The 56,673-nt window shown below is 61.9% G+C and carries 55 protein-coding genes and 1 pseudogene (2 of these 56 running past the window's edge); 25 read left to right on the forward strand and 31 right to left on the reverse strand.

Features of this window, described 5'->3' with window-relative positions:
* Positions 1 to 564: the 3' portion of an EamA family transporter gene (locus tag AOG28_RS08950; RefSeq protein WP_054556179.1), read on the forward strand. 336 nt of this gene lie to the left of the window's left edge; 564 of the gene's 900 nt are visible here — the last part of the coding sequence; its start codon lies beyond the left edge, outside the window; it ends in the stop codon at positions 562 to 564.
* Between the two features lie 178 nt (positions 565 to 742).
* Here AOG28_RS08950 and zigA read toward each other — a convergent pair.
* From zigA to urtA, 14 genes and pseudogenes are all read right to left on the reverse strand, one after another.
* Positions 743 to 1,965: pseudogene (zigA, locus tag AOG28_RS08955) on the reverse strand (zinc metallochaperone GTPase ZigA).
* Between the two features lie 332 nt (positions 1,966 to 2,297).
* Positions 2,298 to 2,882, reverse strand: a complete 585-nt coding sequence (locus tag AOG28_RS08960; RefSeq protein WP_054556180.1) for a HupE/UreJ family protein — start codon at positions 2,880 to 2,882, stop codon at positions 2,298 to 2,300.
* Positions 2,883 to 2,986: 104 nt separating this feature from the next.
* Entirely contained in the window at positions 2,987 to 3,625 is a 639-nt protein-coding gene (ureG, locus tag AOG28_RS08965; protein ID WP_054556181.1) for an urease accessory protein UreG, read from the reverse strand.
* Between the two features lie 81 nt (positions 3,626 to 3,706).
* Positions 3,707 to 4,408, reverse strand: a complete 702-nt coding sequence (locus tag AOG28_RS08970; RefSeq protein ID WP_054556182.1) for an urease accessory protein UreF — start codon at positions 4,406 to 4,408, stop codon at positions 3,707 to 3,709.
* Positions 4,398 to 5,027, reverse strand: coding sequence for an urease accessory protein UreE (gene ureE, locus AOG28_RS08975; RefSeq protein ID WP_054556183.1), 630 nt, complete (start codon positions 5,025 to 5,027; stop codon positions 4,398 to 4,400). Before ureE ends, AOG28_RS08970 begins: the two co-directional genes overlap by 11 nt.
* 61 nt (positions 5,028 to 5,088) lie before the next feature.
* On the reverse strand, positions 5,089 to 6,792 hold the full coding sequence (gene ureC / locus AOG28_RS08980) for an urease subunit alpha (RefSeq protein WP_024952522.1): 1,704 nt from the start codon (positions 6,790 to 6,792) through the stop codon (positions 5,089 to 5,091).
* Positions 6,793 to 6,908: 116 nt separating this feature from the next.
* On the reverse strand, positions 6,909 to 7,238 hold the full coding sequence (locus AOG28_RS08985) for an urease subunit beta (RefSeq protein WP_054556303.1): 330 nt from the start codon (positions 7,236 to 7,238) through the stop codon (positions 6,909 to 6,911).
* 11 nt (positions 7,239 to 7,249) lie between these two features.
* Positions 7,250 to 7,552 (reverse strand): urease subunit gamma, encoded by a 303-nt coding sequence (gene ureA / locus AOG28_RS08990; protein ID WP_024952521.1) that lies wholly within the window; start codon positions 7,550 to 7,552, stop codon positions 7,250 to 7,252.
* Positions 7,553 to 7,594: 42 nt separating this feature from the next.
* Positions 7,595 to 8,518, reverse strand: a complete 924-nt coding sequence (locus AOG28_RS08995) for an urease accessory protein UreD (RefSeq protein WP_235507005.1) — start codon at positions 8,516 to 8,518, stop codon at positions 7,595 to 7,597.
* Between the two features lie 11 nt (positions 8,519 to 8,529).
* Positions 8,530 to 9,273: an urea ABC transporter ATP-binding subunit UrtE gene (urtE, locus tag AOG28_RS09000; RefSeq protein WP_054556304.1), complete on the reverse strand. Its 744-nt coding sequence runs from the start codon at positions 9,271 to 9,273 to the stop codon at positions 8,530 to 8,532.
* Positions 9,274 to 9,320: 47 nt separating this feature from the next.
* Entirely contained in the window at positions 9,321 to 10,148 is an 828-nt protein-coding gene (urtD, locus tag AOG28_RS09005; RefSeq protein WP_054556185.1) for an urea ABC transporter ATP-binding protein UrtD, read from the reverse strand.
* Positions 10,145 to 11,314: an urea ABC transporter permease subunit UrtC gene (gene urtC / locus AOG28_RS09010; RefSeq protein ID WP_054556186.1), complete on the reverse strand. Its 1,170-nt coding sequence runs from the start codon at positions 11,312 to 11,314 to the stop codon at positions 10,145 to 10,147. Before urtC ends, urtD begins: the two co-directional genes overlap by 4 nt.
* A gap of 3 nt (positions 11,315 to 11,317) precedes the next feature.
* Complete coding sequence (gene urtB / locus AOG28_RS09015; protein ID WP_082388655.1) at positions 11,318 to 12,970, reverse strand: urea ABC transporter permease subunit UrtB; 1,653 nt, start codon at positions 12,968 to 12,970, stop codon at positions 11,318 to 11,320.
* Positions 12,971 to 13,104: 134 nt separating this feature from the next.
* On the reverse strand, positions 13,105 to 14,379 hold the full coding sequence (urtA, locus tag AOG28_RS09020; protein ID WP_035160076.1) for an urea ABC transporter substrate-binding protein: 1,275 nt from the start codon (positions 14,377 to 14,379) through the stop codon (positions 13,105 to 13,107).
* 556 nt (positions 14,380 to 14,935) lie between these two features.
* Between urtA and AOG28_RS09025 the strand changes: the two genes are divergently transcribed.
* From AOG28_RS09025 to AOG28_RS09040, 4 genes are all read left to right on the forward strand, one after another.
* On the forward strand, positions 14,936 to 16,357 hold the full coding sequence (locus tag AOG28_RS09025) for an aminotransferase-like domain-containing protein (RefSeq protein ID WP_054556188.1): 1,422 nt from the start codon (positions 14,936 to 14,938) through the stop codon (positions 16,355 to 16,357).
* Between the two features lie 585 nt (positions 16,358 to 16,942).
* Complete coding sequence (locus AOG28_RS09030) at positions 16,943 to 18,358, forward strand: cytochrome ubiquinol oxidase subunit I (RefSeq protein WP_054556189.1); 1,416 nt, start codon at positions 16,943 to 16,945, stop codon at positions 18,356 to 18,358.
* 17 nt (positions 18,359 to 18,375) lie between these two features.
* On the forward strand, positions 18,376 to 19,383 hold the full coding sequence (gene cydB / locus AOG28_RS09035; protein ID WP_054556190.1) for a cytochrome d ubiquinol oxidase subunit II: 1,008 nt from the start codon (positions 18,376 to 18,378) through the stop codon (positions 19,381 to 19,383).
* An 11-nt stretch (positions 19,384 to 19,394) separates the two neighbouring features.
* Positions 19,395 to 19,607, forward strand: a complete 213-nt coding sequence (locus tag AOG28_RS09040) for a DUF2474 domain-containing protein (RefSeq protein WP_054556191.1) — start codon at positions 19,395 to 19,397, stop codon at positions 19,605 to 19,607.
* 167 nt (positions 19,608 to 19,774) lie between these two features.
* Here AOG28_RS09040 and AOG28_RS09045 read toward each other — a convergent pair whose 3' ends face one another.
* The 6 genes from AOG28_RS09045 to AOG28_RS09070 form a co-directional block, all read right to left on the reverse strand.
* Entirely contained in the window at positions 19,775 to 20,158 is a 384-nt protein-coding gene (locus AOG28_RS09045; protein ID WP_054556192.1) for a RidA family protein, read from the reverse strand.
* Positions 20,159 to 20,255: 97 nt separating this feature from the next.
* The gene (locus AOG28_RS09050; protein WP_054556193.1) at positions 20,256 to 21,044 is read right to left on the reverse strand and encodes a DUF3726 domain-containing protein; all 789 of its coding nucleotides are present in this window, start codon (positions 21,042 to 21,044) and stop codon (positions 20,256 to 20,258) included.
* The gene (locus AOG28_RS09055; RefSeq protein ID WP_200906766.1) at positions 21,041 to 22,840 is read right to left on the reverse strand and encodes a hypothetical protein; all 1,800 of its coding nucleotides are present in this window, start codon (positions 22,838 to 22,840) and stop codon (positions 21,041 to 21,043) included. Before AOG28_RS09055 ends, AOG28_RS09050 begins: the two co-directional genes overlap by 4 nt.
* A gap of 1 nt (position 22,841) precedes the next feature.
* Positions 22,842 to 24,458, reverse strand: a complete 1,617-nt coding sequence (locus AOG28_RS09060; RefSeq protein ID WP_054556194.1) for a BCCT family transporter — start codon at positions 24,456 to 24,458, stop codon at positions 22,842 to 22,844.
* A 119-nt stretch (positions 24,459 to 24,577) separates the two neighbouring features.
* On the reverse strand, positions 24,578 to 25,579 hold the full coding sequence (locus tag AOG28_RS09065) for a membrane dipeptidase (protein ID WP_200906767.1): 1,002 nt from the start codon (positions 25,577 to 25,579) through the stop codon (positions 24,578 to 24,580).
* Positions 25,580 to 25,588: 9 nt separating this feature from the next.
* Positions 25,589 to 27,055: an aldehyde dehydrogenase family protein gene (locus AOG28_RS09070; protein WP_054556196.1), complete on the reverse strand. Its 1,467-nt coding sequence runs from the start codon at positions 27,053 to 27,055 to the stop codon at positions 25,589 to 25,591.
* Between the two features lie 114 nt (positions 27,056 to 27,169).
* Between AOG28_RS09070 and AOG28_RS09075 the strand changes: the two genes are divergently transcribed.
* The 6 genes from AOG28_RS09075 to AOG28_RS09100 all read left to right on the forward strand — a co-directional run bounded on the left by AOG28_RS09075 (position 27,170) and on the right by AOG28_RS09100 (position 30,851).
* Entirely contained in the window at positions 27,170 to 28,051 is an 882-nt protein-coding gene (locus AOG28_RS09075) for a LysR family transcriptional regulator (RefSeq protein ID WP_054556197.1), read from the forward strand.
* Between the two features lie 152 nt (positions 28,052 to 28,203).
* On the forward strand, positions 28,204 to 28,668 hold the full coding sequence (locus AOG28_RS09080; protein ID WP_054556198.1) for a methylenetetrahydrofolate reductase C-terminal domain-containing protein: 465 nt from the start codon (positions 28,204 to 28,206) through the stop codon (positions 28,666 to 28,668).
* Positions 28,665 to 29,669 carry a methylenetetrahydrofolate reductase gene (locus tag AOG28_RS09085; protein WP_054556199.1) on the forward strand — a complete coding sequence of 335 codons (1,005 nt, stop codon included), beginning with the start codon at positions 28,665 to 28,667 and terminating at the stop codon, positions 29,667 to 29,669. Before AOG28_RS09080 ends, AOG28_RS09085 begins: the two co-directional genes overlap by 4 nt.
* A gap of 53 nt (positions 29,670 to 29,722) precedes the next feature.
* A complete protein-coding gene (locus AOG28_RS09090; RefSeq protein WP_054556200.1) occupies positions 29,723 to 29,905 on the forward strand; it encodes a hypothetical protein in 183 nt (60 codons plus the stop codon).
* A 32-nt stretch (positions 29,906 to 29,937) separates the two neighbouring features.
* Positions 29,938 to 30,390, forward strand: a complete 453-nt coding sequence (gene parS, locus AOG28_RS09095) for a type II RES/Xre toxin-antitoxin system antitoxin (protein ID WP_054556201.1) — start codon at positions 29,938 to 29,940, stop codon at positions 30,388 to 30,390.
* On the forward strand, positions 30,387 to 30,851 hold the full coding sequence (locus AOG28_RS09100; protein WP_082388599.1) for an RES family NAD+ phosphorylase: 465 nt from the start codon (positions 30,387 to 30,389) through the stop codon (positions 30,849 to 30,851). The genes parS and AOG28_RS09100 overlap by 4 nt, the downstream gene beginning before the upstream one ends.
* A 694-nt stretch (positions 30,852 to 31,545) precedes the next feature.
* Here the strand turns inward: AOG28_RS09100 and AOG28_RS09110 are convergent.
* On the reverse strand, positions 31,546 to 32,460 hold the full coding sequence (locus tag AOG28_RS09110) for a LysR substrate-binding domain-containing protein (RefSeq protein ID WP_054556203.1): 915 nt from the start codon (positions 32,458 to 32,460) through the stop codon (positions 31,546 to 31,548).
* A gap of 131 nt (positions 32,461 to 32,591) precedes the next feature.
* On the opposite strand from AOG28_RS09110, the gene betC reads away from it, so the two are divergent.
* Together betC and betT are read left to right on the forward strand one after the other, a co-directional pair.
* A complete protein-coding gene (gene betC / locus AOG28_RS09115; RefSeq protein WP_054556204.1) occupies positions 32,592 to 34,115 on the forward strand; it encodes a choline-sulfatase in 1,524 nt (507 codons plus the stop codon).
* A gap of 60 nt (positions 34,116 to 34,175) precedes the next feature.
* Positions 34,176 to 36,302, forward strand: a complete 2,127-nt coding sequence (betT, locus tag AOG28_RS09120) for a choline BCCT transporter BetT (protein ID WP_082388601.1) — start codon at positions 34,176 to 34,178, stop codon at positions 36,300 to 36,302.
* A 233-nt stretch (positions 36,303 to 36,535) separates the two neighbouring features.
* On the opposite strand, the gene AOG28_RS09125 is transcribed toward betT, so the two are convergent.
* On the reverse strand, positions 36,536 to 37,498 hold the full coding sequence (locus AOG28_RS09125) for a LysR family transcriptional regulator (RefSeq protein WP_054556205.1): 963 nt from the start codon (positions 37,496 to 37,498) through the stop codon (positions 36,536 to 36,538).
* A gap of 112 nt (positions 37,499 to 37,610) precedes the next feature.
* Between AOG28_RS09125 and AOG28_RS09130 the strand changes: the two genes are divergently transcribed.
* The 3 genes from AOG28_RS09130 to AOG28_RS09140 all read left to right on the forward strand — a co-directional run bounded on the left by AOG28_RS09130 (position 37,611) and on the right by AOG28_RS09140 (position 41,485).
* Entirely contained in the window at positions 37,611 to 38,492 is an 882-nt protein-coding gene (locus AOG28_RS09130) for a HalD/BesD family halogenase (protein ID WP_054556206.1), read from the forward strand.
* Between the two features lie 115 nt (positions 38,493 to 38,607).
* Entirely contained in the window at positions 38,608 to 39,891 is a 1,284-nt protein-coding gene (locus AOG28_RS09135) for a M24 family metallopeptidase (RefSeq protein ID WP_054556207.1), read from the forward strand.
* A 106-nt stretch (positions 39,892 to 39,997) separates the two neighbouring features.
* On the forward strand, positions 39,998 to 41,485 hold the full coding sequence (locus AOG28_RS09140; protein WP_054556208.1) for a CoA-acylating methylmalonate-semialdehyde dehydrogenase: 1,488 nt from the start codon (positions 39,998 to 40,000) through the stop codon (positions 41,483 to 41,485).
* A 152-nt stretch (positions 41,486 to 41,637) separates the two neighbouring features.
* On the opposite strand, the gene AOG28_RS09145 is transcribed toward AOG28_RS09140, so the two are convergent.
* The 6 genes from AOG28_RS09145 to AOG28_RS09170 form a co-directional block, all read right to left on the reverse strand.
* Entirely contained in the window at positions 41,638 to 42,480 is an 843-nt protein-coding gene (locus tag AOG28_RS09145; protein WP_054556209.1) for a nitrilase-related carbon-nitrogen hydrolase, read from the reverse strand.
* Positions 42,481 to 42,639: 159 nt separating this feature from the next.
* Entirely contained in the window at positions 42,640 to 44,025 is a 1,386-nt protein-coding gene (locus AOG28_RS09150) for an MmgE/PrpD family protein (RefSeq protein WP_082388602.1), read from the reverse strand.
* 164 nt (positions 44,026 to 44,189) lie between these two features.
* Positions 44,190 to 45,071: a glycine betaine ABC transporter substrate-binding protein gene (locus AOG28_RS09155; protein ID WP_054556210.1), complete on the reverse strand. Its 882-nt coding sequence runs from the start codon at positions 45,069 to 45,071 to the stop codon at positions 44,190 to 44,192.
* 102 nt (positions 45,072 to 45,173) lie between these two features.
* The gene (locus AOG28_RS09160) at positions 45,174 to 45,905 is read right to left on the reverse strand and encodes an ABC transporter permease (protein ID WP_054556211.1); all 732 of its coding nucleotides are present in this window, start codon (positions 45,903 to 45,905) and stop codon (positions 45,174 to 45,176) included.
* 4 nt (positions 45,906 to 45,909) lie between these two features.
* Positions 45,910 to 47,100, reverse strand: a complete 1,191-nt coding sequence (locus tag AOG28_RS09165) for an ABC transporter ATP-binding protein (protein WP_054556212.1) — start codon at positions 47,098 to 47,100, stop codon at positions 45,910 to 45,912.
* Positions 47,101 to 47,145: 45 nt separating this feature from the next.
* Positions 47,146 to 47,814 carry an ABC transporter permease gene (locus tag AOG28_RS09170; protein ID WP_054556213.1) on the reverse strand — a complete coding sequence of 223 codons (669 nt, stop codon included), beginning with the start codon at positions 47,812 to 47,814 and terminating at the stop codon, positions 47,146 to 47,148.
* A gap of 540 nt (positions 47,815 to 48,354) precedes the next feature.
* Between AOG28_RS09170 and AOG28_RS09175 the strand changes: the two genes are divergently transcribed.
* The 7 genes from AOG28_RS09175 (at position 48,355) to AOG28_RS09200 (ending at position 53,079) form a co-directional block, all read left to right on the forward strand.
* A complete protein-coding gene (locus AOG28_RS09175) occupies positions 48,355 to 49,524 on the forward strand; it encodes a TauD/TfdA family dioxygenase (RefSeq protein WP_054556214.1) in 1,170 nt (389 codons plus the stop codon).
* Positions 49,524 to 50,123, forward strand: a complete 600-nt coding sequence (locus AOG28_RS09180; protein ID WP_054556215.1) for an HD domain-containing protein — start codon at positions 49,524 to 49,526, stop codon at positions 50,121 to 50,123. Before AOG28_RS09175 ends, AOG28_RS09180 begins: the two co-directional genes overlap by 1 nt.
* Positions 50,124 to 50,378: 255 nt before the next feature.
* The gene (locus AOG28_RS09185; RefSeq protein WP_054556216.1) at positions 50,379 to 50,705 is read left to right on the forward strand and encodes a gamma-glutamylcyclotransferase family protein; all 327 of its coding nucleotides are present in this window, start codon (positions 50,379 to 50,381) and stop codon (positions 50,703 to 50,705) included.
* A 198-nt stretch (positions 50,706 to 50,903) separates the two neighbouring features.
* Entirely contained in the window at positions 50,904 to 51,380 is a 477-nt protein-coding gene (locus AOG28_RS09190) for a GFA family protein (protein WP_054556217.1), read from the forward strand.
* A 310-nt stretch (positions 51,381 to 51,690) separates the two neighbouring features.
* Positions 51,691 to 52,674, forward strand: a complete 984-nt coding sequence (locus AOG28_RS09195; RefSeq protein WP_054556218.1) for a LysR substrate-binding domain-containing protein — start codon at positions 51,691 to 51,693, stop codon at positions 52,672 to 52,674.
* Between the two features lie 76 nt (positions 52,675 to 52,750).
* Entirely contained in the window at positions 52,751 to 52,900 is a 150-nt protein-coding gene (locus AOG28_RS18525) for a hypothetical protein (protein ID WP_200906768.1), read from the forward strand.
* Positions 52,882 to 53,079 carry a gamma-glutamylcyclotransferase family protein gene (locus AOG28_RS09200; protein ID WP_200906769.1) on the forward strand — a complete coding sequence of 66 codons (198 nt, stop codon included), beginning with the start codon at positions 52,882 to 52,884 and terminating at the stop codon, positions 53,077 to 53,079. Before AOG28_RS18525 ends, AOG28_RS09200 begins: the two co-directional genes overlap by 19 nt.
* Before the next feature lie 120 nt (positions 53,080 to 53,199).
* Here AOG28_RS09200 and AOG28_RS09205 read toward each other — a convergent pair whose 3' ends face one another.
* Positions 53,200 to 54,075 (reverse strand): LysR family transcriptional regulator, encoded by an 876-nt coding sequence (locus AOG28_RS09205; protein ID WP_054556219.1) that lies wholly within the window; start codon positions 54,073 to 54,075, stop codon positions 53,200 to 53,202.
* Positions 54,076 to 54,318: 243 nt separating this feature from the next.
* Between AOG28_RS09205 and AOG28_RS09210 the strand changes: the two genes are divergently transcribed.
* Positions 54,319 to 54,834: a lactoylglutathione lyase family protein gene (locus AOG28_RS09210; protein ID WP_054556220.1), complete on the forward strand. Its 516-nt coding sequence runs from the start codon at positions 54,319 to 54,321 to the stop codon at positions 54,832 to 54,834.
* A gap of 154 nt (positions 54,835 to 54,988) precedes the next feature.
* On the opposite strand, the gene AOG28_RS09215 is transcribed toward AOG28_RS09210, so the two are convergent.
* Both AOG28_RS09215 and AOG28_RS18830 read right to left on the reverse strand, forming a co-directional pair.
* Entirely contained in the window at positions 54,989 to 55,234 is a 246-nt protein-coding gene (locus AOG28_RS09215; protein WP_054556221.1) for a hypothetical protein, read from the reverse strand.
* Between the two features lie 448 nt (positions 55,235 to 55,682).
* On the reverse strand, positions 55,683 to 55,808 hold the full coding sequence (locus AOG28_RS18830) for a hypothetical protein (RefSeq protein ID WP_263643033.1): 126 nt from the start codon (positions 55,806 to 55,808) through the stop codon (positions 55,683 to 55,685).
* A 350-nt stretch (positions 55,809 to 56,158) separates the two neighbouring features.
* On the opposite strand from AOG28_RS18830, the gene AOG28_RS09220 reads away from it, so the two are divergent.
* On the forward strand, positions 56,159 to 56,673 hold the 5' portion of the coding sequence (locus AOG28_RS09220; RefSeq protein ID WP_054556222.1) for a haloacid dehalogenase type II. The gene runs 181 nt beyond the window's last position; the window shows 515 of its 696 coding nt (coding positions 1-515); its start codon is at positions 56,159 to 56,161; the stop codon falls past the right edge of the window.

A 56,673-nucleotide genomic window follows, 5' to 3' on the forward strand; every position in this document is an offset into this window, starting at 1 on the left:
GAGACAGACTTCAACATGACAGCCGCAATGCAGTGTGGACTGGGCATGGTCGGAGTGGTGATGCTGCTCAATCCCGGCCAAGGTGGACTGGACATGACAGGGGTCGGGGTCGCACTGCTCGGTGCTGTCTCGATGGCCGCCGGCATCGTACTCAGCAAGCGCTGGCAACGTCCGCCCGACGTCAGTCAATTGAGCCTGACGGGCTGGCAATTGATCTTCGGTGGACTGTTGTTGCTGTCTTTGGCCGCCTGGTCGGAAGGTATTCCGACCACCCTCGAGCCGCAACATCTGCTGGGCTATGGCTACCTGATCCTGCCGGGTGGCGTGCTCGGCTATAGCCTCTGGTTTGCCGGCGTCCAGCGACTGCCCGCCTTTTCCGCATCACTGCTGGGAATGCTCAGCCCGCTGACGGCAACTGTGTTGGGTTTTCTATGGATGGGCGAGTCATTCGGCTCCCTTCAATGGCTTGGCACTCTCTGCATCGCTTCTGCCCTGACATTCCCCCTCTGGGTATCGCTCAAGCGACGTAGCACTCAGCCAAGCCGTCATGAATTGACTCGATGACACAACAGGGAAAATCCCACGTGCATAGGCAGTCTGCCTTGAACGGGAAAGTCATCTCTTCAAGGAACGAAGAGCAGGTGCATCAAGCAATGAACGTAGAAACAGAACACCCCACTGATCGCGGATCAGTGGGGTGGTTTGGTGAGTGCCAGTAGATCAAGGACTCAGGTGCTATCGCTCATTCCCAGGCGGGAAACGGGTCCGGCAGAATACGCCAGGCTTCCTTGCCTGCCAGCAGCGTGGCGTCATCGAGCAGACACTCATCCAGCGCCTGGCGGATACGGTCTTCCTCCAGGTTCTGACCGATGAACACCAGCTCCTGGCGCATGTCGCCGAAGGGCTCTTGCCATTTCTCCTGGATCGACCCAGGTACTCGGGGTCTTCGGGCCATTCGACCTTCGGTACCGCCTTCCAGAACATGCCGCCGAACCCATAGTGGGCGATGCCACCGGCTTGGTTCCACTGCCCCGCGAACTGTGGGCGCGTGGCCAGCCAGAAGAAGCCCTTGGAGCGCAGCAGCTTGCCACCGAACCAATCCCCGTGGAGCAGCTGGTGGAATTTCTCAGGATGAAACGGTACACGCGCATGGTAGGAGAAGCTCGAAATGCCGTACTCCTCGGTCTCCGGTACGTGCTCGCCGTGCATCTCCTTCAACCAGCCCGGTGCCTGCTGTGCACGATCGAAACTGAAGCGACCGGTATCCAGCACCTTGGAAAGCGGCACGGCGCCCTGCGCCATGGGCAGAATCTCGGCCTCCGGGTTGAGCGAGCGCAGCACGGCCGTCAGCTCATCCAGCTGGGTTGCCTCGATCATGTCCGTCTTGCTGATCAACAGCACATCGCAGAACTCGATCTGGTCAACCAGCAGGTCGGCGACATTGCGCTCATCGTCCTCGCCGAGGCTTTCCCCGGCTTCGGCCAGTGACTGCGCCTCGCGATACTGGGCAAGGAAGTTGGCACCATCCACGACGGTGACCATGGTGTCGAGGCGCGCGACATCGGAGAGGCACTGGCCATCCTCATCCTCGAAGGTGAAGGTTTCCGCCACCGGCAGTGGCTCGGAAATGCCGGTGGACTCGATCACCAGGCAGTCGAAGCGCCCCTCCTCGGCCAGCCGGCGGACCTCGATGAGCAGGTCCTCGCGCAGCGTGCAGCAGATGCAGCCATTGCTCATCTCCACCAGCTGCTCCTCGGCGCGATTGAGCGCCACCTCGCTGCCTGTGCCGGGTGCGCCACGCACCATGGCGGCATCGATATTGACCTCGCTCATGTCATTGACGATCACCGCCACCCGACGCCCTTCGCGGTTGGCCAGGATGTGATTGAGCAACGTCGTCTTGCCGACGCCCAGAAAACCGGACAGCACAGTGACTGGCAGGGATTGTGGCAGGGGCCGCGACAGGGCTTGAGACGGGGATTGCGTTGGAGACACTCGGGGGGAAGTCATCAGGCGGTACCTCGATAGGATAGGGTCTTGGCCACGTCGCTTTCGCCTGGAGGCATTCTTGCCGGCGCAGGGTCAGGGCGAGGGTCAGGTGAGTGCTTGGACGTGGGGGACCGCTGGTTTCTCGATCATCAGATGCGGCAACTGATACGTTATAACATAATCTTCCGTCAGCCATTTTCTGATGAACCGCCCCACCTCCTTGTCTCATCAGCATCAGAAAGAAAGAAAACGCCCCGCTGGCAAGCCAGCGGGGCGTTTCTCGTCGTGAGCAGAATGTCAGGTGACGATCAGACCGCCATCATCACGGCAGAGGCCATCACTGCCCCACCCACCAGACGAGACGCGATGGTTGGCACGCCCATCAGGCGCTGACCCACTGCACGGCCCAGCAACGCCAGAGCCAGTGTCGCGACCACGAAGCCCGCCATGTAACCCATGGCATTGCCAGCCGCCGGCATTTCCAGCGCATGGGCGAAGCCGTGGAAGGCCATGAAGCCGGCCACCATGACGGCGCCAGCCAGAGTCGGCAGACGCAGCAGCAATGCCACCAAAGCACCGGACACCAGCACCGAGAGCAGGATGCCCTGCTCTGCCATTACGCCGTGGACCGCCTGGGTACCGCTGATCATTGCGATACCGGCACCTGCCAGCATGCCGATGACCATCAGCAGCGGCGTGCCAAACCTCAAGACCTGTGACTGGCGCGCGCTCCAGATCCCGATGGCCAGCATGGCCAGCAGGTGATCCAGCCCGGTGAAGGGATGCGTCAGGCCGGCCATCAGTCCGTGGGCATCATGGCCGGGGTGTGCGGAGGCCGAGGTCGCCACCAGCAGCAGCGAGGTGGCCAGCAGTGCGGAGTGAGAACGCTTCATGTGTCATTCCTGAACAAGATGATGATGAATTCACCCGATATCCGTCATGTGTCGACTACCGGGAGACAATGGATTCCTGGCAAGCGGCAGAAAACGCTGCGCCGTCAGGCCTGTGCCGCCAGCTTTTCCGGGCGGCGCTCCGGCAGCATGCCGCGATCCAGAATGAAGGCGATGATCTCTTCCAGGCCGACGCCGTCATACAGGTTGGCGAACACGAAGGGCCGCTCGCCACGCATCTTGCGCGAGTCGCGGTCCATCACCTCAAGCGAGGCATGCACCTGCTCGGCGATGTCGATCTTGTTGATGATCAGAAGGTCGGACTTGGTGATGCCCGGCCCGCCCTTGCGCGGAATCTTGTCGCCTGCCGAGACGTCGATCACATAGAGCGTGAGATCGGAAAGTTCGGGGCTGAAGGTCGCGGACAGGTTGTCACCGCCGGATTCCACCAGCACCAGCTCCATGTTCGGATGGCGGGCCTGGAGATCATCGATGGCCGCCAGATTCATCGAGGCGTCTTCGCGGATCGCGGTATGCGGACAGCCGCCGGTCTCGACGCCGAGAATGCGGTCCGCCTCCAGTGCTTCATGGCGCAGCAGGAAATCGGCATCTTCGCGGGTGTAGATGTCATTGGTGACCACCCCGATGTCGTAGTGATCGCGCAGGGCCAGACACAGCTGACGCAACAGCGCCGTCTTGCCGGAGCCTACCGGCCCACCCACTCCTACGCGTAGACAATGCTTCATGACAGCTTCCTTTCTCGTGAGATATCAGGCGTTCGTGTCGGTCGGTTCAGGCGCCGCCGCCTCAGGACAGGCGGCGTTCGCTCAACTCCTGAACAGACGGGAATATTGGGTTTCGTGCTGGGCGGAGGCGAGTGCCAGCCCCGGCAGTATCGGGCCAAGCGCTGCATCCGGGCGCTCAAGCGCCTGTGCGACGACCTCCACCACGCGGGGGCGCAGCTGCTCGGTCAGGCGCTGCGCGGCGGTATGCCCCAGCGGCATGGCCTTGCAGGCCACCGCCAGCTGGTTTTCCAGCCAGGCCCAGGCAAAGCCGATCAAGGTCTGGCGCAGTGGCACCCCACGCTGGTGCGCCACCCAGGCGAACACCGTGACGTAGCCCGGTGTCTCGGGCATCAGCGCCGCTAGCGGTTCAAGCGCGAGGCTTCTGAGCAGGCGCAGCAGCGCCGCCCCGAGACGCGCGTCCTCATCGCTGAGTTCGGCGGTTTCGCGCGTCGCCTTGAGCCAGCCATCCCACTCGTCGAGCGCCGCTGCATCCCCCTCGGCCCACGCCTGCTGCAGACGCACCAACAGTGGCAGCTCGCAACGGCCAAGCCCGTCTTCCAGCACGCCGTCGATCCACTCGCCAAGCTCCTGCTCCTGAGTGACCCATCCAAGCTCGAAGGCACTCTCCAGCCCCTGGGACCAGGCAAAGGCGCCGATGGGCAAGGCCGGACTCACCAGCTGCAACAGCCCCAGCAGCGCCAGATCCTCCTGCGCCGGCAGGCCCGCCATGGCATCAGTGCTCATGCGTGTGCTCATGAGCGTAGTTGTGAGAATGGCCGTGGCTGTGCTCATGGTCGTGAGCATGTGTATGGCCGTGAGAATGAGCATGCCCCTGTCCCGCCTGGGCATAGGCGCCCGGCTCAGGATCAAAGGGCGCCTCGTGATGGGTGAGGGTTGCACCCAGGCGCTCGGCCAGCTCTTCCAGCACGTGATCCGGCGGGAAGCGCACCCAGCCGGTTGCGCTCTGTGTTTCGCCCTTTCCTTCGTCCTTTCTTTCACTAGCGCCAGCGTCAGGCGTCTGCATGCCGATGGCGAGCTGCACATGGCGATTGCCCAGGTGATAACAGAGCGCGGCCATCGGTCGCCCGGCGGCGATGTGGGCAGTCACTACCGGCTCATCCGCGGCGCGGATGCGGATCACCTCACCCTCGCGCGAGGCCAGCCGATCGCCGTCACGCAGTACCGGTCCGCGATCCAGAAACAGGCCGACCTCGCGCCCACCGTCCGTGGTGGCTCGCAGACGACCGCGGATGCGCAGCTCCAGCGGCAGGGTCAGGGTGTCGAGGGGCTCGGCATCGGTGTGAGCGCTCGCTGGGTCGCCTGATCCACTGGCGTCTGGCAGGCGATGTATCAATTCCATCATGGCGTCAATCTCGAATAGGGAGTCAGAACAGGCTCTTGAAACAGGCCCTCAGAACAGGCCTTCAGAACAGGTGATAGCGCTGGGCCAGCGGCAGCTCGCTGGCGGGCTCACAGGTCAGCAGCTCACCATCGGCGAAGACTTCGTAGGTCTCGGGGTCAACCTTGAGCTCCGGACAGGCGTCATTGAGTTTCATGTCGCACTTGCGCACCTGACGTACGTCGCGGCAGGCGGACAGCGGGCTGTCGAGCCCGAGCGCCTCCCCGACACCGGCCTTGAGCGCCGCCTGGGAGACGAAGGTCAGGCGTGTGGCGCTGGCCGCCTTGCCGAAGGCACCGAACATCGGCCGGTAATGCACCGGCTGCGGCGTGGGAATCGAGGCATTCGGGTCGCCCATGGGTGCGGCAGCAATCATGCCGCCCTTGAGGATGCAGGCCGGTTTGACGCCGAAGAATGCCGGCGACCACAGCACCAGGTCCGCCAGCTTGCCAACCTCGATGGAGCCGACCTCGTGGGCGATGCCGTGGGTGATGGCCGAGTTGATGGTGTACTTGGCGATATAGCGACGCGCACGGAAGTTGTCGGTGCCGCGCTCGCTGTCCTCTGCCAGCAGGCCGCGCTGTTCGCGCATCTTGTGCGCCGTCTGCCAGGTACGACAGATCACCTCGCCCACGCGGCCCATCGCCTGGGAATCCGAGGACATCATCGAGATGACACCCAGGTCATGCAGGATGTCCTCGGCGGCGATGGTCTCGCGACGAATACGCGAATCGGCGAAGGCGACATCCTCGGGAATGCTCGGGTCCAGGTGGTGGCAGACCATCAGCATGTCGAGGTGCTCATCCACCGTATTGACGGTGTAGGGTCGCGTCGGATTGGTGGAGGACGGCAGCACGTTGGGTCGCGAGCAGGCGGTGATGATGTCCGGAGCATGGCCGCCACCGGCGCCTTCGGTGTGGAAGGTGTGGATGCAGCGGTCCTTGAAGGCCGCCAGGGTGTCCTCGACGAAGCCCGACTCGTTCAGGGTGTCGGTATGGATCGCCACCTGCACGTCATAGGCATCGGCGACGGTCAGACAGTTGTCGATGGAGGCCGGCGACGTGCCCCAGTCCTCATGCAGCTTGAGGCCGATCACGCCGGCCTCGATCTGCTGCTCAAGGCCCTGTGGCAGCGAGGCATTGCCCTTGCCGAGAAAGCCGATGTTCATCGGCAGGCTATCCACCGCCTGGAGCATCTTGCCGATATGCCACGGCCCCGGCGTACAGGTGGTGGCATTGGTGCCGGTGGCTGGCCCGGTGCCGCCGCCGAGCATGGTGGTGATGCCGCTCATCAGCGCCTCCTCCACCTGCTGGGGGCAGATGAAGTGGATGTGCGGGTCGACACCACCGGCGGTGAGAATCTTGCCCTCACCGGCGATGATCTCGGTGCCCGGGCCGATCACGATATCCACATCGGGCTGGGTGTCGGGGTTGCCCGCCTTGCCGATGGCCGCGATGCGTCCGGCCTTGAGACCGACATCCGCCTTGACGATGCCCCACCAGTCCAGAATCAGCGCATTGGTGATCACGGTATCCATCACGCTGTCGTCGGCGCGCTGGCTCTGGCCCATGCCGTCGCGGATCACCTTGCCACCGCCGAACTTCACTTCTTCCCCGTAATGGGTGAAATCCTTCTCCACCTCGATCCACAGTGCCGTGTCGCCCAGACGCACGCGGTCACCGGTGGTCGGGCCGTACATGTCGGCATAGGCCTGTCGCGTTATCTTCATGGGTTGCCTCTTGATCCCGGAGTCTCTATCTCTGAGCTGCAGTTGCTGAGCGAGCTCCGAGCTGAATGCCTGTCAGTGCCATTGCCTGACACATTGAGCTAAAGGGCGTCGCTCGCTCAGCGCTCGACACTGCCGTCATCCTTGAGCTGTCCCATCACCTCGCCACGGAAGCCATAGATATGGCGACTGCCGGCGAAGGGAATCAGCGTGACGTCACGCGTCTGCCCGGGCTCGAAGCGAATCGCCGTTCCGGCGGCGATGTCCAGGCGCTGTCCGAGGGCGGCCTCGCGATCGAACACCAACGCCGGATTGGCCTCGGCAAAGTGATAGTGCGAGCCGATCTGGATCGGTCGGTCACCGCGATTGCCGACCGAGAGCGTGGTGCGCAGGCGGTCCTCGCAGAGAGAGATCTCGCCATCCGCCACCTGATATTCACCGGGAATCATCATTGCTCACCTCACACGATGGGGTTGTGAACGGTCACCAGCTTGGTGCCATCCGGGAAGGTCGCCTCGACCTGCACCTCGGGAATCATCTCGGCGATGCCTTCCATCACGTCATCACGGGTCAGCACCTCCGCGCCGCGCCCCATCAGCTCGGCCACGCTCAAGCCTTCGCGTGCGCCTTCCAGAATCTCGGCGCTGATCAAGGCGATGGATTCCGGATAGTTGAGCTTGAGGCCCTTGGCCTTGCGGCGTTCCGCCAGCAGCGCTGCGGTGAACAGCAACAGCTTGTCCTTGTCTCTTGGCGTCAGTTCCATGTCGTGGCTCTTGTGGTTGTCATTCAGTGGGGTCTCTCGAGATCAGGTCAGCCAGATACGTGGCACTTGTGCCTCAAGCCCCGTCATCAGAGGGCGCAGGAGCTGCCACGCCTGCTGGCACAGCCCCCAGGCCTCGTTGCGTTCATGGCCCAGATAGCGCAGCAGCAATACGCCTTCGCGACGTGTCACCGCCCAGCGCGGGGAAGCCGGCAACGCCTCACGCAGCGCCTCGATGGCCGCCGCTTCATCCTCGAGCCCGACCGCCCACAGCGTGGCCTGCACACTGCAACCGCCCTGCCCCCAGCGCCCAGTGAAGCGCGGATGCAACGGGTCCAGCGACTGGCGCTCGATCCACACTGGCTTGCCGTCACGGGTCAGGCGAAAGCGTTGTTCCAGATGCCCGCTGACGAAGGGCAGCTCGCCGACCGGGCGCCCCAGTGCCATTACTTCCCAGCCCAGACAGCGCGCAGAGCCGGCAAGCTCGAGGGTGGTGGTCTGCTCACCGCGCGAGCCATTGAAGGCCAGCGTTTCCTGAGGCAGCCATTCCAGGGTGGCCCCATCGGCGACCTTGAGATGCGTATGCTGGCCCCAGGCCACGCCGTTGCGGTCCGCCTTGTAGAGCTTGGCCGCCGCCGGTGTGGTCAACAGCACATGCGCGCCCTCCTCCACCTCGGCCTCGATCTGCAGCGCATCGCCGCTGACCAGCCCCCCCGGAGGGTGCAGCAGATAGACGTGGCAGCAGCCGTGGCGGCCCTCAGGGTAGAAGGGGCGCTGCACGCGCAGCGGGCCATGATGACGTCTACGCGTCAGGCGGGTGATGGCGCGCCCGCTATCACTGGTGTCGCGCGCATCCGCCTCGAAACGCAGCGCCAGCGCGGCCTGCCACTGGCGCTGGTCATCGAAGCGATGGCCGGAGGCATTGGCCTCAATGCGCGCGGCATCCGTCGCACCATCAACGGGAATCACGCATCGGATCGTCATACGGTCAGGTGCTGCTTGATCAATCCATCGGACAGCGCCGCGATCTCGCCTTCGGCCACCCGCCGGCCGCGATCCATGATCACGAAGCGATCGGCGTACTTGCGCGCGAAGGGCAGCTTCTGCTCGACCAGCAGCACCGTCAGGCCGTCTTCCTTGATCAGGCGGCGGATGACCTCACCGATCTGGGCGACGATATTGGGCTGGATGCCCTCACCGGGCTCATCGAGAATCAGCAGGCGCGGTTCGATCACCAGCGCGCGGCCGATGGCGAGCTGTTGCTGCTGGCCGCCTGAGAGGTCGCCCCCGCGCCGGTGACGCATCTCCTTGAGCACGGGGAACAGCTCATAGATGCGCTCGGGAATCTGGCGCAGGCCATCGCGACGCACGGCAAGCCCGGTGCGCAGATTCTCTTCCACCGTCATCATCGGGAAGATCTGCCGCCCCTGGGGAACGTAGCCGACACCCAGGCGGGCGCGCTCCTCGAGCTTGCGCCGCGTCAGATCAAGCGGCTCATTGCTACTGGAATCGCGACCGGAATCGCTGCCACTGGCATCGGCGCGGTACAGAAGCTTGCCGTCACGGACGCTCTCCTCACCCATGATGCATTTCATCAGCGTGGTCTTGCCGACGCCGTTGCGGCCCATCACGCAGGTACATTGCCCAACGGGAATCTCCAGCGTCAGGTCCCACAGCGTGTGGCTTTCCCCATAGAACTGGTTGAGCGTGTCGATGGTCAGCAGCGGCGACTCGCCGCTCGGCATCGGTGCCTTGGTGTTCAGCGCTTGCGTCATCCGTCACTCTCTCCCAGGTAGACCTCGACGACTTTCGGGTCGCTCGATACCGCATCCATGCTGCCTTCCGCCAATACCGCGCCCTGATGCAACACCGTGACCTTGCGCGCGATGGAGCGCACGAAGCCCATGTCATGCTCGACCACCACCACCGACTGGCGCCCCGCCAGACTGGTCAGCAGCTCCGCGGTGCGCTCCATCTCCTGCTCGGTCATGCCGGCCACCGGCTCATCGACCAGCAGCAGACGCGGCTTCTGCATCAACAGCATGCCAACCTCCAGCCACTGCTTCTGGCCGTGGGACAGGATGCCCGCCTCGCGTGCATGCCACTCCTTGAGGTGAATCGTCTCGAGCACCTCCTCGATCCTGGCGTGGGTCTCGCCGCTCATGCGCGCGGCCAGCGTCGGGAATATGCGCTTGTCGGTGGCCATGGCCAGTTCAAGATTCTCGAACACGCTGAGCGCCTCGAAGACGGTGGGCTTCTGGAACTTGCGCCCGATGCCCAGGGTGGCGATCTCGGGCTCACTCATGCGCAGCAGATCGTGACGGCTGCCGAACCACACCGAGCCACTGTCGGGGCGCGTCTTGCCGGTGATGATGTCCATCATCGTGGTCTTGCCCGCGCCGTTGGGGCCGATGATGCAGCGCAGCTCGCCATCGTCGATGGTCAGGTTGAGGTCATTGATCGCCTTGAAGCCATCGAAGCTGACACTGACATCCTCCAGATAGAGGATCGGCCCGTGGGTCACGTCCACCGGCGAGATGCGCGGGGTCAGGAAGTCGAACACGCGGTCACGCGTGGCCATCTCTTTCAACAGGCTCATGCGGTGGCCTCCTCGATGGGACGGGAACCGGATGCCGATTCGGTCTTGGCCGCCGACGACTGCGAGCGTCTGCCCCAGCCACGCTGGGCGAACAGGCCGGCGATGCCCTTGGGCAACAGCACGGTGACCAGCACGAACAGGCCGCCGAGGGCGAACAGCCAGGCGTCCGGCATGATGCCGGTGAACACCGTCTTGGCGTAGTTGACGATCAGCGCGCCCAGCACGGCGCCGTAGAGCGTCGCGCGGCCACCGAGCGCCACCCACACCACCACCTCGATGGAGAACAGCGGCGAGAACTCGCCGGGATTGATGATGCCGACCTGCGGCACGTACAGCGCCCCCGCTACCCCGGCCAGCATCGCCGAGACCACGAAGATGAACAGCTGCACACGTTCGACGCGGTAACCCAGAAAGCGCGTGCGCGCCTCGGCGTCGCGACAGGCGATGCTCAGCCGCCCGAGCTTGGAGCCGACGATGCCACGACACAGCAGATAGCCGAGCCCCAGCGCCACGCCACTGGCGATGAACAGTGCGATGCGCACCGCATCCGTGCGCAGGTCGAAGCCGAGAATGTCCTTGAAGTCGGTCAGGCCGTTGTTGCCACCGAAGCCCATCTCGTTGCGGAAGAACGCCAGCATCAAGGCGAAGGTCAGCGCCTGGGTGATGATCGAGAGATAGACACCGGTGACGCGGGAGCGGAAGGCCAGGAAGCCGAACACCAGCGCCAGCAGCCCCGGCGCCAACAACACCATCAGGAAGGCGAAGGCCGGCATGTCGAAGCCCTGCCAGAACCACGGCAGCTCCTGCCAGTTGAGGAAGACCATGAAGTCCGGAAGCTCCGGATTGCCATAGACGCCGCGGTCACCGATCTCGCGCATCAGGTACATGCCCATGGCGTAACCGCCCAGCGCGAAGAAGGCACCGTGGCCCAGGCTGAGAATGCCCAGGTAGCCCCAGACGAGATCCACCGCGACCGCCAGCAGCGCATAGCACAGGTACTTGCCCAGCAGGGTGACGGTGAAGGTGCTGACATGCAGCGGATGCCCCTCGGGCAGCAGCACATGCAGCAGCGTGATGGCGAGCACCGACAGCGTCAGCACCGCGAGGAAGATCTGGGTGGAGCGCTCCGTGAAGGGGCGCGCCAGCCAAAAACGTGAATCAGGCATGGATCAACCCTCCGCGGCGCGGCCCTTCTGCGGGAAGAGTCCCCGCGGGCGCTTTTGAATGAACAGGATGATGAAGACCAGCACCACGATCTTGGCGAGAACCGCGCCCGCCCATGGCTCGAGGAACTGATTGAGCAGCCCCAGCGACATGCCGGCTACCAGCGTGCCCCACAGATTGCCGACCCCGCCGAACACCACGACCATGAAGGAATCGATGATGTAGTTCTGGCCCAGGTTCGGCCCGACGTTGGTGATCTGGGAGAGCGCGACCCCGGCCAGGCCGGCCACACCGGAGCCCAGCGCGAAGGTCATGATGTCTACACGGGTCGCCTTGATGCCCATCGAACGCGCCATGGCCCGGTTCTGGGTCACCGCGCGTACTTCGAGGCCGAGACGGGTGCGGCGCATGATCAGCATCAGGCCGGCGAACACGAACAGCGCGAAGCCGATGATGTAGAGACGATTGAGCGTCAATGACAGCGCCTCGTTGATCATCAGCGAGCCACTCATCCACTCCGGCGTGACTACGATGCGATTCAAGGGCGAGATGGTGGTACGCACCAGCTGCTGCAGGATCAGGCTGATGCCGAAGGTGGCCAGCAAGGTCTCCAGCGGACGCCCCTTGAGGTGCTGGATGACGCTGCGCTCGATGATGACGCCCACCGCCGCCGCGACCAGAAAGCCCGCCGGAATCGACAGCAGCAGCGCCAGTCCCGGCTGCCCCGGCAACAGCTGCTGCATGCCCCAGGTGGTGTAGGCGCCCAGCATGATCAGTTCGCCATGCGCCATGTTGATCACGCCCATGACACCGAAGGTGATGGCAAGCCCGATGGCGGCCAGCACCAGTACCGAGCCCAGCGAGAGGCCGAAGTAGAGCGTCTCGAGCCCGCTGTTGAGTTGAAGCTTCTGCTCGATACCGGCCAGCGCCCCCTTGGCGGCCTGAGCAAGCTGCGGATCATCACTCGCCGCGGCGCCATTGATGGCGGCGATCGCGGCGGCGTTCAGGCTGCCGGAGAGCGTCTCCAGCGCCGCGGGGTCGCCAGTGGCTTCCAGCTGCTGGATGGCGAGCGCTTCCTTGAGCGTGGCGCGAATAGCGTCATCGCCTTCCTGCTCGATCAGGCTCGGCAGCCGCTCGGCCATGGCCTCGTCGACATTGCCACGCAGACCGCGCGCCGCCGCGTGTCTGATCTCGGCATCCGGAGAAGACAGGTCGATCATCGACAGCACGCCATCGATATGCCCGCGCAGCGAGTTGTTGCTGCGCAGCGTCTTCAATTCGCGGCGCGAGACCTTGCCCGCCGATTCTCCCGACAGGGCGTCGGAGACGGCCCATTCGCGGCCACGATTGTTGTCGATGATCAAGTAGCGCTCGGCGTCCTTGAGGCGTGCCAGCTTGCTGGCGGAAAAGGCTTCCAGCCAGCCACGTGCACGTGCATCGCCGCTCATGGCGATCTCATCGATCACGGCCGGCTTGGCCGGGTTGCGTGCCTCGGCAAGCCGGGTCAACAGGGATTGGGCAGCGCCATCAGACAGGCGCGCAGACTGGCCAGTCGCGGACTCGGACTGGGCAGCGGTAAACAGGGGGAATGACAGCAGACAGACCAGCAGCATCCACTGCCAGCACCAGCGATATATCGTTGCAACGGAGATAGACATCAAGAAGGCCATCCATGGTGAACGCACAAAGGCGTCATCAGTCTCCGAGGGCATCCGGCCTCGGAGACTGACACTCAACGAGGCGGCATGCAGGCTCCCCTACACGCCGCCTCGCTCTCAGAACGTGCGACGCATCATTGCGTCGCAACGCTCTGTTGAGCCCCACAGGAATGGGTCACGACATTGTAGTTGCCGCACTCCATCGGCTTGCGCCAGTCACTGATCAGGTCCTTGGAACCTTCCAGATAGTCCGACCAGGCATCGCCTGCCACGGTGGACGGGGTCTGCCAGACGACGGAGAACTGACCGTTGTCCTGGATCTCGCCGATCAATACCGGCTTGGTGATGTGATGGTTGGGCATCATGGTGGCGTAGCCGCCGGTCAGGTTGGGCACCGAGACACCGATGATGGCGTCCTTGACCGCATCGACCTCGACGCTGCCGGCCTTGCGAGCGGCTTCCATCCACATGTTGAAGCCGATGTAGTGGGCTTCCATCGGGTCATTGGTGACGGCATCTTCCTTGCCGGTGTAATCGATCCACTCATCGATGAAGTCGTAGTTGGTGTCGCTGTCCACGCTCATGAAGTAGTTCCAGGCGGCCAGGTGACCGACCAGCGGCGCGGTATCGATGCCCGAGAGCTCCTGCTCGCCCACCGAGAAGGCCACTACCGGGATGTCCTCGGCATTGATGCCTTGGTTGGCCAGCTCACGATAGAACGGCACGTTGGCATCGCCATTGATGGTAGAGACCACGGCGGTCTTCTTGCCGGCACTGCCGAAGGACTTGATGTCCGAGACGATGGACTGCCAGTTGGAATGGCCGAAGGGGGTGTAATTGACCATCACATCCGCGTCCGCCACGCCCTTCGACTTGAGGTAGGCGGCCAGGATCTTGTTGGTGGTACGCGGATAGACATAATCCGTGCCCGCCAGCACCCAGCGCTCCACGCCCACGTCGTTCATCAGATAATCCACTGCCGGAATCGCCTGCTGATTGGGCGCCGCTCCGGTGTAGAAGACGTTCTCCGAGGACTCCTCGCCCTCATACTGCACCGGATAGAACAGCAGGCCGTTGAGCTCCTCGACCACCGGCAGCACCGACTTGCGCGAGACGGACGTCCAGTTGCCGAAGATCACGTCGACCTTGTCCTGCGCCAGCAGCTCACGCGCCTTCTCGGCGAACAGCGGCCAGTTGGAGGCCGGGTCGACCACGACAGGCTCTAGCTTGCGTCCCAGCAGCCCGCCCTGCTCGTTCTGCTTCTCGATCAGCATCAACATGGTGTCTTTCAGTGTCGACTCACTGATCGCCATGGTGCCGGACAGTGAATGCAGGATGCCGACCTTGATCGGCCCCTCTTCTGCCTGGGCGACATTGGCCAGCGAGAAACCGACACAGGCGGATAGCATTGCGGCAGCGATTTTCTTGTTCACGACATTCCCTCGTGTCTTGTTGTACTTGTTATCCCGACTGAGGTAGTGCAATCGATGTGCCAGCCGCACACTGACGCCGCCGGCCAACGGCCAGACAAGAAAGCGACAGCGGTGAGATAGAAGAGAGACAGGGAGAGAAACGGGGAGAAAGGCAGGGAGAAAGACTGGGCAAAAACAGTGGAAAGACCGAGAAAGGATGAAGAGACGCTGGAGACATGATGAGAGCGAGCGAAGCACAGCGACATGGCTCAAGCGCAGCGCTGCACCAGGATGACGCACCCATCACCGACCATCGCCTTGCCTTGCACCAGACAGGTGAGAAGAGCGCTGGGCGTGGCTCTGTGCGTGGTGCAGGACGTGGCACTCGCCCCGATAGAGCCTCCCATCAGGCCGAACGAAAGCGAGGGAAGCTAATGACATTGGTGCATCCACTACGACGCCCCATACATCACTGTCTATCGACACTGCGGTATCCTTGCCCTCTCTACTTGCTCTGTCCCTTTCACTCTTCCGCCCCGTCAGGAAATCCCCCATGAAGCGTTATGAACGCTTTGCCGCCGAGATCTCCAACCTGATTCGTACCGGCATTCTCGCGCCGGGTGAGCGCGTGCCGTCGGTGCGCCAGGCCAGCAAGGCGCATGGCATCAGCCCCTCTACCGTCTTTCAGGCGTATTACCTGCTGGAGAATCAGGGATTGATCAGTGCGCGGCCGCGCTCGGGGTATTTCGTGCGTGACAATGCCTCGCGGATACTCGATGAGCCGCATGTCGCCCTGCAGCAGCAAGCCCCTTCCGATGTCGCCGTCAGTGAGCTGGTGTTCTCGGTGCTGGGCTCACTGCGCGACAACGATACCGTCCCCTTCGGCTCTGCCTTCCCGAGCCCGGAGCTCTTCCCGCTCGCGCGGCTTGCGACCAGCATGACGCGTGGTCTGCGCCAGCTGTCATCGCATGCCGTGATCTCCGACATGACCACTGGCCATCCTGACCTGTGCCGACAGATCGCTCAGCGCTACATGGTCAACGGCATGCAGCTGCCGACGGAGGAGCTGGTGATCACCAATGGCGCCATGGAGGCGCTCAATCTCGGTCTGCAATGTGTCACCCAGCCAGGGGATCTTGTCGCCATCGAGGCGCCGGCCTTCTATGCCACGCTTCAGGTGCTTGAGCGGCTCAAGCTGCGCGCGGTGGAAATTCCGGTACACCCGCGCGACGGGATTGATCTCGAAGTGCTCGAGAATCGTCTGGAGACGCTGCCCATCAAGGCCTGCTGGTTCATGAGCCATCTGCAGAATCCGCTGGGGGCCAGCTTGAGCGATGCGCGCAAGGCCCAACTGTATGCGCTGCTCTGCCGTCATCAGCTGCCGATGCTGGAGGATGATGTCTACGCGGAACTGTATTTCGATCAACGTGCCGAGGTGTCGCCCCCGCAACCCGTCAAGGCGCTGGATGTCGAGGGTCTGGTGATGCACTGCGGGTCGTTCTCCAAGTGCCTGGCGCCGGGCTATCGGGTGGGCTGGATATCCGCGGGGCGGCATACCCGGGAGATTTCGCGCCTCAAGTTGATGACGACCATCTCGCCATCGCTGCCTGCCCAGGTGGCCCTGGCCGACTATCTTCAGCACGGCGGCTACGACCGCCACCTGCGCAAGCTACGCCTGGCGCTCGAGACCCAGCAGACGGCCATGCTGGCAGCCATTGATCGCTACTTCCCCGCAGACACCCGCGTCACCCATCCCCATGGGGGCTATTTCCTGTGGTGCGAGCTTCCCGAGCACATCGATTCGCTGGCCCTGTTTCAGCAGGCGCTGGCCCACGGCATCAGCCTGGCACCGGGGCCCATCTTCTCGGCCACCCAGGGCTTCAAGCATTGCATTCGCTTGAGCTACGGCCACCCGTGGGATGCGGCGTCAGAGCGCGCCATGCAGACATTGGGTGAACTGCTCAAGGCAGCCTGAAACGCGGACCGCTCAGACGATATGCGAGGTGCGAGATACGAGTTACGAAGAGCGACTTGAGTATGTGCGCGCACGAGTGTGCACGAGTGCGCGCAAATGCCGCAGTCCTTGTGGCCGCCTTGCCACACAGTCTTCACGCGTTATCCGCTGGGGGCGAAAAAAGCCTTTTGCGGCGCATGTCACTCGCGCGCCAGCCGCTTGCCACGTCTGGATGTCGCACCTTGTTGCGTACCTTGATTGCATACCCGGATGCCGCACGCGCGCCCCTTAAGGAAGCGGCAGGCCCCGCCATGGCGGGGCCTGCCGCCAAGGACGATACAACAAGCACCTGACACTGACAGGGGTGCTGGCATCAATCAGAGTGCGCCCGCCCGTCTGGCTCGCCTTGCTGGATTCTCGCCATACCACCTGGCTGGCCGGATGACTGGCTCACGGGCATTTAACGACTAACCAAGATTCAGCCCGCAACTGATATGGTTTTTTCTCGCACAACTGAGCCTGTTATGGCTTCCGGTGGCTCCCTAGAGTAGCGGCGAAGATTCAGGCAGGGCCGTCCCCCTTGCCGCCTACTCAGGAGACATTGCCATGTTCGGCACCGAGGCCATCGACCTGGCCAGGATACAGTTCGCCTTCACCATCTCGTTTCACATCATCTTCCCGGCCATCACCATTGGCCTCGCCAGCTACCTGGCGGTGCTGGAAGGCATGTGGTTGAAGACAGGCACACAGGTCTACCGCAACCTCTATCATTTCTGGTCGAAGATATTCGCGGTCAACTTCGCGATGGGTGTGGTGTCAGGACTGGTCATGGCCTACCAGTTCGGCACGCATTGGAGCGGTTTCTCGGCCTTTGCCGGCAGCGTGACCGGGCCACTGCTGACCTATGAAGTGCTGACCGCCTTCTTCCTTGAAGCCGGCTTCCTCGGCGTGATGCTGTTTGGCTGGAATCGCGTCGGCCGCGGCCTGCACTTCTTCTCGACCTGCATGGTGGCGCTCGGCACCCTGGTCTCGATGTTCTGGATCCTGTCGTCCAACAGCTGGATGCAGACCCCTCAGGGGCACGAGGTCATCGATGGCATCGTCGTGCCGGTCGACTGGTTCGCGATCGTCTTCAACCCCTCCTTCCCCTATCGCCTGGCCCACATGGCACTGGCCTCCTTCCTGAGCACCTCGCTGTTCGTCGCTGCCTCCGCCGCCTGGCTGCTACTCAAGAAACGCGACACCCCGGAAGTGCGCAAGATGCTGGTCATGGCGGTGCTGATGTTGATGGTGACCGCCCCGCTGCAGGCCTTCGTCGGCGACATGCATGGCCTGAATACGCTCAAGCACCAACCGGCCAAGATCGCGGCCATCGAAGGGCATTGGGACAACAGCCATGGGGAACCGACGCCGTTGATCCTGTTCGGTGTGCCCGACATGCAACGCGAAGAGACGCGCTTCGCGCTCGAGATTCCGGCTCTCGGCAGCCTGCTGTTGATGCATGACATCGACAAGCAGGTACCGGCGCTCAAGGACTTCCCCGCCGCGGACCGCCCCAATTCGACCGTCGTGTTCTGGAGCTTCCGTCTGATGGTCGGCCTGGGTCTTGCGATGATTCTGCTCGGCCTCTCCGGTGTCTATCTGGCCCGCAAGGGCAGGCTCTTCACCTCGCGGCGCTGGCTGAGGCTGGCCGTCGCCATGGGGCCGGCCGGTCTGATCGCGATACTCGCGGGCTGGTTCACCACCGAAGTCGGCCGCCAGCCGTGGGTGATCTACGGCTTGATGAGAACGGAAGATGCCGTCTCTGCCCACAGCGCCGTTCACCTCAGCATCAGCCTGACGGCCTTTGTCACGGTCTACTTCATCGTCTTCGGCACGGGGATCAACTACATCTTCAAGCTGATCAAGAAAGGGCCTGCGGGTGATGACAGCCACGCCCCCAGCGGCGGCCCCGGCAAGCCACGCACACCTTCCCGCCCACTGTCGGCCATCGAGGAATCTCTCGACGGCACCACTCACTGACCGGAGCGATGAACGCTATGGGTATCGACCTTTCTGTCATCTGGGCGGGCATCATCCTGTTCGGCCTGATGATGTACGTGATCATGGACGGCTTTGATCTGGGCATCGGCATTCTCTTCCCGTGGGTGGAGGAAAAGGTGGACCGCGATGTGATGATGAATACCGTGGCCCCCGTGTGGGATGGCAATGAGACATGGCTGGTACTGGGCGGCGCGGGGCTGTTCGCGGCCTTTCCGCTGGCCTACGCCGTCTTGCTGGAAGCCATGAGCATTCCTCTAGTCGCCATGTTGATCGGCCTCATCTTCCGCGGTGTCGCCTTCGAATTTCGCTTCAAGGCCTCGGACGCGAGCCGCCACTGGTGGGACAAGGCCTTCGTGGGCGGCTCGGTGCTGGCCACCTTCAGTCAAGGCGTCGCACTGGGAGGCTACATCCAGGGCATCGCCTTCGATGGGGTTCACTTCAGCGGCGGTTCGCTGGACTGGCTGTCACCCTTCCCGCTGTTCTGCGGTGTGGCGCTGCTGTTCACCTATGCATTGCTCGGCAGCACCTGGCTGATCATGAAGACCGAAGGCATTCTCCAGGCGCGCATGTTTGCCCTGACGCGCCCGCTGACGCTGTGGGTATTGATCATGATCGCGGCCGTCAGTCTGTGGACTCCGCTGGCGCACCCCGCCATCGCCGAGCGCTGGTTCACGCTGCCGCAGCTGTTCTGGTTCCTGCCGGTGCCAGTGCTGGTAGTGCTGGCCGGTTATGCGCTGATCCGCGCCGTCGCCCTTGAATATCATGCCCAGCCCTTCCTGCTGGTGCTGGCCTTGATCTTCCTGGGCTACAGCGGTTTCGGCATCAGCATGTGGCCTGACATCATTCCCGGTCATGTGACGATCTGGGAAGCGGCCTCTCCGCCCCAAAGCCAGGGCTTTGCCCTCGTCGGCACGCTCTTCATCCTGCCGATCATCCTGGTGTATACGGCGTGGAGCTACTTCGTGTTCAAGGGCAAGGTCCGTCATACCGATGGCTACCATTGAGAGGTGCTGACATGACATCCCCGACACGCGAGTCACATTCAGCGCCACTGCATGCCCCCACCGCCAGACTCGACGGCGAGCCATCCGGGACGCCCGCGCACTCGGCAAGCTGGCTCAGCAAGATCGGCTGGCTGGTGGTGATCTGGGGAGGCAGCGTCAGCGCGCTGGGACTCGTCTCTCTGGCACTGCGACGCTTCATGCAGGCCGCGGGCCTTACGCCCTGACAGCAGTGAAAGAAGACATGACGTAGACACAAAAAGACGCCGGAGCAGCGAATGCTTCGGCGTCTTTCTTGTTGGCCTGGGGGCTTGGTGAACCGATGGACCTCAATGACCAGTCAATGCAGGGCGCAAACGTGACGGGACACTCCCTCACCCGCATCCCGGTGGCTTTAGACATCAACCTCCAGTGCGGCATAGGCGACCATCTCGACCAGCATCTCTTCGCGTGCAAACCCGGAGACGATGATGGCAGCCCGATTGGGATAGGGCTCACGCACATATTCTGCATAGAGGCTATTCACTGTCGCCAGGTGCTCGCGATCAGTCACATAGATCAGCACCTGAGTCAGCGAGGAGGCGTCACCACCGGCGCATTCCAGGGTATGAATCAGATTATCCAGCGTCTGGCGGGTCTGGGCAGCAATCCCGCCCTCCACGACATTGCCGGCGGCATCGATCGGAATCTGGGCAGTGAACAGGATGCCATTGCCGACACTCGCCCATGACAGGGGTGCACGAGAAGCAAAAAGATCGGTCTTGACGGGATGAACCATGGGTATTCCTCGAGAATCTTTCGATGCCGCACTCCATGACCCGCCGGCGCAAGAGCGGCGGATCATGGAATGATGGGACGTATTGAGAGGCGAGAGGTCAGTCGTTGTCGGTGGAACCGGCGCCGGCACCACTGCGAGAATCTTCCGTTGCCTCGACCAGCAGGCGTGTCGAGAGTGCTTTCAGGCGTGACCAGAGTTCGTCATCCACCTCGATGCCTTCCTGCATGGCTCGTTGGCGACAGGCGAGCAGCTTCGACTCTTCATGACAGGCCAGCAGGTCGACGTCATAGTCGGAGCGAAGGGATGGCAGCAGGTCGACATGGTTGGCCATCACCAGCGTGATGCCATCATTGGGCTCATTTTCTTCTGGCACTTCACGCACGGCATAGACCCGTATCTCGGGGACCGAGCTGTTGGCTCTGAAGCCCACGACCTGCTCGATCATGGGGCAGCCGACCGCCTCTTCCACATCCTGGGCGTTGCGCCAGAAGGCGGTGACATTCATGCCGCGCCCCGCGAGGCGCGCCAGATAACCCATGATCAGCTGCCGATTGTGGCAATGCTGGATCTTGATGACGGCGAGGCCACGCGCACGTGCCTTGGCGAAGCCGAGTTCCAGCGCCAGCGATGAGCTCTTCAATACGCTGTGACCGTGGCTGTCGAGTACCGCAAGGTCGCCATCGGCATAGACGATCTCCGGCGGACGCTCATCGGTATCCTCCAGCAAGAAACGCAGTCCGCGATTGAGCGCCGCCAGCCCTTCCAGCTCATAGAGCTGCATCCAGGCCACCATGTCGGCGGCGTCACCGGCGTCACCGTCTTCAAAGCCCATCGCCTGAAAGGCCTTGCGACACAGTCCGTGAAGCTCGTTGTAGGAGACCTTCATGACATTCCTCCCACTGTCGTGGTATTGCCCTGCCGAGGGTCGGCGGTCATCTCTGGCAGCACCGTGCGCGCAATCTGCGGAGCCAGCGGGAAGCTCCAATCATCAAATGCGACAGGATCCTGCGGCTCGGCGTTGAGTTCCTCCACCAGCGGAGCCCCCTGGAAGAGCGTGATACGCACCCAACGATCAGACTTCGGATCGAAACGACTGGCACCGAAGAACGACAACTTGGTCCGCAACAGGTGCATGGGCTTCATGTCGCGCGCCCACAGATTGGCGCGTATCTCGCCGAAACTCGTGCTGGCCATGCTCTGAATGCGGCGAACGATATCCTTGTGACGCGGGCACTGGATCAGGAATTCCACCACCAAGGCACGAGGGTGATCTTCCAGGTACTGATTGATCGCCGCATGGGTATCAGCGACACGCGGGGCAATCGCCAGCTTCATTTCCTTGTCGGCACCTGCCTCCCTGTCGCGGACTCCCAGACGGGGCTCCTCCTTCTCGACCGAGCGATACCAGAACCAGTGGCGATTCTCGGCGAGTGAAAAATCGACGCGCAACGCCCAGTCGTAGTGCGTTTCGATCACCTGCTTGAGGTGAACCAGCGGCATGTCAGGGGTCAGTTCCAGGCTTTCCTCCACCGCCATCAGGTCCTCATAGCGGTCGACGATGCTCGGGTACAGTTCCAATAGCAGGGTGTTCACCAGCTCCTGAGCCTCGAGCCCATGCTGCTGGTGACTCCAGTCGATCAGCTCCTGCCAGAGCTCCGGCGACAGCGGCACGAGCTCGAGCCAGGTCATCAGCTCAGGCAACGACGCCACCGTGGCCTGGTTGCGCTGGGTCTGCTCGTGATCGTCCGTGACCGTCTGGCGCAGATGAGTCTCGGCGCGCTTCAGGAGTGCCAGCAGACGTGAACGCTCCTGCTCTCCCGGTGCCTGTGCCGTTACCTCGGCAAGCGCCAGTTCTCGGCTTTCCACCCAGCGCTGTACCAACTGCGGATGATTGATCAGGAACGGCGCCATCCCGAGGCCGGTGGAGTTGCCGATGCCCAGATAGCGCTTCAATGAGGTTGCCAGAGGTGCGGCGGTCTCGGGTGCCTGGGCACGGGCCATGTGCTCTATCTGCTGGATCGAGAAGTGACGCAGCAGATAGACGCCCAGCATCTGGGCAGAAAATGGCCGATGGAAATCCGCGTTGTCCTTGAGACGGTCATAGTCCGCGATGCCGAACTTGCCATTGCCATAGACGGCCGTAGTTCGATACAGATAGCCGACCCGGGTCAGCCACTCAGGATCAGGTTGCTGGCCTGCACTCAGCGCCTCCAGGAAGCTTGCGAAGTTACGCAAGCTGCGATTGGCACGCGAAAGGACCAGCAGTCTGGGATGCTGGCGCCCGGCTTCCTGCAACGGCACATTGGCCGCCATCTGCTCGAGAAGCGCATCATCCACATCCCCCTCCACTACGCCGAAGGTGACATCCCAGGCCTCGGCGATGACGCGGTCAGAACGTGCGGAATCCTCAAGCGCCTGAGAAAATATGACGCCGTGATAGCGCTTGCTGGGCGTCTGCAGGCAGTAGATCGCCACCCCGTGACCAAGGGCACCCAGTTCAAATCGGGTCGTGGTGATCTTCCATTTTTCATGTGCCATCTGGCGCACCAGACTTCTCACGAAACTCAGGCGACTGGCATGCAGGCTGCCGAGACGCTCCAGCTGCATCACATCGTCCGGTGCCCGCAGTCGCAGACGTTGCTCGGTGGATGAGAGGCGCGCGCCCTGGTGATTGCGAGACATATCAACGCTCTCCTGCGTCTTCCGGGGCCGGCATGGCTGACCGCTGGCTGGTGATTCCCTGCGCACGTGCCATCGCGAAGGCTGATTGAGGTCCTGTCCACAAGGAGGGCAGCAGCACCAGCGAGACAGGGATGGCCGTGATGACGATGAACTGCTGAAGCGCACTGATCTGACCGGCCCCCATATAGAGGAGTATCGCAGCCATCAACGCCATGCTGATGCCCCAGAAGGCACGCACCAGCGGGCTGGGGTCATCGTGTCCGGCACTGACGACAGCGATCGCGTAGCTCATCGAGTCACCGGTGGTGGCGACGAAGATGGTGGTCAGCGTCAGGATGGCAGCTGCCATTGCGGTCCCGCCGGGCAATGCCTGCGCCACGGTGAGGGTCGCGACATCGAACTGGAAGTTGTTGAGTGCTTCGGTGAGGTCGATCACGCCGGTGAACTGATAGAAGATGCCCGCCCCGCCCAGCAGGGTGAACCAGACAGCGGTGGCCAGTGGCGCCAGTACGGCAACGGTCAGGATCATCTGACGGATGGTTCTGCCCTTGGAGATGCGCGCCACGAAGATCGCCATCAGCGGGCCATAGCCGAGGAACCAGGCAAAGAAGAACACGGTCCACCACTGCATCCACCAGTCTGGAGCGCTCTGTGCCGTCATGGTCGACATGGTGAAGAACGAGCTCAGATACTCGCCAAAGCCCTGGGTGAAGGCATTGACCATGAACAGGGTCGGCCCGAAGACAAAGATTACCGCTGCCACGCCCAGCGCCAGGAAGACGTTGAAGCGCGACATGATCTGGATGCCCTTGTCGATGCCGGTCACGGCCGAGGTCACATAGATCACCCCGAGCACTACCAGCACGCTCAGCTGCGTCGAATAGTCATTGGTCACGCCAAAGAGCTCATGCAGGCCAAAACTGACCTGGGTGGCCAGAAAACCGATGGGGCCCACCGTTCCTGCCACCACGGCGATGACGCACATGGCATCCACCACGCCGCCCAGCTTGCCCTTCATGATCTTCTCGCCGAACACGGGATACAGCAGCGTTCTCGGCTGCAGGGGCTGACCCTTGTCGTAATGGGCATGCGCCAGCACGATGGCGGTCAGGCTGCCCAGGATGGCCCAGGCGAGAAAACCCCAGTGCATGAAGGATTGCGCCAGTGCAGGCGCGATGGCGTTCGCAGTACCCGGTTCGGTATCAAAGGCAGGCGGCGTCACCAGGAAGTGGTAGACCGGTTCGCCGGCAGCGAAGAAGACCCCGCCTCCCGCCAGCAAGGTGCACATGATGATCGATACCCACTTGAAGGTGGATAGCTCAGGCGTTCGCGTGCCACCGATACGGGCACTGGCTGCAGGGGTAGCGGTCAGCCCCAGGGCAATGAAGAAGGTGAGCAGCAACAGCATCTGGAAGTAGCTGCCCAGTGTTCTGGCGGTCCAGGCAAAGCCGGCACTGATGGCTTGCGCGACCCCTTCAAGATCAAACAGGGACAGGCCGACGAACAGCAGTATGAAGCCGATGCTGCAGGTCAGAACGACAGGGTCACCAAAGCGGTACTGACCTTGTGGTAACGCATCCGACGTGGCAGACGTCGTGGTCTTGCGAGATGAAGTCATGTGGCATTCCTCTGACGAGCTCTCGTCATTGGCAGGCATTTATTATGGTTGTTGGTTGCCGAGCGATACCCTGAGGATTCCTGGCTCGGCACAGGTGCCATGGCATAGCGTTACGGCGATCAGGCAGGCGCGGTCTCCTGACGGGTCGCGGCGCGCTCGAGGAGCGCGACCCAGTTCATGCCCATGACGCCGGCCACTTCGTCCTCGGACATGCCGACCTTGCGCAAACCGGCAATCAGATTGGGGAAGTCACGACTGTCTCGCAGCCAGGACAGCGGACGCGGCCAGTCAGCGTTGCTGGCACTGCCTTCACCGTAATCCATGTCCTTGGACCAGCGACCATTGCGCATCCACTCCAGAATGGACACCGGCTGGTTCTGGCACAGGTCGGTGCCGATCCCCAGGTGCTCGATGCCCATCAGGTCTGCGGTTCTGGCGATCATTTCGCAGTATTCGGTCAGGGTACAGTCGGAGCCATTGCGCAGGTGGAAGGGATACGCCGAGAACCCCAACAGCCCATCACTCTCCGCGATGGCCTTGAGCACCTTGTCGGACTTGTTGCGCTTTGCCGGATGGAAGCTTTCCGGGTTGGCGTGGGAAATGATCACGGGGCGCTCGGATATCTCGATCGTCTCGAGCGTGGACCGCTCTGCGCTGTGCGACATGTCGATGACCATGCCGACGCGATTCATCTCACGGATCACCTGGCGTCCGAAGCGTGTGATCCCGCTGTCTTCCGCCTCATAACACCCGCAGGCCAGCAGACTCTGGTTGTTGTAGGTCAGCTGCATGATCATCAACCCGAGGTCACGCATCACCTCGACCATGTCGATATCGTCCTCGATGGGGGAGCAGTTCTGCGCCCCCAGGATGATGCCGACACGCCCACTGGCCTGCGCAACCGCGATGTCCTGCGGCACATGCACGGGCATGATCAGATCAGGCCAGGCCTCGAAACGGCGATTCCACTCGCCTAGACGCGACAAGGTCTCTCGCGTCGTCTCGTGGTACACGAGGGTGGCGTGCACGGCGTCCAGCCCGCCTTCACGCATCTGTTCAAATATCTCGCGTGACCAGTTGGAATACTGCAGGCCATCGATCGTCAGCATTGTCTTTGACATGGGGCCTCCTCACGCCTTGATGTAGCAGGTCTTCACGATGGTGTAGAACTCGCGCGCGTATCGCCCCTGCTCACGAGGCCCGAAGCTTGAAGCCTTACGTCCGCCGAAGGGCACGTGGTAATCGGTCCCCGCAGTCGGCAGATTGACCATCACACAGCCGGTCTCGGCACGCGCCTTGAAGCTGCTGGCCAGTTTCAGGGAGTTGGTGATGATGCCCGCCGTGAGCCCGAAGTGCGTGTCATTGAGCACATTGATGGCCTCTTCTGCGTCGCTCACCTTGATGACACAGGCGATGGGACCGAAGATCTCCTCGCGATTGATAGCCATGTCGTTGCTGGTACCCACCAGCAGCGCCGGGCTCATGAAATAGCCGTCGGTCGCGCATTCCACACGCTCGCCGCCACAGACCAGCGTTGCCCCCTCTTCCTGCGCGCGTTGCACCCAGGACAGGTTGGACTCGAGCTGTCTGGCATCGACAGCCGGCCCCATGTGCACGCCCTCTTCCAATGCATGACCGACACGTACCTGAGACAGTCGCGCAGCTAGCTTTTCCACGAACTCGTCATGGACCGATTCCATCACGATCAGCCGCGAAGATGCCGTGCACTTCTGGCCAGTGCCTGAGTAGGCACCATTGAAGGCTGCCTCGACGGCCAGCTCCATGTCAGCATCATCGGCGATGATCAGGGCGTTCTTGGAGCCCATCTCCAACTGGCATTTCACCAGATTGGCAGCAGTGGCTGCCGCCACTCGACGGCCCACTTCCAGAGAGCCAGTGAAGGACAGGGCATGAATGTCAGGACTGGAGATCAGCGCATCCCCGATGCTGCTGCCCGGGCCCATCACCAGATTGAAAGTGCCTGCCGGGAGTGACTGGCGATGGATGATTTCGGTCAGCGCCCATGCGCTCGCAGGGACCAGATTGGCCGGTTTGAAGACGACCGAGTTGCCGAAGGCCAGCGCAGGCGCAATCTTCCAGACCGCAGTCGCCATCGGGAAATTCCAGGGGCTGATCACACCCACGACACCGACGGGCTCCCGGCGGACCTCGATCTCAACACCAGGGCGCACAGAGTCTGCGCGTTCATCAATCTGGCGCAGCACTTCAGCGCCGTAGTAATGGAAAAACTGCCCGGAGCGATGCACCTCACCCACTCCCTCCGCCAGGGTCTTGCCCTCTTCACGCGCCAGCAACTCACCCAGTTCCGCCTTGCGGGCAATTAGCTCATCACCGATGGCCATCAACACGGAATAACGTTGCTCAAGACCTGACGTGGCCCATTGTATCTGGCCGCGTTTGGCCGCCTGGATGGCATCGGCAACTTGACCGACACTGGCCTGCGCATAATGGCCGATGACATCACGGGTATCGGACGGATTGAGATTGGCGATGCTGCCCTGACCTGCGACCCACTGACCATCGATGTAGAGATCGTGAGCAGCGGCGTGAGTGGCGGTAGTGGTGTGGTGTGACATGTAAACCTCCTTGAACGCGGTGACAACAGACTAGGAGGACCAGAGAGATAAAGATAATCAATAATAAATACCCTATGATAAATTTCCCTTACCATCATGAAGAGGATCGACGCAATGGTCGCAGAGCTGAAGATCACGCCGCTGCGCTATGTCTTGGCAGTGGTAGATCACGGTGGCTTCCATGCTGCCTCTCGTTATCTGCATCGCACGCAGCCCGCCCTGTCGATGGCCATCCGCGAGCTGGAAAACCGTCTGGGGGAAGCACTGTTTGAAAAGGGAGCCAAGGCGACTCTGACGCCCTATGGCAGCTACTGCGTGCCGCGCTTTCGGGAGCTGATCAATCAGCATGATCGTCTGAGTCGCGAGCTACAGGCGCGCGCCGCCAAGGAGGCAGGCCAACTGGACATGGCAGTGGTGCCCTCAGTGGCCAGCCGGCTGATGCCGAAACTCCTCTCCGAGTTCGTCAGTCGTTATCCCGGGATCAAGGTCGGCCTTCATGATGGCAACGCCGATTTCGTGCGCGAGCAAGTCATCAGCGGTCAGGTCGATATCGGCATCACCAGCTTGTGGGGAGTAGAGGAAGAACTGCGCTTTCATCCGTTGTTTCATGACGAAGTCGGCGTGGTATGCCGTGACGATCACCCCTTTGCCGAGCGACAGACCCTGACATGGCAAGCACTGGAGACCGAATCCCTGATCGGCAATGGCACCTCGCGGCTGTTGCAGGGCACAGCGGCCGAGTCACTGCTTGAGATGCACGCCTTGTATATCTCCAACATGATTTCGCTGACAGCCACGCTGGTCGCCGGGATGGGGATCACGACGCTGCCACGCCTGGCGTTTCCGCAGGAATATGAACGCCTGCGGTTCATTGAGCTCGCTGAACCACGGGTCAGTCGCGAAGTGGGCCTGATTCGCCGCAAAGGCGCCAGCTTGTCGCCAGCGGCACAGGCCATGGAGAGCTTCATCATTGAAAGCCTCGGCGCCGAGCGATGAGCCCTTCCTGCCCCGTCGCCTGAGCCTTGGCCTGTGCCTTTCAATCGTGACGCTGTCGCTCATGGGATGTCGACTCGGGTGGCGGCCATGCGAAGATAACGCTTTGAAACGCTCAGGGCGTTACCCCCGCCAGGTTTTGACAGGAGACATCCTTGTATTCGATTCGTCTGTGGGCCGCACGTCACGCGCGACTGCTGGAGCTCACCTATCAGGCTGTCGAGCCGGTGATCATCAAACTACAGCCGCTGTGGAAGTCCATCGGTTACGCACGCGCCGAGAAGCCCGTCGCCAGACTGGAGCAAGCCTGCAAGGGCTTGCTGTTTGATTGCCAGATGTGTGGCCAGTGCATTCTGAGTTCGACCGGCATGTCCTGCTCAATGAACTGCCCCAAGCACCTGCGCAACGGCCCCTGCGGCGGTGTCATGCAGAATGGCAACTGTGAAGTCGAACCGGACACGCGCTGCGTGTGGGTGGAAGCCTGGGAAGGCAGCCAGCGGATGAAGGACAGCGACGCGATCCAGATCGTGCAGTTGCCGGTGGACCATCGCCTGCAGGGCACCTCATCCTGGCTGCGCGTGGCCCGGCAAGCCGCTGAGCGTCGAGAGAGCCTGAAATGACCTCCATACTCACCATCCCCGACAGCCCCCAACTGCCACCTGCCGAGCGCGACGGCAACATCGGTCACCTGGAGCGAGTGCTTCGCAGCGGTCAGTTTGCCGTCACCGCCGAGCTGGCGCCGCCCGACTCGGCCGACCCACAGGAGGTGCATGCGCGCGCGCAGTTGTTTGCCGGCCATGTGGATGCCATGAACGCCACCGATGGCTCAGGTGCCAACTGTCATATGTCGAGCGTGGCGATGTGTGCCCTGCTGGCCCGTGAAGGCCATGAGACGGTGATGCAGATCTCGTGTCGTGACAGAAACCGCATCGCCATTCAGGGCGATGTACTGGGGGCTACGGCGCTGGGCATCCGCAACCTGCTGTGTCTGACCGGGGATGGCGTGCAGGTCGGGGATCACCCCGAGGCCAAGCCGGTGTTCGATCTCGACTCCCTGTCGCTGCTGGAAATCGTCGCCGGACTGCGTGACAAGCACGCCTTCGCAAGCGGCCGGTCACTGACCTCTGCCCCCAAGGTATTTCTGGGTGCTGCCGCCAATCCCTTTGCCCCGCCTTTCGCATTTCGCCCTCATCGTCTGGCCAAGAAGATTGCCGCCGGCGCCCAGTTCATCCAGACACAGTACTGCTTCGACCTGCCGCGCTTTCAGGACTTCATGCATCGTGCCCGTGATCTGGGACTGCTGGAGAAATGCTTCATCCTGCCCGGCGTCGGCCCGCTGGCCTCGGCACGCACCGCTGAGTGGATGCGACGCCATGTTCCCGGCGTGCATATCCCGGATGACGTGCTCAAGCGCTTGAAGGGAGCCCGGGATCAGAAGGCGGAGGGCCGTGATATCTGCATCGAGATGATCCAGCAGCTGCGTGAGATCGAGGGCGTCAGCGGCGTGCATATCATGGCGCATCGTCAGGAAGCCTTCGTGCCCGAGATCATCCAGCGCGCGGACATTCTGGGGGCGCGTATACCATGGACACCCGAGCCTCGCCCAACCCCTTCTCCGTAAACCCGCTAGCCTGTGATTGATAGCGTCAAACTTCAGGAAGCAATGACAGGGTGATGACCAACAACAAGATTGATATCCGCTCGGGCACCCTTGTCGATATCGCGTTGGCGAGGCTGGTGGCGGCGTTCGTGTTCTTCTGCCTGATGCCTGTTCAGGTTTTGGCCTACGGCCAGTACTACCTCAGGAAGCCGACAAACGATACGAGATGCTGTCAAATGAATCATCTGATACCCTGAATAGGTATCAGATGAAGTCACGGGAGAGAGCTATGCAAGCCGCTATCAAAGAGTATCGCCCAAAACCAGCCGCTCGGAAGGACGACTTCTGGAGGGTTCTGGGTCTTCCCTCGCGTGGAGCCAAGCTGCATGAAGCGCTGAGTGCCGGCATCTCGTACAAAGTCTATACCAAGCTCACCGAGGCCTCCGGGCTTGAGAGCAAGGAGTTGGCACGGTATGTGGTCATTCCTCCGGCAACCCTGAAGCGTCGTGCCGATACTGGCTACTTCAAACCTGCCGAGGGCGATCGGCTTTACCGTTTCGCTGAGGTGTACAAGAGCGCGGTGGACCTGTTCGAAGGCGACAAGGCGAAGGCGAAAGAATGGTTGCTCAGCCCCGTGCGTGGGCTGGGGGGCCGTCGACCGGTCGAGATGGTGGCTACCACTGCTGGCGCCGAAGCCGTTCTAGATCTGATCGGCCGGCTTGAGCATGGCGTCTTTGCATGACTGTGGTGCGCGGTTATCGGCTCGTTAAGCGGAAGTGGCTAAAGACAGCCTTTGATGGGGAAGGGGCTCGGCTGTACGGCGGGCGCTGGAACAGCAAAGGTAAGGCCTGTGTGTACCTCGCGAGCACAGAGTCATTGGCCATGCTCGAGGTGATGGTTCACCTGGAAGACAATCAACTGCTGAAGGAGTATGCGCTCCTGGAGGTGACATTCCGGGAGGAGGTACTAATGCAGCTCCCGGAGGACGTTCTGCCAGCAGATTGGCGAGCTGAGCCGGCGCCACCCTCCACAGCCGAGATCGGTGACGACTGGCTTGAGGGACAGTCGAGCCTAGTTCTGGCGGTTCCGAGTGTGGTCGCGCCCCGAGAAACGAACTACCTCGTTAATCCAGAGCACCCCGCTTTTCTGGCGCTGGCCCAGGGTGCCGAAGAGGTCGATTTCACTCCAGATCGTCGTCTGTAGTGCCCGCTCCTCCGTGTCAGCGCTTCCCTTGGATAGGGAAAGCCGTGTGTTGCCCTTTCTTTCTGTCAGGAGCGCTATTGCCTCGCTCCTTCGCCCCTCTGACACTGTCTGCCTGCACAGCACTCGAGAGAGAGACGTTGCCCTTCCAACATGATGACGCTACCCCTTGCGGAGTCGAAATGCTGGGGCAGTCGCCTAGCGATTCTCGCTATACCCTGCCGTTGATGGCTGGGGAGGTTCGGGACGGGTTTCCACCCACGCGGATGCGGCACTTGATCACGTCCTGGGCCCCACCGAACACCTGATCCCTCACCCCAGCGCCAGCGACTTCTGTCGAGCCAAGGGCGACAGCATGTTGGGCTATAGCATTCATGATTAGGTTTTGCTTAGCGATGACAAATCGCTGGTGGCTGTAACAAGCGACATCATTGTGGTTGCCCTCGACAGTGAGCTGACCTGCAAGCAGCTGGATCAATGACATGGCCAGCCGGCGTTGCTGTCGGGGGGGGGGCCCCGAGCACCAGCCTATCACGCTGCGTGGCGGAGAGTTTAAGGCTTGGGCATAGTAACCCACACATCCATTATCGCCGTCGCCGAGGCCGAATGATCGGGTTTCAAAAATGCTTGTAGCCTTACCGAGAGGGCCATGCTGCTTTGGAGCAATCATCAATACCGACACGGGCCACGTCACTTCTCATGAGACCTCTGCTACCGGCGTTGTAAAACTCACCTTGATCCAGTCCATCAGTGCCTGTTTGGACGCAGAGTGCTCATCGGGATTTACGTCGATCAATGCGTACCCGCAATCGGTACTCAGCCCAAATTCCTCCAGCGCGATCAGGACGCCCGATGCCAACGCTTCTTCACACAGGCCCTGCCAGCCAAGTGCGACCCCCTGTCCTGCGGCGGCGGCCTGCAAGAGCAATGGGTAATTGTTCAGTGTCAGTTCGCGTTGCCCGCCATCCCCATGAATGCCCTGCGCGGCGAGATAGGTCGGCCAATCCATCCAGGCCTGGCCCTGTTCCGCCGTCAAGGTGAGCAGGGGCAAATGGCTGAGTTGCTCGAGGCTCTCGATCGGGCCGTGCCGCTCCAGGAATGCCGGACTGCAGACAGGAAAGACGCGTTCGCGCAACAGCCGTGGCTGGGGGTCATCAGCCCCTCGAAACAGGATGGCGACATCCATCTCCTGCATTGAGTGATCCAACACGCCCTGATTGGTCATGAAACGCACATCAATGCTCGGATTCAGGCGCCGGAATTCCGTAAGGTGCGGCATCAACCAGGCACTGGCGAAGGCAAAGTCCGTCAGCAGATTGAGCGGGCCACAGGTCTGCGGGTGCTGAATATGATTGATGCTCTGCTCGATGACATCGAAGCCTTCCGTCACACCCTTGAACAGCTCCTCACCGGCCTCTGTCAGACGCACCCCGCGATGCACCCGCCGAAAGAGCGCGACGCCCAACGAGGATTCAAGCGCCTTGATCTGCTGACTCACGGCGGACTGGGTGGAGCGCAATTCCTGAGCGGCACGCGTGAACGCCAGATGACGAGCCGCCACCTCAAATACACGCAATAGATTGGGTGACACATGCCGGCCGATGTTTGCCATAAACTCTGCTAATACCTCGAATTAAAAAACAGCCAGTTTACAGGTCATTGGCCACCAGTGAGACTCGCTCGGTGCATTGCCCCCCCCGATGCGACATGTCCCACATCCAATAATAAGCCAGAGGCCTCAAGATGACTCGACAGCCCAATATCCTGTTTCTCATGGCAGACCAGATGACTGCTTCCTGCCTGCCCTTCTACGGTCATCCGCTGGTCAAGACACCGCATCTTTCGCGCCTGGCAAGCCAGGGTGTCGTCTTCGATGCGGCCTACTGCAACAGCCCCCTCTGTGCTCCGTCACGCTTCACGCTGATGACCGGCCAGCTGCCCTCCCGCATCGGCGGCTTCGACAATGCAGCCGACCTGGCAGCCGACATTCCGACCTTCGCTCATTACCTGCGTGATGCCGGCTACAAGACTGCTCTCTCCGGCAAGATGCATTTCTGCGGCCCAGACCAACTGCACGGGTTCGAGCAACGCCTGACCACCGATATCTATCCGGCCGACTATGGCTGGTTCGTGGACTGGGAAAACTTCGACAAGCGCCCGACCTACTATCACAACATGTCATCGGTCATTCAGGCCGGGCCTGCCGTGCGCACCAACCAGCTGGACTTCGATGATGAAGTCGCCTTCCGCGCCCGTCGCTATCTCTACGATCAGGCACGCAGCGCCGACGAACGGCCTTTCTGCCTGACTGTCTCGCTGACGCACCCGCACGATCCTTACGCCATCCCTCAGCAATACTGGGACCGCTACCGGCATGAAGATATCGACATGCCGACGCTGACCTACCAGTCCGCGCCATGTGACCCGCATTCCGAACGCCTGCGTTACGTCTATCAGATGCAGGAAGGTACGGTGAACGAAGCGCAGATCCGCAATGCCCGGCATGCCTACTACGGCGCCATCAGCTACGTGGACGATCAGATCGGCACCATTCTGGCGACGCTGGAAGAGACGGGGCTGGATGACAACACCATCATCGTGTTCTCGGGCGATCACGGCGACATGCTGGGAGAACGTGGCCTCTGGTACAAGATGAGCTGGTTCGAGAATTCCGCCCGTGTGCCGATGATCGTGCATGCCCCCAGCCACTTCAGCCCCGCGCGGGTCAGCGCCTGTGTCTCGACCATGGATCTGCTGCCGACCTTCGCCGAGCTGGCCGGCCACGGCACACCGCCCGATTACGCCGCACCGCTGGATGGCCGCAGCCTCGTGCCACACCTTGAAGGCAAGGAAGGCCATGACGAGGTCATCGGTGAGTACATGGGCGAAGGCGCGGTGGCTCCGCTGATCATGATCCGTCGCGGCTCCTACAAGTTCATCCACTCTCCCGCCGACCCTGACCAGCTCTACGACCTGTCTCATGACCCGCTGGAAGTGGAAAATCTCGCCGACTCCCCCCTGACTGCCGAGCTCATGGCAGAGCTGCGCGCGGAGGTCGCCGAGCGCTGGGACATGCCGCAACTCCATGAAGCGGTCCTGGCCAGCCAGCGCCGTCGGCGTCTGGTGTCACGTGCCCTGTCCAGGGGCAAGACCACCGCCTGGGATCACGACCCACAATTCGATGCCAGCACTCAGTACATGCGCAATACCATTGATCTCGATGACCTTGAGCGCCGTTCACGCTTCCCCGAAGCCCCTGCCTGCTGATGGCCAAACCACGCTGCTGGCAACTCACTCACCTCGTTCATTTTCTTCGGGAGCTTGAGCATGACACCAAAGGATGCAGCGCATCATGTCGCGCATGATGCGCCCCAGACAGACTCGGGTAGCCACCTGAATCATGCGGTCTTTCGCTACTCTCTGATCGCCATCGTACTGCTCGTGGTCTACGCCATGGGCTTCACGGAACAGGCCACCGCCTTCTTCAAGCATTGCCTGGACTGGATCGGCAACACTTTCGGCTGGTACTACATGCTGGCCGTCACACTCTATGTCGTGTTCGTGGTCGGTATCGGCTTGTCCCGCTTCGGCCGCATTCGACTGGGGCCAGACCACTCACGGCCAGAGTTCTCGACGCTTTCCTGGTCGGCCATGCTGTTCGCGGCAGGTATCGGTGGCGCCATTCTGTTCTTCGTGGTCTCCGAACCACTCTCACACTTCCTGACACCGCCAGGCGGTCCCGGGACCAGCGAAGAGATGCAGCGCCGTGCCATCGTGCAGACCTTCATGCACTGGGGCATTTCCGGCTGGGGCGTCTTCGTGGTGATGGGCATGGCACTGGCCTATTTCAGCTATCGCCATCGACTGCCGCTGGCCATCCGCTCAACACTCTTCCCGCTGCTCGGCAAGCGCATCTATGGCCCCATCGGCAACGCGGTGGACATCACCGCCGTTCTGGCCACCGTCTTCGGCATCGCCACCGCCCTCGGAATTGGCGTGATGCAGATGAACTACGGTCTGAACTATCTGTTCGGTGTCGGTGAAGGGCTGGTCTCGCAGCTTCTGATCATCATCATGGTGATCGTACTGGGCACGCTTTCGGTGATCTCCGGCGTAGAGAAAGGCATCCGCAGGCTATCGGAACTGAACCTGCTGCTGGTCGGAGGACTGGTACTGTTCGTGATGCTCCAGGGCCCCACGCTGCACCTGCTCAATGCACTGGTGACCAATGTCGGCGACTATGCCAGCGCCTATCTCGGCCTGAGTTTTGAAACCTACGCCTATGCCCCCGACAAGCAGCCCTGGTTCAACAGCTGGACCATCTTCTTCTGGGGCTTCTGGATTTCCTGGGCACCGTTCGTCGGCCTGTTCCTGGCGCGTATCTCGCGAGGACGCACCATTCGCCAGTTCGTCGCCGGCGCTCTGTTCATCCCGCTGTCCTTCATCATGATCATGATGAGTGTCTTCGGTAACTCGGCCATCGAGCTGGTGCAGTCCGGTGTCGTGGAACTGGGCGAGCAGGCACTCAATACGCCGCAGACCAGCATCTATACCTTCCTGGAACAACTGCCCGGCGTGGGCTTTACCGCCAGCCTTCTGACACTTCTGAGCATCGTGTTCTTCGTGACCTCTGCCGATTCCGGCGCCCTGGTACTCTCCAATTTCACCTATGTGCTGCGTGACGTGAACCACGATGCCCCCATCCGGCTGCGCATCTTCTGGTCCGTTGTCATCGGTGTGATCACCATTGCGCTATTGATGGCCGGTGGCCTGCAGACACTGCAAAGCGTTGCCGTGATCACGGCTCTGCCATTCTCTGCGGTCATTTTCCTGGTGATGATCAGCATGTACCGCGCGCTCAGCATCGAAAGCGACAAGGCCGAAGCGCGCCAGATGGTGTCCATCGTCAGCGGTGAAGACAGTGACTGGCGTGAGCGGCTATCACGGACATTGGATGGCTCGACACGACATGGCGCTGCCAGCCTGCTCAAGCATTCGGTACGCCCGGCATTGCAGCAGCTGGCCAGCGAGCTGCAGGCTCATGGCCATCAGGCCTCGGTCACGGAGCGCGACAGTGAAGAAATAGAAGGTGGCTGCCCGACGCTGCAGGTCGATTTCCCCGGTGCCCCCAGCTTCCTGTATCAGGTGCGTCCATGCCGCATGCGGACTCCCAGCTTCCTGCCTGCGGACGATGACTACTACCTGCGCCTGGATGTGCATCTCGCCGAAGGCGGCATCGGTCAGGACCTCAATGGCTTCACACGCAATCAGGTGATCCATGACGTGCTGAATGAATATCAGCGCCACCTGCTGTTCCTCAGCCAGGTCGATGCCACCCTCAACCTGGCCAATATCCCGGGGGGACACATGATGAATGAGCCGGTCGATGACACCTCACAGCAACCGGTATCGGGTGCGCAATCTCCCTCAGCACCACTGGCAGGACGCACCTGATATTCGCGACTCCATCAAGCGTCTTTCAACGACAATGCTACTGGCATGAAAACGATACGGGCACCCTGATCAGGGTGCCCGTTTCGTTTTCATTTTCGCGTATACGACTCACGTTGGCATGTAGTTCATATGCCCGTATCGTCTCTCATTACGATAGGCCAATCTTCCCCGAGAGTCGGTATTTTCCGCCGGCAAGATACTCGAAAAGTGAGTCATCGGCACAAGCTGACTGCTCAATCAGCGGTCGCTGCCTCACGCGCTGTCGCGACATCTGAATCGGCGCCAACCTCAGGGCTGACCTCAGTGCCAACCTCAGCGCTCGCCTCCAGCGCCCCGACTTCCTCAAGCTTGCCCTTGCCGGTGACGATGGCTTCCAGATGATCGCAGAAGTCACTCAGCGCATCGCTGACATGGCCCGGCGAGCGATGAAGCTCGATTTCCACATGGCCAAGCGGTGGCAAGCCTTCGTCATCGCCGACGATTCGACAGCCGGAGGGGACGCTGCGCGGGGTCTTGACGGTCAGTGCCAGCCCGGCCTTCACCGGCAGATTGATGCCCGTCGGTGACTGGCTCGAGTAACGCACGTCCCACTGTCGGTCGTCCCGGCCCAAGGCGGCGAAGGCATGCGCGCGGAAGATGCAGCCTTCCGGATTGAGCGCGAGCGGCAGTACCTCCCAGTCTGCAAGCGATTGGTCCTCGGCGACCACCCACACCATGCGCTCGCGCCCCAACAGCCGCCCGGTCTGGGTCGGCCCGTGACGCACCACCAGCACGGCGTCCAGCAAGCCTTCCTGAAAATCATGCACCAGCGAGGCGCTGATCTTGCAGGTCACCTCCAGGCGCACTTCGGGGTGATCCGCGGCGAAGCGTGACAGCAATTCGGGCAGGTAGGTACTGGCCTGTTCCTCCGACGTGCCCAGCCGGATGAGCTCATTCTTGCGATCGACCCCGAGCACCTGCCGCGCCTCGTCCTGCAGCTTGAGAATGTGCCGCGCATAGGGCAGCAACCGCCCTCCCGATGCCGTGAGTTCTACCCGACGGCTGGTGCGGGACAGCAGCGCCCCGCCCATCTGATCCTCCAGCCGCTTGATCTGCAGGCTGACGGCAGACTGGGTGCGATGCAGCACCTTGCCGGCGGCACTGAACCCTTCACATTCGGCCACCGTGACAAAGGCACGAAGCAGGTCGGTATCCATGATCTATGAGCCCTCGCAATGCATTTGATCTTGACCATTCATTTCTATTATCAAAACACGCCCTCTAACCTATTCCTACGTTATTTAGCGATCAGGGAACAGGAGGCCGGGCATGAACGCAATCCAGCAGCAGGACAGTGATACCTCTCTCGATGGGCTGATAGATCTTGAACACTATCCCATCCATCGACTGTCAGAAGCGCGGGGTCGCGAACTGATGCGCCAATGTCGCGAACAGCTCGCGCAGGATGGCTGCGTCGTGCTGGAGGGCTTCGTGCCGCAGGAGGCGCTGGCCCGACTGGAGCAGGAAACGGAGCGTCTTTCACCGCTGGCGCACTATAACCAGACTGTCACCAACCCCTACAACAGCGACGGTGATGACTCACTGCCTGCATCGCATCCGCGCAATCGCTTCGATGATCGCACCAACGGTTTCGTGGCGGGCGATCGCATCGGCTCGGACACCCTGATTCGCCAGGTCTACTCGCATCCCGATTTCCAGCACTTCATCGCCAGCGTCGTCGGCATGGACGACATTCACCAATATGCCGACCCGCTCGCGGATCTGGTCGTCAACGTGCTGCGCGATGGCTGCCAGCATCCCTGGCACTACGACACCAACGAATTCATCGTCACCATGATGACCCGCAAGTCCGATGCGGGTGGCCGCTTCGAATACGCCGCCGGTATCCGCAGCCCCGAGGGCGAGAACTTCGAGGGCGTCGAGAAGGTGCTCGACGGAGACCGCTCGCGCCTGACCGCCATCGACCTGAAGCCGGGCGACCTGCAGATCTTCTTCGGTCGCTACTCCCTGCATCGCGTCACCCCGGTTCGCGGTGCGCGAGAACGCCATACCGTGATCTTCGCTTACGCCAAGGAGCCCGGCTTCATCGGTCGCCCTGAGCGCGCCCAGCGAATCTTCGGCCGCATGGCGCCTATCCACGAGCGCCTGCTCAAGGAAGGCATGCAGCGCAGCGACAACCTGGCGGACTGACATGCCCGAGCCCGGCGCGTCCTGTCCTCTACCAGCTCTTGTACCAGCGCCTGTGCTAGTCCTTTTTCCAGCGCCTTTCCTGACCTTTTCACCAGACCGTGAGCCGAGACCAACCATGAGTATCGTCGACTTTGAACGCCTGACCGACAGTGAACCCGCAAGCTTCCCTATCGTGCCGTCCGCGCCAATGGCCAATGGCGACAGCATTCCCACGGCCTTTGACCCGGTGCAGCTGCGCGGCGGTCGTCTGGCTCGCCTGCGCGCCATGATGGCAGAGCAGGGCTACGCCGCCGTGGTGCTGTTTGATCCCAACAACCAGCGCTATGCCACCGGCTCGCGCAACATGTTCGGCTACTTCCTGCGCAACTCCACCCGATACATCTACGTGCCCCTCGAGGGGCCGGTGATCCTGTTCGAATATCCCGGCAGCGCCCACGTCTCGACCTGGCTTGAAACCATCGATGAGGCGCGCACGTCCAAGGTGGTGTGGTCCGCCGTCAACCAGCGCGACAACCTCTCGAGCGACCCGTTCGGCATCGAGATTGCCCAGCTGATCGAGGAGCATGGTGGCGGCAATCGCAAGGTCGGGCTGGACCGCTGCACCCTGAATCTGGCGCGCTCGCTGGAAGCGCAGGGACTTGAGGTCTTTGACTGCATGCAGGACACCCTGCATTGCCGTCGCCTCAAGACGCCTGAGGAAATTGCCTGCCTGGCCCAGTCGATGGCCGGAAGCGAAGCCGCAGTTGCCGCCGTGGAAGCCGCCATCAAGCCCGGCGTCACCGAGAATGAGCTGTTCGCCATCATGTATGGCGATGTCATCCGCCAGGGCGGTGAGTTCATCGAGACCCGCCTGCTGTCGTCCGGGCCGCGCACCAATCCGTGGTTCAACGAGGCCAGCGACCGCGTGATACGCCCCGGCGAGCTGGTCGCGCTGGATACCGACACCATCGGCTGCCACGGCTACTACTCCGACTTCTCACGCACCTTCCATGTCGGGCCGGGCCGACCGACCGCCTATCAGCAGAGTCTGTATCAGATGGCGCACGAGCAGGTGCACCACAACATGTCGATCCTCAAGCCCGGCATCAGCTACCGCGAGATCGCCGAGAGCGCCTGGAAGATCCCCGAGCGTTTCCTCGACCGCCGTTACCCCTCGATCATCCACGGCGTCGGCATGCATGGCGAAACGCCACTGGTCGCACACCACATGGACTTTGATCGCTTCTCCAAGGATGGCGTGCTGGAACCCGGCATGGTGGTGTCGGTGGAAAGCTATATCGGCGAAGTCGGTGCGGCCGATGGCGTCAAGCTGGAGGAAGAGGTGCTGATCACCGAGACCGGCATCGAGAAGATCTCACGCTATCCCTTCGATGAGGCACTGCTGGGGCGTCAATTCTGAGCACTGGTCAATCCAGGCTCACAGCAGCCTCAGCTCAAGACAGCACAAGACAGCGACTTTCTCTGCCCCATTCTCTGCGACTGAACACAAGGCTGAAAACTGACCGATGGATACCCTGACTCACCTGATTGGCGGTGACGCCGTGACTGGCGAACGCACCCTGGATGTGCTCAATCCGGCTACCGCGCAAGCCGTGCGCCGTCTGCCACTGGCCGATGCCGCCATCGTGCAACGCGCGATAGAAACCGCCAGGGATGCCCTGCCCGCCTGGCGCGCCATGCCGCCCGCCAAGCGCGCTCAGGTCATGTATCGCTTCAAGACATTGCTGGAACGGGATGCTCAGGAAATCTGCGCCCTGATCAGTGAAGAGCACGGCAAGGTGCTCGACGACGCCATGGGCGAACTCAAGCGCGGCATCGAGAATGTCGAATATGCCTGCGGCGTGCCGGAGCTGCTCAAGGGCGAGTATTCCCACAATGCCGGGCCGAGCATCGACACCTGGTCAAACCATCAACCGCTGGGCATTGTGGCCGGTGTCACGCCGTTCAACTTCCCGGCCATGGTGCCGCTCTGGATGTTCCCCATGGCGCTGGCCTGCGGCAATGCCTTCATCCTCAAACCGTCGGAGCAGAGTCCGTCGGCGGCCAACAAGATGGCCCACCTGCTGCAAGAAGCCGGACTGCCCGCAGGGCTCTTCAGCGTGGTGCATGGTGATCGCGAAGCCGTCGAGGCGCTGATCGCGGCTCCGGAGGTCAAGGCGATGAGCTTCGTCGGCTCAACGCCCGTGGCGCGGAGCCTCTACGAAGGGGGGACCCGTCAGGGCAAGCGGATCCAGGCGCTGGGAGGCGCCAAGAATCACGCCGTGGTATTGCCGGACGCCGATCTCGACAATGCCGCCAGCACCTTGATCGGGGCCGCCTTCGGCAGCGCAGGCGAGCGCTGCATGGCCATCTCGGTGGCCGTCTGCGTGGGGGATGACACCGCGGATGCCCTGATCGAACGTCTCGCGCCTCAGGCACGCGCCATGAGCATCGGCCCGGGCACCGAACCCGGGCACGACATGGGCGCGCTGATCAATGCCTCGCAGCGCGACAAGGTCGCCGGCTATATCGCGGCAGGCGCCAGCGCTGGCGCTCAACTGGTCGTGGATGGTCGCACTCACCCGCTGGTCGAGAGCTCACCCGGTTTCTTCCTGGGCGCAACGCTGTTCGATCGCGTCACGCCGGACATGAGCATCTACCGTGACGAGATCTTCGGTCCGGTACTCTGTGTGGTGCGCGTGGCAAGCTTCGAGGATGCCATCGCGCTGATCAATGACCACCAGTACGGCAACGGCACCTGCCTGTTCACCCGCGATGGCGAGGCCGGACGCCGCTTCGCCGACCAGATCGAGGTCGGCATGGTCGGCATCAACGTGCCCTTGCCGGTACCGGTGGCCTTCCACAGCTTCGGCGGCTGGAAGGACTCGCTGTTCGGTGACCTGCACGCCTATGGCCCCGACGCCGTGCGCTTCTATACCCGACGCAAGAGCGTGTCCCAGCGCTGGCCGCAGCGCAGTGCTCAGGAAGCCGCTCAATTCAGCTTCCCGTCCTGAGCCGCATTGCCGAAAACGTAAACAAGACCGCAAACAAGACGCCCGCGCCAGAACTCTGGCGCGGGCGTCTTGTTGTCCGACATGCTTATCTGTCTTGCTGCTGGGCTTTCTCAGTGCCTGCCGCTCAGCGCCTGTTGCTCTACACCAATCGCTCAGCGATAGCCCAGCATCAGGTCACGTACCAGCGGCGTGTCGGCGTCGCGGTGTGTCGGCAGCTCGAAGCGGGCCTTGGCGATCGCGGTGCGCGACAGCTCGGCATGTATCAGCATCTCGCGGTCTTCCGCCTGGGCCAGCGTTTCTCCGCGCGGGCCAAGAATTCGTGATCCGCCCCAGAAGTGACTGCCACCCTCGGGCCCGAAGCGATTGGCCATGATGACCGGCGTGCCGTAGGTCATGGCGTAGAACTGGAGATTGATCGCCCAGTTCTGCTCATTGGAGAAATCATCGCTGACGATGCCCGAGGCGGAATTGATCGGCGCGCACAGCACGGTGGGACGCGCGAGCATGGCGGCGTGCACCAGGCCTGGATTCCACAGGTCCGCGCAGATCAGCGAGGTGGCTGACCAGCCTTCGCGCACATCGTTCTGGGTCAGATCGCTGCCGTGGGTGAACAGCTTGCCCTCCTCCAGCCCGCCGTAGGTCGGCAGATTCAGCTTGCGATGCACGGTCTGCAGCGCGCCGTGCTGCAGAATCGCCAGGGCGTTGTAGTACTCCCCCGGACTGGCCTCCTCGACAAAGCCCACCACCAGCTGCATGTCGCCCGCGGCACGCGCGAGCATCAGCAAGCGCGGGTCATGCGGCGGAAAGGCCAGATCAATGACCCGACTGCCCATGCCATAGCCCGTCAAAGACAGCTCCGGGAAGACCAGCAGATCCAGATCGTCATCCCGCGCCTGATGGATGATGTCGAGATGACGTTCCAGGTTGGCCTCAATATCGCCGAGGGTGGCGTTGATCTGGGCCGCGCCAACGTGCAGGTGATCTTGATGGTGCATGGGCATGTCTCGGTAATGAAAAGAGAAGGCAACGAACAGCAGAAGCCAGGGTCAGGGTGAAGGTCAGGTAGAAAACCAAGCAAAAGGCCAGGGCCAAGGTCAGATAGCAGGCCAATGAGAATCAAGCGCCGCGCAGAATGTCAGCCGCGGCCGCCATATTCAAGCCGGTGCGCCCAGCAGCGCCAGCAGCTCGGAGACAGGCCGTGACTCCAGATCCATCACGACATCACGCAACCTGGCTGCGCGATCTCCCAGCACCGGCTCCGCCAGGGCCTGATATTTGGCCAACACCTGAGCGTCCGTCAGCGGCTTGTCCGGATTGCCCAGCGCCTCATGGTCTGCGCTTTCCAGCACAGCACCATTTGTCAGGACGATTCGCGCACGGGCCCACCGCTCGGCAGGGAAGCGGGCATTGAATGCGGCATCCTCCTCGATCATCACCTTGCTCGCCAGCGCCTTGAGTCCGGCATCGTCAAGGGCATCGCAGACGCCTTCCACATCCACGCTGCCCCGCCCCAGGGCACAGGCGACCGACCACGGCAGACTGTACTGCGCCTGCTCCGTGGTGGCGGGGTGCGTGACATGCAGCCGCTTGCCCTCATGGAAGGTGATGATCTCGATACGCGTGATGTCGTCAGGCTCACGAGCGGCGTCCGCCAATGACAGTACCGCCTCGACTGCCGGCTGCGCCCAGCGACACACCGGATAGGCCTTGAAGTACTGCTCGAACAGATAGTGACGCTGGCCGAGGTCCTGCCACAGCGCGGCGACCTCCGGCGCCGTGACCGTCAATGCCGGTGCTCCGGTGAAGCCATCTTCCGCCAGCAACGCCGCCGAGATGCCGGTCATCGCCCCCCAGCCGGAGCCATCCTTGAGCATGGTGGGGTGATCGATGCAGCGCATCATCTGGCTGCGCGGCCCATAGAACTCGGCGATGCCCAGCGCGTGGTGCAACGTCTCACGATCAAAGCCGCGCAGACGCGCAGTCACTGCGGCCACGCCCAGCGCATTCCAGGCCCCCGACGTATGGTAATCGGGACTCTGGGCATGCAAGGCGATGCCCGCGCGCGTGGCGACCTCGTAGCCATAGGCCAGCAGCGCCAGAAACGCATGCCCGCTGAGTTGTCGGGTTTCCGGGAGTGCCAGCAGGCCGGGCAACAAGGCCACCCCCGCATGCCCCTTGGTCAGCACCTGGCCATCGTGGGCATCCAGCGCATCGATCAACCAGCCACCCTGCAGGGCGACACCGCTGGAAGAGGCCGTACCGCTGGCGAACAACAGCGGCAAGTCGCCGCCGTGCTGGCGCGTGACGTAGCGCGCCGCCTTGGCGGCCAGGGGAGTCCGCGTCGCACCTGCCGCGACGCCCAGCAGATCCAGCAGGCAGCGCTTGGCCTGGTGCAGCTGCTCTGTGCTGAGACGGGTCTCGTCATAATCATGGATCAGGGACAACGGCGCAGGCGCCAGGCGATCCTCGGCAGGTGCATGAGAGGTGGGCAAAGCATGAGGGGTGGGTATAGCGTGAGACAGACAATCCGGAGCAGACATGGGACTTCTCCAATTTGGCAGACACGAAAATGACCAACGGGATGGCGGCAGATGTGGGCGAGGCAGACAAGGCCGCCAGAGACGACAAGGCCGCCCGCAGGCGGCCTTGTCGTGCTAGCGTAGCCCCTGAGCCTCGCTATCAAAGGATCAGACGTACCTGAAGGTCACATGAGGCCATGTTCCTTCAGGAAGTCCTCGGCGACCTGCTCGATGGTCTTCTTCTCGACATCGACCTGCGCATTCAGGCTCGCCATGGTGTCGTCATTGAGCTCGGCGGACAGCGCATTCATCTGCGACTCGAGTTCCGGATTGGCCTTGAGCGACTCCTCACGCACCACCGGCGTCAGGGCATAGGCCGGGAAATAGCCCTTGTCGTCCTCAAGCACCGTAAAATCGAAGGCCGGAATGCGGCCATCGGTGGCGAACACCAAGCCGACATCGACCTGACCATCACGCAGGGCCTGGTAGACGAGACCGGAATCCATGCGCTTGACGTCGGCGCGCCCGACACGGAAGTCATAGGCTTTCTGCAGCGGGCGCCAGCCGTCATCACGCGCGTAGAATTCGGCGTTCAGCGCGAAGGACAGACCCTTGTCGTCGTTGACCGCCTGCGCGAGGTCGGACAGTGAAGCGATACCGCGCTCCTGGGCATCCGCCTCACGCATCGCCAGTGCGTAGGTATTGTTGGCCGCTGACGGCTCCAGCCACACCAGGCCCTTCTCGGCGTCCAGCTCCTTGACGCGGGCATAGGTGTCTTCCGGGCTCAGGCGCTCACTGACATCGTTGTAGTTGATCAGTGAGGTGCCGGTGTACTCCCAATAGAGATCGATCTGGCCGTTTTCCTGCGCCTGACGCAGAACGGCGGAGCCCATGCCGGAGCGCTCTTCCACCTCATACCCCAGGCCTTCCAGGTACTGCCCCGTCATGCTGGCGAGAATCTGTTGTTCGGTGAAGTTCTTGCCACCCACCACAATCTCTTCAGCCTGCGCCGTGGAAAGTGAAGCGGCCAGTGCCGCGCCGGTCAGCAGAGTCGTCAAGGTCTTCATGGTGTTCTCCTATCCTGTGAAATTTCAGTCCAGCCGGTTGTTGTTGTTCAGGTCGTGCAGTCTGTCACCACGCGCCGAGCGGGTCGGCGCGTGGGTCTTCGTTCATGCTCGCGCCGGGTTGACGCCTCGCGGCACCACGAGGAAGGCCACGAAGGCCACCAGCACATCCACCCCGATCGCCAGCAGCGCCGTGGGAATGGCGCCGGACAGCATCATGATGGGGTCATAGAGGTCGATCCCGGTAAAGATCAGCTCCCCCAGTCCACCGGCGCCGATCAGGAAGGCCAGCGGTACCGTGCCGACATTGATCGCCAGTGCGGTGCGAATCCCGGCGAACATCACATACAGCGCATTGGGCAACTCGACCCGCACCAGACGCTGGAGAGGCGACATGCCGATCCCGGCTGCCGCTTCCTTCAAGGCCGGTGACACGCCCTTGAGCCCCGTGTAGGTATTGCGGGTGATGGGCAGCAGGGTCGCGACGAACAGCCCGAAGACCGCCGGCACGGTGCCGATGCCCAGAAAGCTCATCGACAGGGCCAGCACCGCCAGCGTCGGGATGGTGGTGCCCACGTTGAGCACCTGCATGGCGGATTCGGCGTAGCGCGTCATGCTCGGTCGCGACAGGATGATGCCCAGCGGGACCGCGACCAGGATGGCCAGCCCGCCGGACAGCGCCGTCAACCAGAGGTGCTGTACCGTCAGAAACTGGATGTCGGGGATATAGAAGAGGAACTCTTCGATCACGCCACTCGACTGGCTCCAGACCCCGGCAATGAAGATCGCAATTACGGCCACCAGCCGTAGCAAGCCCGTCAATTTCATTGTCGGCATGGGCTTACTCCTTATGCACCGTGGTCGCGGACATCTCACCCGCCGGACCTGGCGCCCCGCCAGCGACACCTCCTGAATGCGCCCGATAACGAGAGCCCAGATGGTGGGTGATGGCGCGCTGGGTGATCTGGCCGACGATACGCCCCTCGTCATCGACGCACGGCATCCAGGTCATGTCATTGGCGAACATCAGCGAGGCCACCTTGCGCAGGTCATCCTCCAGGCTGACCACGACGGGCACACTCTGGAAGTGATCACGGCAATGGCCCTTGGAGGTGCGAGCGATGGCGGCACTGATGATGCCGACCGGCTGACGCTTGTCGTTCACCATCACGATGCTGTTCTGATAGCCGTAGGCCTCGATGCGCTCGAGCGCCGTGGCCAGGGTGTCATCCGGCGTGACCATGCCGATGTCTTCACTGGCCAGGTCGCGCACCTTGACCAGGTTGAGGCGCTTCAGTGCACGGTCCTCGCCCAGGAAGGATTCGACGAACTCGTTCTTCGGCGCAGCCAGCAACTCATCGGGCGGTGAATACTGCACCAGCTTGCCGCCGCGGAAGATGGCGATGCGATCGCCCATCTTGATCGCCTCATCGATATCGTGGCTGACAAACATGATGGTCTTCTTGAGGTCCTGCTGCATCTTGAGGAACTCATCCTGGATCACCGCGCGATTGATGGGATCGATGGCCCCGAAGGGTTCATCCATCAGCATCACGGGCGGGTCCGCCGCCAGGGCACGCGCAACGCCGATGCGCTGCTGCTGGCCACCGGACAACTCGCTCGGATAGCGCTTGAGGAAGGCATCGGGCTCGAGCGCGATCATGCGCATCAGCTCACGGGCACGTTCACGATAGCGCGTCTTGTCCCAGCCCAGCAGTCGGGGCACCACGGTGATGTTCTCCTCGATGGTCATGTTCGGGAACAGGCCGATCTGCTGGATCACGTAGCCGATGTTGCGGCGCAGCTCCTGGGTATCGAGATTGGTGGTGTCTTCCCCGTTGATCAGCACTCGCCCCGAGGTCGGGCGAATGATGCGGTTGATCATCTTGAGGCTGGTGGTCTTGCCGCAGCCGGAGGGGCCGAGCAGGATGCAGATCTCACCGCTCGGGACCTTCATGCTGATATTGTCAGCGGCCGTCACGGCGCCCTTCGGGGTATCGAAGACTTTAGTCAGGTTGTCGAGTTCAATCATGAAGCGTTCCTTGTCGTGTTAGCAGAATGGCGCGCGAATGACGCGTCAGGCGGCGGCCGCTGTGGTGCGGTCCATGCCCTTGGGCGTCAGGCGCTTCTGCAGCGCCAACAATGCATAGTCGACGAGGATGGCCAGCACGCTGACCGCCACCGCCCCGACAATCAATTGCCGAGGATCAGACTGGGAAATCCCTCGACTGATGAAGGTCCCAAGCCCCCCGGCACCGATATAGGCCGCAATCGCCATCACCCCGATATTCAGCACCACGGCGGTGCGCACACCGGCCATGATGATCGGCACGGCCAACGGAATCTCCACCATCCACAGACGCTGATTCTGGCTCATGCCCACCCCTCTGGCGGCTTCGCGCAGCGCCGGGTCGACATTGTTGATCGCGGTATAGGTGTTGCGGATGATCGGCAGCTGCGAATACAGCAGTACGGCGATCACCGCCGGCAGATAACCGATGCCCTGCCCGATCAACGACAGGATCGGAATCATGATGCCGAACAGCGCGATGGAGGGGATCGTCACGATGATCGAGGCGATATACAGCACGGCCTTGGCGGCTCGCTCGTTCTTGGTGATCGCGATGCCGATGGGCACGCCCGTCAGGGTGGCGATTCCCACTGCCACCCCGACCAGCGAGATGTGCTCAAGCGTGCGTGTGGTCAAGAGCTCCATATTGTCCAGAGCATACTGGATCAGTTCCAAGCGGGATCTCCTTGCTTTTATTGTGTCCTGTTCGGCACGGCAGGCTTGAGCCGGCGTCACAGGTGTCAGGGCAGGTATATCATCAAGCGAAGTCGCTGAGATGCCGAAGCGGAAACCTGCTTAGCTTAGCAAAGCGAGATAGCAGTTATTTATCGATTTGGATGAGCATGCAAAATGCCAGTTATCAAGAACAGTGATCCTCCTTGCGCCACGCGAGCCCGAGAGCACGACTGACTCACTGACGCCAGGTATCACCGATTCGCTCTGCAGGTTTGGGGCCAATTCGCCACCGCTATCCGCCTCGTCCGCGACGATGGTAACAAAAAAGACAAAACAATTTATAAATCATCTATTTAGCATATATGGGCGGGCCCTGGGCACGCGGAATGGCGGTCGGGTAGCAGACGCGAACCTCCCTCACCACCAGCCCTCCATAAGAAAAATGCATACCCTCCGATAACACTCACCCCCTACTTAGGCCCCATGCCTCACTCCCATAATGGCCACGATATACAACCGTGCTAATGGAGAGATGCCTGCATGTCCCTGACCAATGCCCTGTCCGACGCGCTGCCGCTGACCCTGAGCGAGTCGCCGCTGTCACTGAACCTGATCACCGCCGAAGGCCTGGAGCCGGTCAGCCCGCTGTGGCTGCGCGAGCGCACCCAGGACCCGGAGCAGCTCGATGAGGTGACCACCCAGCGTCTGTTCGATTCGCATGCCATCGACGTCAACCTCGAGTTGACCGCGGCGCGCCCGGTCGATGAGACGCACGTGGAATTCACTTTCAGTGACGGGCATTGCGAGGTGTATGACCTCACCATGCTGGCGCATGAACTGCAGGGCATCACACCGTTCCCCAAGCCCGAGAGCTGGGATGCGAGCATCGATCAGCAAGCGCAGCGCGTCGACTGGGAGAAGATGGGCAACAATGAGGACTTCCAGAAGGCATTGAAGGCCTATCTGCGCTTTGGCTACATCATCGTGCAGAACGTGCCGACCGACCCGGAACGCATTCTGGAAGTGGCCGGTCACTTCGGCTACGTGAAGGACACCAACTTCGGCAGCTACTTCGAGGTGTATTCGCGTCCGACGGGCAATGACCTGGCCTACCGCAGCGTGGCGCTCGGGCCGCACACCGATAACCCGTATCGTGATCCGGTGCCGGGCATCCAGATGCTGCATTGCCTGGTCAACGAGACCACCGGCGGCCTGTCCACGCTGGTCGACAGCCTCAATGCGCTCAAGCAGCTCAAGGCCGAGATGCCGGAAGGCTATGAACTGCTGCGCACCACGCCGGTCGGCTTCCGCTTCCTGGACGCCGGCACCGAGCTGACCACCCGTCGCTGCGTGATTCGCGAGAATTCCGATGGTGAGCCCATCGGCGTCAACTACAGCCCGCGCCTCGATCACCTGCCGCACATGTCGCTGGAAAACACTCGCCGCTACCATCAGGCCCGCCAGCGTCTGGGGCAGCTGTTCCAGGACCCGGCCAACGAGATTCGCTTCCAACTCGAATCCGGAGAGCTGATGATGTTCGACAACACCCGCGTGCTGCATGGCCGTACGGCGTTCGACACCAATGAGGGGCACCGCCACCTGCAGGGCTGCTACATGGACAGCGACGGCCCGCGTGAGCGCTTCGCCACGACCCTGATGCGTCAGCGTCAGCAGCAGGCACAACAAGAAAACCGTGAGGAAATGGCGTAATGGATCAGGTTTCATTCACCCAGATGAAGGATGGCACCGCAGAAGACTATGCGTTGCTCGAGCGTCTTGAAGACCAGTTCAATGAAGGGCTGGTGGAGCGTCTCAAGCTTGCCCTGCGCAAGCTCGATGATGGCCTGAGCGGCTACAAGGTCAGCCGTCTGGAGCATTCCCTTCAGTCAGCGGCGCGCGCCGAGGCCGATGGTGCCGATGACGACCTGGTCGTCGCCACCCTGCTGCATGATCTCGGCGATGAGCTGGCGCCCTACAATCACTCGCAGCTGGCCGCCGCCATCATTCGCCCGTACGTGCGTGCCGAAGTGACCTGGATCATCCATCACCATGGCCTGTTCCAGAAGTTCTACTACGGTCACTTCTACGGCGAGGACCGCAACGAGCGCGAGATCTACAAGGACCACCCCTGGTATCAGAAGTGCGTGGATTTCTGCGAGCGTTATGATCAGGCGGCCTTCGATCCCGACTACCCGACTCCGCCGCTGGAGCACTTCGAGCCGGCACTGCGTCGCGTCTTCGCGCGCAAGCCCTTCGATCCGGACGTGATCGGCGAAGAGCCGGCCGGCGGTTTCGACAGCCGCGTCTGAGCATGTGAAGGCGGGGGCGTGAAACGCGCCTGACCTGCTCCGCTCCCCCGCTTGACCATTGCCCTCACTGGCCCGCCCAGTGGGGGCAATCTGGTTTGTGGGCGTTGCGTTGAGTGCTTCACGTCAACAAGGGGTTGAACCTCGCCACTCAACCTTCATCATCATTGGCTAACGTCAGCGTCAATGAAGACGGTGCCGGTACGGCCGTCTTTCCCTCGCGGATCATCCCCCTTCCCCAACCCGACAGGCAGACGCATGGAACATCTCTTCATCTACGGTCCACTGGGCCCCGGCGGCCTCAACGAACACGTCATCGCCAATATCGATGGCGAATGGAGCTCGGCCTATCTACGCGGCCGACTGGAAAACACCGATCACGGCGATGAGCACAACTTCCCGGGGCTGGTCGTCGACAACACGGGCCAGGTGATACGCGGCCACGTGTTCTCCTCGGCGCAATTGCCCGAGCATTGGGATGCCCTCGATGACTTCGAGGGCCCCATCTATCAGCGCACCGTCACCACCGTAATACTCGATGACAATCGTGAACTCGAGGCCTATGTCTACGCCCTGCCGCAGTGAGACTCGCGCGCGGCACGGATAGCGATTGCTGGCTCGTGGCAAGAGATGGATGGATCGTGGCTAGTGATGGATTGATCGTGGCTAGTGATGGATGGCGGCCCGCCGCCTTGCGCCCGGATGGAGTAACATTGCCCTTCGGGCGATGCATGGCCAGTCAGCGCCAGCGTCCTCATTCATGCATCACAAGGGAGATTCCTCATGCAGCTTGAAGGTTCCTGCCACTGCAAGGCTGTCACATTCCAGCTCGAATCGCCGCACCCCTATCCGTATCAGCGCTGTTATTGCTCGATCTGTCGCAAGACGGCGGGCAGCGGTGGCTACGCGATCAATCTGGCGGGCGATGCCAACACCCTGAAGGTGGAAGGCCGGGACAATCTCTCCATCTATCACGCGGTGACCGACGGGGTCGAAAGTCCGGCGGAACGCCACTTCTGCAAGCGCTGCGGCAGTGCGCTGTGGCTCTACGATGCCCGCTGGCCGGAGCTGATCCACCCTCAGGCGGGGGCGATCGACACCCCGCTGCCCGTGCCGCCGGAACATGTCCACATCATGCTCGACAGCAAGGCCAACTGGGTGGAAGTCGCGCACGAAGCACGTGATGCTCATCACGCCGAGTATCCCGAAGAGAGCATTGCCGCCTGGCATGCGCGAATTGCCGAGCGCGACACCGACTGATCTCAGCGGCGCGTCAATCAGGACCAGCAACGCCATCGATCAGGGTCCGATGCGACGCTGGTCAGGATCCGTTGCGACCTCATGGCCTGATCCGCCGGGCTGAGCGTTGATGTCATTCGCTGCGTCGCGTATAAGTGCCGCCTATACAAGGCGGCACTCCTGTTTGTATCCGGTGATCCTTGGCTGATGCCTTCTCATGCCTCATCCAGGCAATCTCCCGAGCCATCAGCCAGGCCATCACCCAGGCCATCACCCAGGCCAAAACAGTACGACAGGAGCGCCGCGACAGCGCATCACAGTGAGGACTCTCGTGCCGGCCCGAAAGACAAGCTCCCCAGCGCCGCTGGAAAGCGCAAGCCTTCTGGATGACCTGCCCTCCCTGCGCGGGCTGGTCGCCTTTGACGTGACGGTCCGCCTGGGGTCGATGACGGCCGCCGCCAGTGAGCTGGATACCACCCAGCCCACCATCTCCCAGCGCATCCGCGCGCTGGAGGAGCACCTGGGCCATCCGCTGTTCGATCGCCAGGGCGGCCGTCTGATCCTCAACCACTACGGCGAGACCTTCCATGCCGAACTGGCAGGCGGACTTGGCAAGGTATGCAGCGCCGTCACGGAAGCACGTCGCAAGGTGCACAAGCCGACCCCGCGTATCACCATCGCCGCGGGCGCCGGTTTCGCGCATGTCTGGCTGCGTCCGCGCCTGGAGCGGCTGGAGCAGGATTTCCCCGACTGTCATTTCACGCTGTTGCCGATCGATCGCGATGAAGACCCGCAGATGCAGCAGGCCGATATCGCGATCCGCTTCGGCCCGCCGCTGACGGGCGATCATCGCGATACGCTGGTGGTCGCGGAGCGCGCCTTCCCGGTCTGTTCCCCGGACTACGCCCGGCGTCATGGGCTCGAGAAGGGACTGGACGCCGAGGCGCTGTCGCGCATCACCCTGCTGCATCTGGACATGCGCGACACCCGCTGGCTGGACTGGGCCACCTGGTGTCGCCATGCGGGACTGCCGGTGCCGCGCCTCGACAAGGCCTTCCCCTACAACAACTTCCCGCTGACGCTCAATGCCGCCGTCAATCATCAGGGCGTCGCGCTGGGCTGGAGCCACGTCATCCAGGACCTGCTCGACAACGGCTCGCTGATCGCCCTGACGCCGCATATCTCGCGGGACCGCCACGGCTATCGCATGAGTGTCCGCCATCCCAACAGCGCCGTGATCCAACCGATCACCCGCTGGCTGACACGCGAATTTTCCGGCCTCGAGATTCCGGGGCCTACCTCAAGGCAGCCATGAGTTGCCGCAAGCCCTCGCTCCGTGCGGCGCGCGCCGCCGAGACAGGCTTCTCCCCCGACGAACGACAGAGACTCCCATGCAGCATCTTTTCATCTACGGCACCCTCGGCCCGGGCGGCCCCAACGAACACGTCATGCTCGACATTGGCGGCAGCTGGACACCCGGCACCCTCAAGGGGCGCCTGGAGGCGGCTGGCTGGGGGCTGAGATGGGCTTTCCGGGGCTGAGACTGGATGAGGCGGGCGACACCATCCGCGGTCACGTCTTCTCCTCCGACAACCTGGCCGATCACTGGCAGGCGCTGGATGATTTCGAAGGCAGCGAATACCTTCGCCAGCCGGCCACGATCACGCTGGAAGATGGCAGCACCCTGACGGCACAGGTCTACGCGCTGAGCCAGCCGTAAGCTGCTCCATGAACTGTTTCATGAACTGCTCCATAAGCTGATCAGTGCGCTGATGCCCGGAGTCGCTGCCTGAGTGTCGAGGTCTGAGCGCCGAGGTCTGAGCGTCAATGCCTCGGCGCGCTACAGCGACACCTTCAGATACTCCAACACCCGTCTGGCGCGCGCCGAGAGCGGCCATTCCGCTCGCGTGAGCAACCACAGGGTATCGACCACCTCCGTGCTGCCCTCAGGCGGTGGCACCACCCGGATGGCCTGATGATCAGGGAAGGCCTCGCGGGCATGGCGCGGCACGACGCTGAAGCCCAACCCACGGGCGACCGGCTCCAGAATCAGGCTGATCTGGTTGGTGGAGCCACTGCGCGGCAATGAGCTGATGCCCGGATTGCCCGGAAAGCGCCGACTCAACAGGCGCGAGGCCATGTCCTGACCATCCGGGTGATCGATGAAGCCCAGTGTCTCGAGATCCCCCCAGTCATGGATCTCGACCCCCGCCGGCACCACCAGCTCAAGGGGCTCACGCGCCCACTCCGTCACGCTCAGACGCGGGTCATCCGGCTTGAGCGTGACGATCCCCAGCTCGAAGCGATTCTCCAGCACGGCCTCCACCACCTCGCGCGTCGGCGCGAAGCGATGGTGGACATTGAGGCCCGGCGACTCCTGCTGAAGCGCCAGCAAGCGCGGATAGATCGCCAGGCCAATGCTGCCCGGCGTGATCAACCGAATGTCGCCATGACTGTCTTCATTGCCCGCCAGGCGCTGGGCCAGGCGCTGCTCGGCGGTTTCCATCTCACGCGCGAAATCCAGCAGTGCATGGCCGGCCGGCGTCAGTTCGATCTTGCGCGGATGACGAATCAACAGCGTGCCAAGTCGGGTTTCCAGCTGGCGCACATGCTGACTGACAGCGGCCTGGGTCAGATCGAGCCGCTCCGCGGTGCGCGTGAAGTTGCCGACACTCACCAGGGTGCGAAAGGTGCGTAGCCATTGGGGTTGCAGCATTCAAGCTCCTGGGGCTGGAAGAATCAGGGGGCAGAGTCAGGGGGCAGTATCAGGAAGTCAGCGTCAGAGGAGTAGCATCAGCAAAGACTGCGACGGAGAACCCCTACCGCCATAAGCAAATCTTATCATTATCATAACAGCCACGTAGTTTTCATTATTGCTCATGACGCCCAAGATGGCATCCAACGTCACGCAGGCAGTGACCGAGCCATTTCCTTCACGACTCACATATCGAGGTGACTCATGAGCAACGAAAAGAACACACCGTATCCGCGCACCTTCTCCCACATCGGCCTGTCCGTCGGTGATGTGGAAGCCGCGGTCAAGTTCTACACCGAAGTGCTGGGCTGGTACGTGGTGATGGAGCCGACCACCATCACCGAAGATGACTCCGCCATCGGCGTGATGTGCAGCGATGTCTTCGGTCCGGGCTGGGGCAGCTTCCGCATCGCCCACCTGTCCACCGGCGACCGTATCGGCGTCGAGATCTTCGAATTCCCGAACCACGAGACGCCGGAAAACAACTTCGAGTACTGGAAGACCGGCATCTTCCACTTCTGCATCCAGGACCCGGACGTCGAAGGACTGGCCGAGCGCATCGTCGCCGCCGGCGGCAAGCAGCGCATGCCGGTACGCGAGTACTTCCCGGGTGAGAAGCCGTTCCGCATGGTCTACATGGAAGACCCGTTCGGCAATATCCTCGAGGTCTATAGCCACAGCTATGAAATGACCTACGCCGCCGGTGCCTACCAGAACTGAGCACGGCCGCAGACGTCAGATACAGCAAGGCCCCGCCATGGCGGGGCCTTGCTGTATCTGACATTCATGCTCGAGACATCCCGACAGGAATTTCGAGAGCAACACACGATGACCTTCGTCGGGCGAGCCCAGCGAAAGCCCACCCGCTCACGCCTCAGTGGATGACGGGCATGCTGCGCACACGACGGTAAAGACTCTGACTGGCGAGTTCCGGACTGAGCAAGGCAATCCGTGCCTTCTGCACTGCAAGCTCACGTTGCAACAACGACCAGGTGCCGATGAACTCGGCACACTCACCACAGTGCACCAGGTAATCATCAGAGCGCTCATGATATTGGTAATCCATGCTCAGGCATTTACATACCGGGCAGGACAGAACGGCGTTGGCTTTCTCATCCATGATTCGATTCCCTGGAGCCACACTGATTGAATTCACGGCAATGATCACACGCGTTCAGGTAATCATTACGGGTGTGAACATCCCTCATACTCTGCAAAACCCGCTGAACTCACACTATCCATGATGTGATATCTGTACAACTCTCACTTGTGGGCGACATTTCTCGAAACGTTAACCAGTGGTAACTTGCTGGCGTGTTCAGCACGTTGATCTCATCGCGACTCGCAAGACACCATGACCGCGACGAACACCCCGATAGCAAATCACTTCTCCATGATTACACAGCGATACGCAAGACTACATTCGCTGACCGATGGCATGCCGGCTTCAGACTCGCGAAACCGCAAAGCGCGCATGCCCTGCAGGTTCTGTCGCCAAACGGGCATGAAAAAACCCACCCTGGAGGGTGGGTTTTACGTGAATCCCTTCGGCTGTCACCGCCAGCAGATCATTTCATCTTGCGCGCCGAATCATCCTGCTCGATACGGGTCAGTAGCTTGTCAAAGACGCCAGTCGCCAACAGCACAAAGGTGACGGCCAAGCCAAGCCCCATCCAGATAGCGATATTGCTCATTGTCCCTTACCCCTGCTGTTTTCTTGGTTTTTTCAGCCCTTCTGCGACGCAATATGGCGTAAATTCAATCTTTGTACAACATTTGATCATGAAAATATCGACCGCCGTCTGGCGCTGAGACTGCCGGTGCCATTCCAGACCTTTGACCGGCGTCATCACACTGCCAACGACCATGATTTGAGCAATCGATCAACAACGGGTAGTCTTGCGTCATGAAGAAAGTGACGCAGGCTTGCCAGCGCTGATTCCTTGGCGCTGATCCGCTGGCACTTCCCCCTAGACGCTACCCGTCGGCCTGCTACCTCGCTTCGCGCCCACTGCATGTCTGAAATATCACCCCAGGAGTCATCATGTCTGACACGACCTTTCCCGACGTACTGGTGTTCGACGTCAACGAGACACTGCTCGACATCACCACTCTCTCGCCGTTGTTCTCACGCGTGTTCGGTGATGAAAGCGTGTTGCGCGAATGGTTCGCACAGCTGGTGCTGTACTCGCAGACCATGACGCTCTCACAACGCTACACCCCCTTCGGTGCGCTCGGCGTGGGCGCCCTGAAAATGGTCGCCGACATCCATCAGGTCAGACTCGCGGATGACGATATCGATGAGCTCAAGTCGCGCATGGCCGAGATGACGGCCCATCCCGATGTCGCCCCGGCGCTTGAGCGCCTCAAGCAGGCCGGTTTTCGCCTGGTGACGCTGACCAATTCCCCCGCAGGCGCCTCCCCGACGCCGCTGGAGAAGGCCGGTATCAGTATGGCCTTCGAGCAGCATTTCAGCGTCGACAGCGTCAAGCAGTTCAAGCCAGCGCCGGCCACCTATCAGCATGTCGCCGAGCAGCTCGAGGTCGAACTGGGCGACAT

Origin of the sequence: Cobetia sp. UCD-24C (assembly GCF_001306765.1) — a bacterium.
In the GTDB taxonomy this organism is placed as follows: Bacteria; Pseudomonadota; Gammaproteobacteria; order Pseudomonadales; family Halomonadaceae; genus Cobetia; species Cobetia amphilecti.

Excerpts from the sequence above, each read along its gene's own strand:
- AOG28_RS08960 (WP_054556180.1), bottom strand. The coding sequence starts at position 2,882 with ATGAAGCGTTCTCACTCCGCACTGCTGGCCACCTCGCTGCTGCTGGTG.
- ureG (WP_054556181.1), bottom strand. The coding sequence starts at position 3,625 with ATGAAGCATTGTCTACGCGTAGGAGTGGGTGGGCCGGTAGGCTCCGGC.
- AOG28_RS08970 (WP_054556182.1), bottom strand. The coding sequence starts at position 4,408 with ATGAGCACTGATGCCATGGCGGGCCTGCCGGCGCAGGAGGATCTGGCG.
- ureE (WP_054556183.1), bottom strand. The coding sequence starts at position 5,027 with ATGATGGAATTGATACATCGCCTGCCAGACGCCAGTGGATCAGGCGAC.
- ureC (WP_024952522.1), bottom strand. The coding sequence starts at position 6,792 with ATGAAGATAACGCGACAGGCCTATGCCGACATGTACGGCCCGACCACC.
- AOG28_RS08985 (WP_054556303.1), bottom strand. The coding sequence starts at position 7,238 with ATGATTCCCGGTGAATATCAGGTGGCGGATGGCGAGATCTCTCTCTGC.
- ureA (WP_024952521.1), bottom strand. The coding sequence starts at position 7,552 with ATGGAACTGACGCCAAGAGACAAGGACAAGCTGTTGCTGTTCACCGCA.
- urtD (WP_054556185.1), bottom strand. The coding sequence starts at position 10,148 with ATGAGCCTGTTGAAAGAGATGGCCACGCGTGACCGCGTGTTCGACTTC.
- urtC (WP_054556186.1), bottom strand. The coding sequence starts at position 11,314 with ATGCCTGATTCACGTTTTTGGCTGGCGCGCCCCTTCACGGAGCGCTCC.
- urtB (WP_082388655.1), bottom strand. The coding sequence starts at position 12,970 with ATGTCTATCTCCGTTGCAACGATATATCGCTGGTGCTGGCAGTGGATG.
- urtA (WP_035160076.1), bottom strand. The coding sequence starts at position 14,379 with ATGCTATCCGCCTGTGTCGGTTTCTCGCTGGCCAATGTCGCCCAGGCA.
- AOG28_RS09025 (WP_054556188.1), top strand. The coding sequence starts at position 14,936 with ATGAAGCGTTATGAACGCTTTGCCGCCGAGATCTCCAACCTGATTCGT.
- AOG28_RS09030 (WP_054556189.1), top strand. The coding sequence starts at position 16,943 with ATGTTCGGCACCGAGGCCATCGACCTGGCCAGGATACAGTTCGCCTTC.
- cydB (WP_054556190.1), top strand. The coding sequence starts at position 18,376 with ATGGGTATCGACCTTTCTGTCATCTGGGCGGGCATCATCCTGTTCGGC.
- AOG28_RS09040 (WP_054556191.1), top strand. The coding sequence starts at position 19,395 with ATGACATCCCCGACACGCGAGTCACATTCAGCGCCACTGCATGCCCCC.
- AOG28_RS09045 (WP_054556192.1), bottom strand. The coding sequence starts at position 20,158 with ATGGTTCATCCCGTCAAGACCGATCTTTTTGCTTCTCGTGCACCCCTG.
- AOG28_RS09050 (WP_054556193.1), bottom strand. The coding sequence starts at position 21,044 with ATGAAGGTCTCCTACAACGAGCTTCACGGACTGTGTCGCAAGGCCTTT.
- AOG28_RS09055 (WP_200906766.1), bottom strand. The coding sequence starts at position 22,840 with ATGTCTCGCAATCACCAGGGCGCGCGCCTCTCATCCACCGAGCAACGT.
- AOG28_RS09060 (WP_054556194.1), bottom strand. The coding sequence starts at position 24,458 with ATGACTTCATCTCGCAAGACCACGACGTCTGCCACGTCGGATGCGTTA.
- AOG28_RS09065 (WP_200906767.1), bottom strand. The coding sequence starts at position 25,579 with ATGTCAAAGACAATGCTGACGATCGATGGCCTGCAGTATTCCAACTGG.
- AOG28_RS09070 (WP_054556196.1), bottom strand. The coding sequence starts at position 27,055 with ATGTCACACCACACCACTACCGCCACTCACGCCGCTGCTCACGATCTC.
- AOG28_RS09075 (WP_054556197.1), top strand. The coding sequence starts at position 27,170 with ATGGTCGCAGAGCTGAAGATCACGCCGCTGCGCTATGTCTTGGCAGTG.
- AOG28_RS09085 (WP_054556199.1), top strand. The coding sequence starts at position 28,665 with ATGACCTCCATACTCACCATCCCCGACAGCCCCCAACTGCCACCTGCC.
- AOG28_RS09090 (WP_054556200.1), top strand. The coding sequence starts at position 29,723 with ATGACCAACAACAAGATTGATATCCGCTCGGGCACCCTTGTCGATATC.
- parS (WP_054556201.1), top strand. The coding sequence starts at position 29,938 with ATGCAAGCCGCTATCAAAGAGTATCGCCCAAAACCAGCCGCTCGGAAG.
- AOG28_RS09100 (WP_082388599.1), top strand. The coding sequence starts at position 30,387 with ATGACTGTGGTGCGCGGTTATCGGCTCGTTAAGCGGAAGTGGCTAAAG.
- AOG28_RS09110 (WP_054556203.1), bottom strand. The coding sequence starts at position 32,460 with ATGGCAAACATCGGCCGGCATGTGTCACCCAATCTATTGCGTGTATTT.
- betC (WP_054556204.1), top strand. The coding sequence starts at position 32,592 with ATGACTCGACAGCCCAATATCCTGTTTCTCATGGCAGACCAGATGACT.
- betT (WP_082388601.1), top strand. The coding sequence starts at position 34,176 with ATGACACCAAAGGATGCAGCGCATCATGTCGCGCATGATGCGCCCCAG.
- AOG28_RS09125 (WP_054556205.1), bottom strand. The coding sequence starts at position 37,498 with ATGGATACCGACCTGCTTCGTGCCTTTGTCACGGTGGCCGAATGTGAA.
- AOG28_RS09130 (WP_054556206.1), top strand. The coding sequence starts at position 37,611 with ATGAACGCAATCCAGCAGCAGGACAGTGATACCTCTCTCGATGGGCTG.
- AOG28_RS09135 (WP_054556207.1), top strand. The coding sequence starts at position 38,608 with ATGAGTATCGTCGACTTTGAACGCCTGACCGACAGTGAACCCGCAAGC.
- AOG28_RS09140 (WP_054556208.1), top strand. The coding sequence starts at position 39,998 with ATGGATACCCTGACTCACCTGATTGGCGGTGACGCCGTGACTGGCGAA.
- AOG28_RS09145 (WP_054556209.1), bottom strand. The coding sequence starts at position 42,480 with ATGCACCATCAAGATCACCTGCACGTTGGCGCGGCCCAGATCAACGCC.
- AOG28_RS09150 (WP_082388602.1), bottom strand. The coding sequence starts at position 44,025 with ATGTCTGCTCCGGATTGTCTGTCTCACGCTATACCCACCCCTCATGCT.
- AOG28_RS09155 (WP_054556210.1), bottom strand. The coding sequence starts at position 45,071 with ATGAAGACCTTGACGACTCTGCTGACCGGCGCGGCACTGGCCGCTTCA.
- AOG28_RS09160 (WP_054556211.1), bottom strand. The coding sequence starts at position 45,905 with ATGCCGACAATGAAATTGACGGGCTTGCTACGGCTGGTGGCCGTAATT.
- AOG28_RS09165 (WP_054556212.1), bottom strand. The coding sequence starts at position 47,100 with ATGATTGAACTCGACAACCTGACTAAAGTCTTCGATACCCCGAAGGGC.
- AOG28_RS09175 (WP_054556214.1), top strand. The coding sequence starts at position 48,355 with ATGTCCCTGACCAATGCCCTGTCCGACGCGCTGCCGCTGACCCTGAGC.
- AOG28_RS09180 (WP_054556215.1), top strand. The coding sequence starts at position 49,524 with ATGGATCAGGTTTCATTCACCCAGATGAAGGATGGCACCGCAGAAGAC.
- AOG28_RS09185 (WP_054556216.1), top strand. The coding sequence starts at position 50,379 with ATGGAACATCTCTTCATCTACGGTCCACTGGGCCCCGGCGGCCTCAAC.
- AOG28_RS09190 (WP_054556217.1), top strand. The coding sequence starts at position 50,904 with ATGCAGCTTGAAGGTTCCTGCCACTGCAAGGCTGTCACATTCCAGCTC.
- AOG28_RS18525 (WP_200906768.1), top strand. The coding sequence starts at position 52,751 with ATGCAGCATCTTTTCATCTACGGCACCCTCGGCCCGGGCGGCCCCAAC.
- AOG28_RS09200 (WP_200906769.1), top strand. The coding sequence starts at position 52,882 with ATGGGCTTTCCGGGGCTGAGACTGGATGAGGCGGGCGACACCATCCGC.
- AOG28_RS09205 (WP_054556219.1), bottom strand. The coding sequence starts at position 54,075 with ATGCTGCAACCCCAATGGCTACGCACCTTTCGCACCCTGGTGAGTGTC.
- AOG28_RS09210 (WP_054556220.1), top strand. The coding sequence starts at position 54,319 with ATGAGCAACGAAAAGAACACACCGTATCCGCGCACCTTCTCCCACATC.
- AOG28_RS09215 (WP_054556221.1), bottom strand. The coding sequence starts at position 55,234 with ATGGATGAGAAAGCCAACGCCGTTCTGTCCTGCCCGGTATGTAAATGC.
- AOG28_RS18830 (WP_263643033.1), bottom strand. The coding sequence starts at position 55,808 with ATGAGCAATATCGCTATCTGGATGGGGCTTGGCTTGGCCGTCACCTTT.